We start from the raw sequence: 57,671 nt of genomic DNA, 5'->3' as shown, positions 1-57,671 counted from the left end.
AATGGTGTGAATTGCAGAGAAATTGTGCATGAAAATTCATTATTCCTTCTTTTATCCCCGTTTAGTCAGGCTAAAAGGTATTCTCTTTTAAGGACTTATATCTAACCCAGAGGAGTAGATGTGACGGATAAACAGTCTGTTGTAATAATCGGTGGCGGTCCTGCGGGCCTTACCGCTGCATGGGAGCTGGTGAAGGATTCCGATGCATATGATGTCACCGTGCTGGAAGCAAGCCAGGAATTTGGTGGCATTGCGCGTACTGTAAAGTACAACGGTAACCGCATGGATATCGGTGGACACCGCTTCTTTTCCAAGGATGACCGCATTATGAAGTGGTGGCTGGACGTCATGCCTTTGCAGGGCGCTCCTTCTTACGATGATAAGAAGCTGGGCCGTCACCATGAGCTCACCCCTGGTGGTCCAGATCCAGAGCAGACGGATAAGGTTATGCTCAAGCGCCACCGTTTGTCTCGTATTTTCTGGAACAAGCATTTCTTTGACTATCCTATTAGCTTGACTCCAAACACCATTAAGGCCATGGGCTTTAGCCTGACTATGCAGGCAGGCTTTAGCTATTTGTGGTCCACCGTGCACAAGCTTCCAGAGGATAACCTCGAAAACTTCTATATCAATCGTTTCGGCCGCAAGCTGTACTCTATGTTCTTCGAAGGCTATACGGAGAAGCTGTGGGGTCGTCACCCAAGCCAGATTTCTGCAGACTGGGGCGCACAGCGTGTGAAGGGCTTGAACATCTGGAATATTTTGGGCAACGCTTTTAAGAAGCTCATGCCAGGCCATAAGGCAGATAATTCTAAGGTAGAAACCTCGTTGATTGAGGAGTTCTGGTATCCAAAGCTCGGCCCTGGACAGTTGTGGGAGATTGTAGCGGATAATTCTACCGCCAAGGGTGCAAAGATTATCAAGGGTGCGAAGGTCACCGCTATCCACGCAGAAAACGGTCACGCCTCAGCTGTGGACTATACGAACGAAAAGGGTGAGGTTGTTACCATCAAGGCAGACCAAGTGATTTCTTCTATGCCTTTGAATCACCTCATTGATGCAGCTCAGGCAGGTGGCGTGGACGTACCACAGAATGTGTCTGAGGTAGCGCATGGCTTGCCATTCCGTGACTTCGTGACCGTGGGCTTGCTCGTGAAGAAGCTTCGCGTGCAAAACACCACGGACATCCCAACCCTCGGAAACCCACCAATCGTCCCAGATAACTGGATTTATGTGCAGGATCCGGGCTACAAGGTTGGACGCATCCAGATCTTCAACAACTGGAGCCCATACCTCGTAGACGACCCAGACAACACCGTATGGATTGGTTTGGAATACTTTACCGCAGAAGGCGACGACTTCTGGAACTTGAGCGATGAAGAAGCACGCAAGTTTGCTATTGCTGAAATGATTCGCATGCGCATTATTGAAAGCGCCGACGACGTCATTGACGCTCATCGTGAGCGCGTGCCAAAGGCATACCCAGCTTACTTCGACACCTATGATCGCATCGATGAGTTGACCAACTGGATTGACTCCTTGGGCAATGTGTACTGCGTAGGCCGCAATGGTCAGCACCACTACAATAACCAGGATCACTCCATGGCTACATCCATTGAGGCTGTGAATAACATTAAGACGGGTCGCGAAGATAAGCAGAATGTGTGGTCGGTAAACACAGAAAAGTCTTATCACGAAAGCAAGTAGTCGTTAGCTAGAAAGAATCGAATTCTTTGTCACGGCTCCAGCCTTCTGCCTGAAGACTTTGCCACGAGGCGCTGAAGAAAATCGGTATGTACCTTGGTTTTCTACAGCGCTTCTTGTATAATTATCATTCGTATGTGCCGAAAAGAAACATTGCCACATAGATGTTCTTTTCATCAGGTCTAGCGCGGCATATCCTGCGCAGACTGGCTCCTTCGTGGGCAAACCTACGAAGACATAATGGAATGCGCGCCAAAATTCACGCGCACATTCCCAAACTTGACGCTGATATGTGGCGGCGTATGAGGTAAGCATGAACGCAATTGAAGCATTTGAAGCTCAGCAGCTCAAGACCGATGACTCCATCCCAGAGTTCCGTCCTGGTGACACCGTTAAGGTGAATGTAAAGATCCAGGAAGGTAACAACTCTCGTATCCAGGCATTCCAGGGCGTCGTTATCGCTCGCCAGGGTGTAGGTTTGCGCGAAACCTTCATGGTGCGCAAGGTATCCTTCGGTGTTGGTGTAGAGCGTCGTTTCCCACTCCATTCCCCATCTATCGATTCCATCGAATTGGTACGTAAGGGCAAGGTTCGTCGTGCCAAGCTTTACTACTTGCGCAACTTGCGCGGTAAGGCTGCTCGTATTGTGGAGCGCCGCGATAACTCTGCTAACTAAATCGTTATGCGTTTGAAGCCCGGGGTTCCATCCTCGGGCTTTTGCATCGGTACGTTTCGTGATAAAAAATTGAGGATTCTTGAATTTTATGCGAATTTTACACTCGTATCGAGGCGCGAAAAACTACAATAAAAGTACTCGTGTGCATTCATTCGCGAATGTGTGAATTATCCCTAGACGAAGAAAGAAACCATGGCTTCATATCGTAAACCTGCACATAGCACAGGTAACTATGTTCTTTCCAAGCGTGACAGGCGCCTTTTTGGTTTTTTGGATTGGGCACTCTTTTTCGTTCTTCCGCTCATCATCGTGCTTTTACTGCGTTTCTTCGTTTTTGGTCTCTTCCTCATTCCCTCGGGTTCGATGGAAAATACACTGCTCATCGGCGATCGCATCATTACCTACAATCTCAATATCAATGAAAACAGCCTGAAGCGTGGCGATGTCATCGTTTTCTCCGATGATTCGCATTGGCTCACCCAAAGCGCCATCGAGAAGGCAGCGAGTTCTACACATAGTTTCGGCGTAGACACGGATAAGCAGTATTTAGTCAAGCGCTTGATTGGGCTACCGGGCGATGTAGTGGCTTCGGAAGGCAATGGTGCGCCTATTACTGTCAACGGCATTGCCATTGATGAAAGCTCCTATCTGAAATCCGGCGTAGAGCCTTCGCAGACAGCTTTTTCTGTTACGGTGCCGGACAATAGCCTGTTTGTGTTGGGCGATAATCGCTCGAATTCTGCGGATTCTAGAGTGCATTACAATGATGGCAATTCTGGCTGCATTAAAATCAGTTCCGTCACTGGCGTGGGTCTGGCCGTGTTCTGGCCTGTAGACGATTGGTCTACGCTGGGTTCGGGACGCCAAGTATTTGAAAGCGTAGGTCTGTAAGGCGTATGCCGCGTACTGTAAAAACGCCGCCAACATGGCAGACAGAGTTAAACATCGTCGATCAGGGCGGGCAGTGGATTATTGGCCTAGATGAGGTTGGTCGTGGCTGTTTGGCCGGTCCTGTGACCTTAGGGGCGGCTGCTTTTAGCGCGGATATGGTGGCCGCGGCAGACTTTCCTGAGGGCTTGACGGATTCTAAACTTCTGACGCCTGCCCGGCGAGAAGCGCTCGTACCGAAAATCTCTCAGTGGGCCGCGGCTGTGGCAACGGGTGAGAGCACAAATACAGAAATCGATGAGTGGGGCATTAGCTATTGCTTGGGCCTAGCAGCGTTGCGCGCCCTGGACACGGTGGAAAATGCTTTACTGACCTTGTATCCGGACCGCTTTACTGCGCACAGTAGAGTGGCCGTATTGCTCGATGGCCCACATGATTACATTACGCCGGCCCTGCATACCTTCAACGCGCCAGCCATCCCCGTCATTCCCCGCGTGTATACCCAAGTGAAGGCGGATCAGGCATGTGCCAGCGTATCCGGTGCATCCGTGTTTGCAAAGGTGCAGCGCGATCATTATATGGTGGATTTGGCCCAGCGCAACCCGCAATGGGCGGCCTATGGCTGGGAGAAAAACAAGGGTTACGGGTCTGCGGCACACCGACAGGCCTTGAAAACACTGGGGCCTACGCCGTATCACCGACTCAGTTGGCATCTGGTGTAGGGGCGTTTAGTGTAGGCTGGGGCTCATGGGAGAAAACAAGGTTTCAATTATCGATGTGGCGAAAGCAGCTGGTGTATCCTACCAGACTGTTTCTCGTGTGATAAATAATTCTCCCTCCGTCCGTCAATCCACGCGCCGTAAGGTGATGGAAGCCATAGAAAAGCTCGATTATCATCCGTCGCTGTCCGCACAGTCGCTCAAAACACAGCGCACGCGCATGATTGGCGTTATTGCAAGTCAGGCCCAGTATTCCGGACCACTGCTCACCATTGCAGCCATCGAGAGCATGGCGCGTAGTCGAAATTTGTTTGTATCCGTGGCCACAGTGGATGAGTCGCGCTTGAACCCTACAGATTTCTCCCAAATTGAAGAGAGCTTCGTCAAGCTGGGTGTAGAGGCCGTGGTCATCGTAGCGCCGACCGAGGCGATGGTGACGCTCGCGGTTGAAAGCCGCGTCCATGTGCCCCGCGTGATTATTACGGCTGCGGAGGGCATCCAAGATCTGCAATCTCGCCAGTTTGATGCACGATGCGTCAAATTTGTTTCTACGGATCAAGATCAAGCAAGCGAGCAGATTGTACAGGCACTCATTGCAGGTGGTATTACCCGTATTTATTATTTGGATGGTCCTCAGCAGTGGCGCGACGCCTATACGCGGCGTGTAGCAGCGCAGCGTGCGAGCATGCGGGCGAATGTGAACTTCGAGCTCGTGGAGATTAATGACTGGGATAGTATTACGGCTTACGAAAAAATGAGCTCCTTCCTGCGTACGCACGGTGCTGATTGCGTGAAAGACTGTGCTTTGTGGGGGGCGAACGATTTACTCGCTATGGGTGCTCAGCGTGCTGTGATTGAGGCTGAGCTCAGTGTGCCGCAAGATGTGTGCATTGTGGGCTACGATAATATGCCCGGCACAGAAAGTCTGATACCTCCGCTGACGACTGTGGATCCGAATTATGCCCAGGTGGGTTTGCTTGCCATGCGCTTGGTGCTGGATATGCTTAAATATGAAGAACTGGACAAGGATGAGGAAACTCAATCATTCCAACGTTTTCCGGGCATGGATAACGTGTTTATGATCGAGCCGAGCGTTATTTTGCGTAATTCAACACGATAAATCGCCATTTGATTTCACTGCATGCATAGTGTAAAATAAGTGTTATGTGAACGTTCACATTTGAATGTGAATTCAGAAATGAATGCTCGCATAGTAGTCATTGAGGATGCGAAAACAACCACAACACAATGTAGTGAGGGATAATGGTTAATACAGCACTTGCACAAGCCATTGAGAATGGCGAAACATCTCTGGGTGTCGAATTCGGCTCCACCCGCATTAAGGCCGTGCTTATCGATAATAATTACACAACTCTTGCTCAAGGTGACCATGAGTGGGAAAATCATCTCGAGGATGGGTTGTGGACCTACAGCTTAGATGAGGTGTGGCAGGGCGTACAGGATGCTTATGCCGAGCTGAAGTCACGCGTCGAAGAAAGTTATGGTGTAAAGCTGTCCAAGATTGGTCGCATGGGCTTTTCCGCTATGATGCACGGCTATTTGGCTTTCGATAAAGAAGGCGAGTTGCTTGTGCCTTTCCGTACGTGGCGCAATACCAATACACACGAGGCGCACGAGGCATTGTCTGAGCTTTTCCAATTCAATATTCCGGAGCGCTGGTCCATTGCTCATTTGTATCAGGCTATCCTCAATAAGGAAGCGCATGTGCCGCAGGTGGACTTCTTCACCACGTTGGCCGGATATGTGCACTGGCAGCTGACCGGTCAGAAGGTGCTGGGCATTGGCGATGCTTCCGGTATGTTCCCCATTGACCCGCATACACGTAATTATGAGGAAGAATTCCTCAAAAAATTCGAGCAGATTGAGGCCGTAGCCCAGCAGCCATGGTCTATTCGCGAGATTTTGCCTAAGGTGCTCGTAGCCGGTGAAAATGCAGGGTTGCTTACTGAAGAAGGTGCGCGTCTTATCGATCCAAGTGGCGACCTTGCGTCGGGCTCCGTGCTGGCACCGCCTGAGGGTGACGCAGGAACGGGCATGGTGGCCACCAATTCTGTGCGTGTGCGCACCGGTAACGTATCGGCTGGAACGTCTATTTTTGCCATGGTGGTACTGGAGGATAAGCTCCAGCGTCTTCATCCAGAAGTCGATGTCGTGACCACCCCTGCCGGTGATCTTGCGGGCATGTCCCACGCCAATAATTTCACCTCAGATTTGAACGCATGGGTAGGCCTTTTCCGTCAATTCTCTCGTGCGGCAGGCTTGGATATCAGCGACGGTCAGCTCTTCTCCACGCTGTTTAACGCGGCCATTAGCGATGACGTCGATGCCAACGCGGGTGGACTGCTCAACTACTGCTTCTACTCGGGCGAATTCCTCGCAGGTCTTGCTGAAGGCCGCCCAGTCTTCGCACGCGGACCACAGTCACGCATGACTCTGGGAAACTTTATGCGTGCACAGCTCTTCTCCGCCTTCTCGCCAGTCAAGGTGGGCATGGATGTGATGACGAAGGATGAAGGCGTACAGGTGGATTCCTTGGTGGGCCACGGTGGCATCTTCACTACGCCTGTGGTGGCACAGCGCATTTTGGCAGCGGCTTTCGATACGCCAATTCGTGTGATGAGCACCGCAGCCGAAGGCGGCGCATGGGGCATGGCAGTGCTGGCGGATTACACAGCACACGCAGAAACGCCATTAGACGCGTATCTCGACCAGACTGTTTTTGCACATGCTGAGTATACCACTGAAGAGCCGGTGGCTAGCGATGTAGAAGGCTTCGAGGACTTCTTCGCTCGCTTTAAGAAGGGACTTCCTATCGAAAAAGCAGCCATCGAAACCATCGATTTGGAATCGAAGTAAGCCTGTAACAAGCCCCCGAGCTTTCATCAAAATTCACAACAACACAGACCTCAATCCTCTAAGGAGAAAAAATGGCAACATTGGCAGATTATTCAGAAGAAACCCGAGCAGAAGTCAAGCAGGTACGCGAAATTGTCGCCAGCCTGCACGATCAGCTCCTCAAGTGGAATTTAGTGGTATGGACCGCCGGCAACGTTTCGCAGCGCTTAAAGACGGCGGATTTGATGGTGATTAAGCCATCTGGCCTGCGCTACGAGTATCTCACCCCAGCCAGCATGGTGGTCTGCGACCTCGATGGCAATGTAGTCGATGGCGCAGCTTCTCCGTCCTCGGATACCGCTTCTCATTGCTATATTTACCGCAATATGCCTGAGGTTTACGGCGTCGTACACACGCATTCCACCTATGCCACAGCATGGGCTGCTACCGGCAAGAACATCCCCTGCGCGTTGACTATGATGGGCGACGAATTCGGTGGGGAAGTACCTGTTGGCCCATTCCGTCTGATCGGTTCCGAGGCTATCGGTGAAGGCGTTGTGGACACCTTGAAGAAGTATCCAAAGTCCCCAGCCGTACTCATGCAAAACCATGGACCATTTACCATCGGTAAGGATGCAGAGTCCGCAGTAAAGGCTGCAGCCATGACCGAAGAAGTGGCACATACCGTGTGGGCGGCTCAAATGCTGGGTGGCGTGATTCCAATTCCTCAGGCCGATATCGATAAGTTGAACGACCGCTATCAGAACGTGTACGGACAGCACTAAAGCTACACGTACGTCCCCTCATCACAAGTTCAAAGATTTACACAATTAGAAAGGCTATTCAATGAAGAATCCATTTGAAGGTAAGGAAATCTGGTTTGCTGTGGGCTCCCAAGACCTCTACGGCGAGGAAACACTCCAGCAGGTGGCTGAGCAGTCCCGCGAAATCGTCGATACGCTGGATGCCAGCCCAGCGATTCCTGTCAAGCTCGTGCTGAAGCCAACCTTGAAGGACTCAGACTCCATCAAGAACTTCATGCAGGCAGCCAGTGCAGCTCCAGAGTGCATCGGCGTTATCGCGTGGATGCACACATTCAGCCCAGCAAAGATGTGGATTCGTGGTCTGAACGAGCTGAAGAAGCCACTTCTGCAACTCAATACCCAGCATCATGAGGAAATCCCATGGGACACCATGGATATGGACTTCATGAATCTGAACCAGGCTGCGCACGGCGACCGTGAATTTGGCTATATCGTCACCCGTTTGGGTGTGCCTCGCAAGATTGTTGTCGGCCATTACACCGATCCAGATGTAGCAGAGCGCATTGGCGTATGGACCCGTGCATGCGCCGGCTGGGATGCTGCAAACACCATGAAGGTGATGCGTTGGGGCGATAACATGCGCAACGTAGCCGTGACTGAGGGCGATAAGACTGAGGCAGAGCGCGTATTCGGTGCATCGGTCAATACCTGGCCTGTGAACGAGCTTGTGGAGCACGTCAATGCTGTATCCAAGGAGCGCGTAGAAGCCCTGATTGAAGAGTACAAGCAGGAGTACGATGTAGCGCCAGAGCTTTTGGGCGAGCGCTATGAATCCCTGTATGTGGCAGCTCAGGAAGAGCTCGGTATGCGTGACATGCTCGATGAGGTGGGCGCTACCGTGGCAGTAGACAACTTCGAAGACTTGGGTGCCTTGCGTCAGCTTCCAGGCGTGGGTGCTCAGCGTTTGATGGCGGATGGCTATGGCTTCTCTGCGGAAGGCGACTGGAAGACTGCTATGCTTATCCGCATTGGCAATGTGATGGGTTACGGTCTCGAAGGCGGATGCTCCTTGATGGAGGATTACTCCTACAATCTCGTACCGGGCAAGGAAAAGATCTTGGGCGCTCACATGCTGGAGGTTTCCCCAACCTTGAAGACCGATGGCAAGGCCAAGCTCGAAATCCACCCATTGGGCATCGGCGGCAAGGAAGACCCTGTACGCTTGGTCTTCACCGCAACGCCTAAGAAGGATGCCGTGGTCATAGCTATGAGCGATGTGCGCGAACGCTTCCGTCTGGTCATGAATGTGGTCGACGTAGTAGAACCAGACCACGATTTGCCAAATCTCCCAACTGCACGTGCACTGTGGCAGCCTCGTCCATCCTTGAAGGAAGCCACCCAGTGCTGGTTGCTTGCCGGCGCTGCACACCATACCTGCATGACCACTACAGTGGATCGCGAAGCATGGGAAGACTTCGCACGTATCGCGGGCGTGGAGCTGGCCATCATCGACGAAAACACCACTCCAGCTCAGTTTGAGACAAATCTGCGTGTTAACGATGTGTTCTACCGCATGAATGAGCACTTCTAAAGCATAGATTTTCCTTCAACACACAAGCGGGTGTGATGCAAAACTACTCTGCATCACACCCGCTTTTTGTGTGCACAACTACATCACGTGTGAAATTTTGTGCTCCGTATAGGATCGCCGAGCCGTGTGTATGAAGTGAATGAGCATGGGCACTGTCACAAATACGAGGGGCAGCATATGACGCTCAAAATTATTGGCCGGCGCCATAATCATCACACCCATAAGCAAAATCAATGGCGTATATCGGAGCAAATCCTTCCAACGGCGCAGAATAATCACCGCGCAGCCGATGAGTAGCACGCTGACGACGTAGAAGTTTGCGCGCAAAGTCCACCCCAGAACGGGAATGCTGCTCAGTGCACCATTCAAACCTGTTTCCACGTGGCGTGCCTGAGGTATCCAATATTGCAAAATCGGAGCCGAAGATAGCCGAGAGTTGTCTACATAATAACTACTCGCCACATACGGCTTATCGGTGGCATCAAAATACCCGTAAACCTTTGCCATAAAGGCGTCGAAATAAATAATTGGGTGGGTTTTGCCTAATTCCAGCCATGCCTTATTGAAGTTTTCCATATCTTCAGCTGTGACCGTTTCCCACTTGTACGTCTCGACCTTGCCATCGCTACCCGAGGATTTTACACGATCCGCATCATTCGGAAAGTAGGAAGCGCCCATGGAGTACAGGTTGAAAATAGGGCGCAGTTCGGTGCGCACTTGGTCGGACACGCCATTCGGATCCTCGCGCATGACACGCGCAATTTGCTGGATCTGAATGCCGCGACTTTCGATAGCATCACCAGAAATAATGCTGCCTGTATTGACCGCCACGGTGAGGGCGCCTTGGAAAATGATAAACGGTAATACTAAAGACACCACATGTGCACGCCAGAGTTTCCTTTGCGTGAGGAAAATGAGCACAATTTGTACAGCGATGATATATGTGGCGTATTTTGCAGAAATCAGCATAAGTGCGGTGCTGATGGCAATGCCTGCTACCAGTTTGCGCGGGATATGCGTGCGATTTCGACGATTAAAAATCTCATACCACTGGCCAAACCACCACAAAAAGGCGTACGCAAATAGCGGCGACTTTGTCAAAGCCGTAGCCGTAAAGAACAGCTGAGGATTAAAAATAAAGAAAAGAATAATCAGCGTGCGCCAGCCTGCAGACACACGTTCACGCGTTTGATAACTATCCGAGCGTGCATAGACGCGCAGTGGGCGCGCATAGGTAAAGAAGCGGTTCAAGGTCACGCTCACCGCAAAAACCGCAAAAAGCATTTGCGTCAAAGACAGTACTATCAGGCCAATGTCAATAGTTCCCGTCAGCTTTTGCGACCAAAACAGTGTGCCGCCATATACAAAGGTCAGCACCACATTATGCTGATTCGTTAAATACGTCGGTGTATCCGGCCACATATAGTGCGCGATAGGATACACATCCACCACATTGAAGCTTTCCGCATATGACACATGCGTGCCATCCAATGAGGTAATCCACCGCGTCATTTCGCTGTACTGACTCATCAAATCCGCGGCGAAAACCGTAGGCACCAGCACAAACTGTATGCCCCAGAAAAAGAGCATAATCAGCGCAATTTTCCACCAGCGATTCGTGGATCTATCTGTGCGCGCCACCACGCGAGCACAGAAAACATGACACCGTGACAAAAAACGATCCCAGCGTAGATGACGAGAACGCCACGCGCCCAGTTCAAAGCCAATATCCGTGACGAGCGGCTCAATGCCACGCCACCAGCGCGAAAACCTGCGCGCCACACCACTCTCCGGCTGACTCAGACGCACCATCAGCCAAATCAACCCCATGCACACCAGCCAAGTCAGCACAAAAATAACAGCGTTGGATGCCGTAAAAGTTGTCACCGAGTGATCCGCGCGATAAATCGGACCCACACTCGTGCAAAGCGCAATCCACGCGCTCGCCACCGCTGCCAAGGTCCAGGTGCCTACACTTGCCCAATCCATACGTCGCTTTGCAGACGAGCGAGATTGAGGCATATAAACTCCTTATAGGTAAAGCATGTACAACGGTAAAACTGCAGAGGTCAAAGGCCGTGCGCATAAACAGGCTGTAATCAGTGGAAATTATATCAAAGGCACTGTGTAAAAGAGGCGCGGTAGGCAAGCCTGCTACAGGTTGTTTCAACACACTAGTGCCGAGTGCTTTCCTGACTATCGACTGTACTGTCCATCGTATGCTTGCGTCGCTCACGGGAGCAGGTTGTACGATAGAACAATGAAAAAATGGACACCTTTGTACGCCATCCTTGCTATCTGCGTCACCTTTGCATTGCAATGTGTGGCTTTAAGCAATTCGGTACATGCTGATCTCTTTTACATGAGCATCGGCGCAGCCTTCTTCACTCTGCCGCTGTCCGTGTATCTGGTTAGCCCTTCCGCAAAAAAGTGGATGCTGTGGAGCGCATTCTTTACGATGACCTTCGTGGGCATGCGTTTTGACGCGGAACCTGCACTGATTGTGGCGGGCATTCTTATGTTTGCTTTCAGTGCGTTAGCTGTTGCCGGTGAAATTCGCGTTCTCGTCAAGAAATAAGCACAGCAATTAATGAATAGGCTTGTATCCTGTGCGATCTGTCTCCGTGATTTTCCGGATAACGTGTGCGGGGTTGCCTACGGCTATAACGCCTGCAGGGATGTCTGAGGTGACCACGCTTCCGGCGCCGATGATAGAGTCGTCCCCAATAGTCACATTCTGTAAAACAGTAACGTTTGCGCCCAGCCATACGCGGTTTCCGATAGTAATTGGTCCTGCCCAGCAAGCTCCATTTGCACGCTCCTGGGCATCGAGCGCATGATTAGAGGTGTACAAGCCAACTTTTGGGCCAAAGAGCACGTTGTCGCCGATGGTTATCGGAGCCCCATCCAAAAGCACGCAATCAAAATTGCCAAAGAAATTCTTGCCAATGTGGATATTCCTACCAAACTCACAGCGGAATGTTGGCTCGAAATTTGCGCCTTCGCCCACACTGCCTAAAAGCTCCCGCAATAGTTTCTCGCGGATGTTTTGCGGCTGCCCATACGAAGCGTTGTAGGCATTCGTTGCTAATACTGCCTGCCTGCGCGCCTCGCATAATTCGTCAACGAGGTCATCGTACATCTGCCCCGTGGCCATGAATGCGAATGTATCTGCTAAGTCGGTCATCCTTGTCCTCCCAATAGTGTGGTTACTTCATAGGGTAGTAGATGTAGGGTAGCTTCCTTAATCTGTCCGATATTTCGATAATTTTTTCGATTCATTGAAGTTATTTCATTTCTCGCGCGAATAGTGAGATTTTGCACAGGCTCGAGCGTTGGAAAACTGCTAGTATGTGATAATTACACAGCAGGTATGCATAAAGATTGGCGAGAATATCCAGCCTTTTTCGAGGATGGAATTGCCTGCGCTGCTTGCTCATAGAGATGAGGGACTATGAACGTGATTGAGCAGTACATCGCTGCGCAACCAGAAGAACGCCGGGATGTATTAACGGCTGTACATGAAACGATTTCTTCGGCACTGCCTGAGCACACCGTCACTATGGCGTACGGCATGCCCACGTACAAGGCAAAGCGAAATGTCATCCATTTTGCGGCAAACAAAAATCATTTGGGCATTTATCCAGGCCCTGCCACCATTGTGCATTTTGCACGCCAGCTCGAGCCATACAAAACGTCTAAGGGTGCCGTGCAATTTCCTTTTGATCAACCCATTCCTTTGGATCTGATTAAGGATATGGCCGTGTGGAGCTACGAGAAGAATTCTTTCTAAACCTTGGTGCACGGGGCACGGTATTTTGCCGCTCGCTGAGGAGAGGTGTATATATAAGGTACTGGAACTGCTTGTGCAGGCTTGGTGTACTGGGCACGCAAGCTCAAGGTAGGGGAAGGAACTATGGCTGAGTCACACGATCACAATCATTCGCATGCCGCGGCTTCTCGCGGACGTTTGGCACTGGCATTGTCCGTGACGGCAGTGATTTTGTGTGCAGAGCTTATCGGTGCATATGTTACGCGTTCCCTCTCTTTGGCAGCAGATGCAGGTCATATGGCCGTGGATTCGTCCTCGCTGGTCATCGCCTTAATTGCTGCGCACCTGATGACGAAGCCACGAGACGAGAGACGCTCCTGGGGGTGGGCGCGTTCGGAGGTTATCGCTGCTGCCTTGCAGGCAGGTATGCTCATCGTCATTTCCTTCATCGTGCTTTGGGAAGCAATTCACCGATTTTTTAAGCCGGAAACTATCGATGCCGTGCCAACGATTATTGTAGGTATTATCGGCCTCGTAGCAAATGTGCTGTCCTTGCTGATTTTATCTGCAGGCCGCGGTGCGTCTTTAAATATGCGCGCAGCCTTCCTAGAAGTACTGAATGATGCTTTAGGGTCTGTGGCCGTCATCGTATCCGCCATCATCGTGCTGATCTGGGGATGGAGCAATGCCGATGCGGTGGCGTCGTTATTTATTGCGGTACTGATGATTCCCCGCGCGTGGACTTTGCTACGCCGTTCTATGTCCATTTTGATGGAAAATACTCCGCCTGAGCTGGATGTGCAGGAGATTAAAACCCATATTTACCGGGTGCAAGGCGTCCAGGAAATCCACGACCTGCATATTTCCACTATTTCTACGGGGCTGGTGGCCATGTCTGTACACATCGTCGTAGATCCTGAGCTTTCAGGCATACAGCGCGATGAAATCGTTCATGCTGTGCAGGCATGTGTCGCACAGCATTTTGAAATCCCTATTTCGCATGCCACTATTCAGGTGGATTCGCCCCTGCATTTCGCTCACGAAGAACTCGATCATCAGGCATAAAGCACGCGAGCATCAAGATTTACAACTTTTTTCAAGTTTACACAGTAATGCTTTAATAAACTTAAAATAATTTGAAGTTTAGGCCATGAGGTGCAGACAACACGCCGTATGTGTTACTTCGTAAAGCATAAAATTTCGATGAAATACGCTGTGTTTTTTCTCACTTTTATTTTCCAGTGAAAACAGATTATTTCCTGTAAAATTGACAGAAGCAGGATCACTTGTTGAGATCCACTCCGTTTAACGACGTGATAAAGCGCCTAAAGATAAAAGTTTACTCCTAAGAAATGCATGACTCAATTTCCCAGGGTGAGTTTTATTTAAAAGCGAAAAGACGAATAAGTAAATCGCTAAACCAAATCCAAAAATGGTAAGTTACTAGTGGACCATGGTTTTTAAATGGCTTTCTCACGACGTTTTCAAGCAAGGAAATTCCTTGCAAACGGTTATGGGAATAATTCAATGAGAAGATCCAGAGACCCAATCATCTCTAAGGAGGATGAATGAGAGATCAAGAACGCATGGAGTCCGCAGGCGAGAACAAACCGCTAAAGAGGACGAATTCTACCCCTGCGAAAAAGAATGCATTGCTTGCAATGGCTTCCGCAGCAACAATCGCACTCTTACTCAATACTGGTGGCTTGGCATTTGCAGATGAGGCTACATCTGGAAGTGTTGCCTCTGCAACCGTGGCAGCAGCCACATTGCCAGACGCCACTGGCACAGCAGTGACCGTAAGTACTGCTCAAGAGCTATATGATGCCATCGTTAATGGCACGGCAAACATCATCAATGTCACGGGCAATATTGATATGCATGACATTGGTACAGCTAATACCCGCGTGGCTATCAAGAATAAACGCGATATTACCATTCAGTCCGCTGATGGCACTGCTTACAATGTCGACTTCAGCGGTTATTCCTTCACGATGGGCGCCGATCCAACCGTAACAACTCGTAACCTCACACTGAATGGTGCTAACTACTGGGGCATGGTTCAGGGCGCAACAACCTACAATTTTGAAAATGTGACGTACATCGGTTCCCAGTTGGTGAACTCTGATGTAGGTGCCGTGAACTTCTACGGAAGTGTCAATTCGACTTCCGTTATCTCCTATACCAATCCGATTTCTGGTAAGTCTTACAGCACTCAGGGCGGAGGTAACCAGCAGGTCATCGAAGGAAAGACCGCAAACTTCAAGGCAGGAAGCACTGTTGTGCTCGCAACCGAGGCAGGCAACGTGCTCCAGCTGGAGTCCGGTGGCGATGGTGTCAACATTGAATCCGGTGCTAACGTCACGCTTTCTCCTCGAACAGCGAAGTCCCCTGAAGGAGTGAAGTATACCCGCGCATGGGGTATCGTGGCTTCTGGAGCCGAAGTGAATATCGCTTCTGGTGCGACCTTGAATATCGACATTGCTGAGCAGCAGTCTGGTGATTTGAACCAGTCTGGTGCCGTCTACTTGGACAGCAGCGCGAAGATCAATGTCAACGAAGGTGGAACTTTCAACATCACCTCCAGCGGTACTTGGGGATCATTAGCAAACTCGAGCGGTCCTGTGTATCTCACGGGTTCAGGAGCTCAAATTAACGTTGGTAAGAACGCTACGTTCAAGTTTGCTGCTAGCAACACGGGTACTTATGCAGGCAACCTTCTGTATTTGGCTGGCGGTGCAAGCATCAACGCAAATCCATATTCCACCTTCGAAGTGTCTGCAGATGGCACGGGTGCTCTCTCCGCATTGCGTACTGCAGGTAGTTCGACTATCAACGTAGACCAGCCAACACTTTTCAAGGTTGATCTCACCCAGAACACCAACAAGACCAATGCCAAGCTGGTTTACGCAGGAACAGTTAATGTCTCGCACTCCAAGCAGATCTTCTCTGATGGTGGTGAGTCTGAGCCTATTAACAACCTTGTTATCACCTATAGCAACGGTAGCGCTTCGATTGCAAATACTCAGGCTGCACTGGAATCATTGACTTCTGATGGCGAACAGACGATTCGTGACAACATCGTTGGCAAGACTCAAGATTCGTTGATCTTCACGCGTGCAGGTGAAACCGTTGACCTGGTGGATGACCAGCTGAGCTTGTCTGCAGAAAACGTATTGACGGGTAAGGTCGCCGTTGCTGATGGCAACAACGAGGACGTGTGAATTAGCGTCACCATTACGCCAACGGGCGGTTCTGCTCAGCAGCTTGATGGAAAACAAGGGCCATACTGGCGCGACACCACCACCAAGTATCAGACCAAGACCGATGCAGATGGCAACTTCACCGTTGACCTTTCCGCATACGAATCTTTGCTCACTGACACTGGTTCTACTGTTACTGTTACCGCAACAAAGAACTTCTTGAGCGATTCCGCATCAAAGAAAGTGGCAGAGCTCCGCAAGGAAGCTGACTCTTACAACCCGGCATATGCTGATACTTCTGTGGAAGCTGGCAAGTCCGCTACCGTGACCCCAACCTTCACCGATAGCAAGGGCAACTCCACGACGGCTCCTTCCGGTTTGAGCTACGCACTCGGTGATGGTGCTCCATCTTGGGCAACCATCGATTCAAGCACTGGCGTAATCACCGCAGCTCCAGGCGCAGAAGTGACAACTCAGGCATATTCCATTCCTGTAACGGTCACTTACTCCGATAGCAGCACGGATAATGTTACTGCAAAGGTTACTGTGGCTGCAGCCGTCGATAAGTCTGCTTTGACTACTGAGGTTGGCAAGGATTCTGATGTGAAGGCTTCTACCGGTTGGGCTAATGCAACCGACGATGAGAAGACCGCATACAACAATGCGCTTGCTGAAGCTAATACAGTGCTCCAGAACCCTAATGCTACTCAGGATGAGGTAAACGAGGCTTTGCAGAAGCTTCAGGATGCTGCTAATGCAATTGCTGCTAAGGATACGGATAAGACCGAGCTTCAGAACCACGTAGATAATTCAGATACGGTGAAGTCTTCTACGGGGTATGAGAACGCAACGGATGAGCAGAAGAAGGCATATGAGGATGCGCTTACTGCTGCAAACACAGTTTTGAAAGATCCAAATGCAACTCAGGCTGAAGTAGATAAGGCTATTGAAGACCTGAAGGCTGCTGAAACCGCCATTACCGGTGCTACTACCGATAAGGTGGATTTGCAGGCTGAGGTAAACAAGGAATCTGCCGTAACTGGTTCCACCGGTTATCAGAATGCTTCCGACGAGCAGAAGCAGGCTTACCAGGATGCTTTGAAGGCTGCTCAGGATGTGCTTGCCGATGGGTCTGCTACTCAGGCTCAGGTGAATGAAGCTCTGAAGAACCTGCAGGATGCAGCCAAGGCGATCATCGATCAGAATACTGACAAGACTGAATTGACCGCTGAAGTGGCCAAGGAGAACGATGTTAAGGGTTCTGCTGGGTATGCTAACGCCACGGACGAGCAGAAGCAGGCTTACCAGGATGCTCTCGATGCAGCTAACGCTGTATTGACGAATGATTCTGCTACTCAGGCTCAGGTGAATGACGCTCTAAAGAACTTGCAGGATGCTGCAAACGCAATCACCAGTGCTACCGCCGACAAGTCCGAGCTCGAGACCTCTATCACCAACGGTAATACCGCAAAGGATTCTGTAGCATATCAGAACTCGTCGGATGAGCAGAAGCAGGCTTTGACCGATGCTTTGGCAAACGCAAACACCATATTCAATAAGGCTGATGCTACTCAGGCAGAGGTGAATGCTGCTAAGGAAGCTCTTGACAAGGCAATTGCTGCTATCAACGCAAACGCCACAGATAAAACCGCTTTGACAGCGGAAGTTGCGAAGGAATCTGACGTTAAGTCTTCCGATGGTTATGCAAATGCTACTGATGAGCAGAAGCAGGCTTACCAGGATGCTCTTGATGCTGCTAACACAGTACTCCAGAACCCCAATGCTACTCAGGATCAGGTAAACGAGGCTCTGAAGAACCTTCAGACCGCTTCCAGTGCAGTAACTGGTGCTAAGGCTGATAAGTCCGCTCTGGAAACCTCCGTTTCTAACGCGGGCACGGCACAGAACTCTCCTGCATATGAGAACGCATCTGATGCTCAGAAGCAGGCATTAACCGACGCTTTGACGAAGGCTAATGAAGTTCTGGATAATGAGAATGCTTCTCAGTCCGAAGTAGACGCAGCAAAGACTGCTCTGGACAAGGCAATAGCAGACATCAACGCAAATACTACTGATAAGTCTGGTTTGCAAGCTGAGGTAGATAAGAAGAATTCTGTAGAGGGTTCTACTGGTTATCAGAATGCTACGGATGCTCAGAAGCAGGCTTACCAGGATGCATTGGATAAGGCCAATGAGGTATTGGCTGATGAGAATGCAACTCAGTCTGAGGTAGAAGCTGCTAAGACCGCTTTGGAGAATGCTGCTAAAGCGATCACCGATCAGAACACGGATACGACTGAGCTTCAGAATCATGTAAATGCGGAGTCCACTGTCAAGGGTTCTACTGAATACCAGAATGCTACCGATGAGCAGAAGAGCGCTTACGAGACTGCTTTGACGGATGCTAAGGCTGTTTTGGCTGATGAAAATGCTACTCAGTCTGAAGTGAATGACGCTCTGGATAAGTTGAAGGCTGCTGAGCAGGCTATTACTGGTGCTACTACCGATAAGGTGGATTTGCAGGCTGAGGTTGATAAGAAGGATTCTGTAGAGGGTTCTACTGGTTATCAGAATGCTACGGATGCTCAGAAGCAGGCTTATCAGGATGCATTGAAGGATGCTCAGGATGTACTCGCTGATGACAATGCAACTCAGACTGAGGTTGATGCAGCTTTGCAGAAGCTTCAGGATGCCGCAAAGGCAATCACCGATCAGAACACGGACAAGACCGAATTGACCGCTGAAGTGGCCAAGGAGAACGACGTTAAGGGTTCTGCTGGTTATGCAAACGCAACCGATGAGCAGAAGAAGGCATACGATGATGCTCTTCAGACTGCTAAGGATGTGCTTGCTAACGACTCTGCAACTAAGGCTGATGTAGATAAGGCTCTGGAAGACCTGAAGAATGCTGAACAGACTATCAATGCTGCAACTACCGATAAGTCCGGTTTGCAGGCTGAGGCAGACAAGAAGGATTCCGTAGAGGGCTCGACTGGCTACCAGAATGCTTCCGACGAGCAGAAGAAGGCATACCAGGATGCATTGAAGAATGCTCAGGATGTGCTGGCTGATGACAATGCAACTCAGGCCGATGTAGATGCTGCTAAGACTGCCTTGGAGAATGCTGCTAAGGCTATCGCCGATAAGAACACCGATAAGACTGAATTGACAACGGAAGTTGGCAAGGAAGATTCTGTTAAGGGTTCTGCTGGTTACGCAAACGCAACGGACGAGCAGAAGAAGGCATACGATGATGCTCTTCAGGCTGCTAAGGATGTGCTGGCTAACGAGAATGCAACTCAGGCTGAAGTGGACAAGGCTCTTACTGATCTCAAGAACGCAGAGCAGACCGTTGCCGGTGTAACCACCGATAAGACCACTTTGCAGGCTGAAGCTGACAAGAAGGATTCTGTAACTGGTTCTACCGGATACCAGAATGCGACTGACGAGCAGAAGCAGGCATATCAGGATGCATTGAGCAAGGCTAATGAAGTATTGGCTGATGAGAATGCAACTCAGGCTCAGGTGAATGAAGCTCTGAAGAATCTGCAGGATGCTGCAAATGCAATCACGGGTCAGAACACCGATAAGACTGCTTTGAAGAATTCCATCGACAATGCAACTGCTGCTCAGGATACCGATGCATACAAGAATGCTACAGACGCCGAGAAGAAGGCTCTGGGTGATGCGTTGGATGCAGCAAATAAGGTATTCAATAATCCTGATGCAACTCAGGATGAGGTCAACGATGCTAAGAAGACTCTTGATGAGGCTCAGTCTGCCCTTTCCGGCACAGCAACAGATAAGTCTGAGCTGAACGCCGAAATTGGCAAGGAAAACTCCGTCAAGAACTCCGATGGCTACAAGAACGGTACAGAAGCTGCTAAGAAGGCATACGATGATGCTCTTGCTGCAGCTGAGACCGTGATGAGCAACGAGAATGCAACTCAGGCAGAAGTGAATGAGGCTCTGAAGAACCTCCAGACTGCTGCGGGCGCTCTCGATGGCAAGGAAACAGACAAGTCAACCTTGGAAGAAGAAATTGCTAAGGAAGACTCCGTAAAGTCTGACTCCAAGTACACCAATGCAACGGATTCTTCTAAGAAGAATTACGATGATGCTTTGGCAAAGGCTAAGGAAGTTCAGAGTGATCCAAACGCAACTCAGGCAGAAGTAGAAGCTGCTAAGGACCGCTTGGCTGCTGCAGAAGATGCATTGAATGGAGAATCAACTCACTTCAACGATTTGATTGAAACCATCGCTGATGCAAACACTGCAAAGAGCACGGATGCATACAAGAACGCTTCTGACGACGCTCAGAAGAAGCTCGACGATGCTCTCACCGCTGCTGAAGCTGTACGCGACAATCCGAACGCAACTCAGTCTGAAGTAAATGAAGCTCAGAAGAACTTGCAGGATGCTATCGACGCACTCGATGGTAAGGACACCAGCAAGACAGATCTTCAGACTTCTATCGAGGGCGCAACTGCTGCAAAGGACACCGATGCATACCGTAACGCTGATGCGGATAAGCAGAAGGCTCTGGATGATGCTCTCGCTGCTGCTGAAGCTGTAAACAACGACCCTAATGCAACTCAGGAGCAGGTCGACACTGCAAAGAAGAACCTCGATGCAGCGAAGGATGCTCTGGATGGTCAGGATACCAACAAGGGTGATTTGCAGACGGCAATTACCGATGCAAACACGGCAAAGGGTACTGACGCATACAAGAATGCTGATGCTGACAAGCAGAAGGCACTTGACGATGCACTTGCTGCAGCTGAGGAAGTAAACAGCAATCCGAACGCAACGCAGGCAGAAGTTGATGCTGCTAAGACTGCTTTGGAGAATGCAAAGAACGCTCTCGACGGTAAGGATACCGACAAGACCGCTCTGAACAACTCCATCGGCAAGGCTGACGCCACCAAGGATTCGATGAGCTACCAGAACGGTACTGACGAAGCTAAGGCTGCATATGACAAGGCTCTGGAAGATGCACAGCGCGTCTCCAACGATCCAAATGCAAGTCAGGCTGAAGTCGATACTGCTCAGAAGAACCTCGATGCGGCTCTCTCCAATCTCGACGGTACTGACACGAACAAGGCAGGTCTTCAGGCTGAGTCTGACAAGTCTTCTTCTGTAAAGGCAAGCGACGCTTACAAGAACGCTTCCGATGAGGAAAAGGCTGCGTACGACAAGGCTCTGGAAGACGCTAAGACCGTGCTCAACGATCCAAATGCAACGCAGGCAGAAGTTGACGCTGCTGAAAAGGCTCTCGAAGGTGCGTTGAGCAACTTGAGCGGTCAGGCCACCGACAAGTCCCAGCTGGAGACTTCCATCTCGGATGCGAACACCAAGAAGGATTCCGACGCTTACCGCAATGCAGATGCAGATGCTAAGAAGGCATTTGACGACGCACTTGCAGCTGCTGAATTGGTATTCAACAACGATTCTGCAAGCCAGGCTGAAGTTGATGCCGCTAAGGCAGCTTTGGATGCAGCAACTGGCAAGCTCAACGGTGCAGCAACCAACAAGGATGCTTTGACCGCTGAAGCTGGCAAGGAGAGCGATGTCAAGAACTCCGCTGGTTACGCCAACTCTTCTCAGGAAGTGAAGGATGCTTACCAGAAGGCTCTTGACGCAGCGAAGGCTGTACTTGCAGATCCAAAGGCTTCTCAGGCTGATGTAAATGCAGCTTTGAAGAACTTGCAGGATGCAACTGCTGAGCTGAACAAGGCAGTAACGGACAAGGATGCTTTGACTGCGGAAGCAGGTAAGGAATCTGATGTGAAGAACTCCATCGGCTACCAGAATGCTTCTCAGGAAGTGAAGGATGCTTACCAGAAGGCTCTCGATGCAGCTAACGCTGTACTCGCAGATCCAAATGCAACCCAAGCTCAGGTAGACGAAGCTCTGAAGAACCTGCAGAACGCTGCAAACGCAGCAACCAGCACAGCAACCGATAAGGGCGCTTTGCAGGCTGAAGTTGGCAAGGAATCTGATGTTAAGGGTTCAACTGGTTACCAGAACGCTTCTCAGGAAGTCAAGGATGCATATCAGAAGGCTCTCGACGCAGCAAACGCTGTACTCGCAGATCCAAATGCAACCCAAGCTCAGGTAGACGAAGCTCTGAAGAACCTCAAGAATGCAGCTCAGGCAGTAACTGGCGCTGAGACCAACAAGGATGATCTGAAGAGCGCTGTAGATAACGCGAACTCCGTAAAGGATTCCGATGCCTACAAGAACGCTTCTCAGGCAGCTAAGGATGCATACGACAAGGCACTCGCAGAGGCAAATGCAGTACTCAACGATCCAAATGCTACACAGGCAGACGTTGACGCAGCATTGGCTAAGCTCCAGGCCGCTAAGGATGCGCTTGATGGAAAGTCTGGTCCAAAGCATGCAGCTGAAAACCAGGTCCCAACCGCTGTTTCCTTGGCACAGACCGGTGCAAACGTGGCTTGGGCATGGATCTCCGCAGCTCTTGCAGCACTGGGTTCCATCTTCGTCCTCGGTCGCAAGAAGCGCTCCGACGAGCAGGATGAGCGTTAAGTCTCAGATCTAGGAAACACAACCTAGACAACTAGACGAAACCAAGGCAGTAAAGCCAAAAGTTAAAATCTAGATAAAATGGAGGGCACTCGAAAGGGTGTTCTCCATTTCTGTATCTGAGGTGGGGAACCATCCCAAGAAACCGAAAATGTAGGGATAGAAGGAATACAGAAACCTGTGAATTGCAAGATTGCGCTGGATGAGACAGTTTCATCCGTGGGAATGGAAGAGTTAGCTTTGCACATGAAGCATAATGTACATAAGGAATGAGTCGAATTATGCGCACGACGTATAGCGAGGAGATGGTATGACAATACCGGGGAATTGGTATGAGCATCACCGGGATGATGGTGAACTGCTCGGCTGGATCAGTCCGCAGGGGGAGGGCTTCGTGCCCATCGATTTGCTAGGACGTGAAGGTGAGCCTACGGATTGGGTGAGTGCCGAAAAAGCATTGGAAAACCTGGGATTAGGGTATTTATCGGAACCGTTTCTATACGAGGCCGAAGCACAGCGATGGCTTAGAGTGCGCATCGTGGAAGTGAACGCACAGCACATCATGGTGAAAGAAGAAGATTTCGGCGATATCACACATCACACGCCGGTGCATGAGATACCTTTTCCGCCAGGTGAGCGTCTGAAAGAGTTGGTTTAGAAAAATACAGTATTTCTACTGCTCGTGGCAGTGTTATCCAGCAATGAGATACAAAAAGGGAGGCATAAAGCCTCCCTCACAACAGGTTCGTAAAATTATCTAAGCACGAGCCATCGTCCGACGAGATGGGCGATAGACAACCAAAGCTATGAGCAGCAGAGCAGCGGTAATGGCAAGACTGATAGGATACACAGCCATAATCCATGGGAAGCTGGCATGAGCAGGGAATACAGCTACTACCCAGAAAATACGGGTACCGCAGACACCGACGAGTGTGAGTAATGCCGGAATCAGCGAGATACCGTATCCACGCAGATATCCGGATGCCATCTCATACGCCATAGAAAAAATGTAACCGGTAAATACCAACATTAATCGGGTATATCCCAGTTCCACCGTTGCCGAATCGTGCACAAAAACAGACAACAGGTTATGTCCGAAGAATAATACGATAGCAATCACAGAAAATGCGACAATGAGATCTTCGATATAGCAGATGAGAAGCACACGACGCGTGCGCTTGAGCTGATTTGCACCCACATTTTGACCCGTAAAAGTGGCACAAGCCTGCGAGAAGGAGTTCAGCACTTGGTATGCGATAGCTTCGATATTGAATGCTGCTGAGGATGCGGCGATGACAGTCGTTCCCAGACTATCAATAGCGCCTTGGATGATGACATTTGCAAAGGCAAAAACGGCGCCTTGAAGTCCGGCTGGTAAACCAATACGCAGAATCGAGCGCATTGCCCAAGGGTCGATTTTCAACGCTTTAATATCTACATGAATGCTAGAGCGTGTGCGCAGTAGCATCCAAAACAGCACAATGGAGCTGAAAGCATTAGAGATAACCGTAGCGGTTGCCACTCCGGCTACGCTCCAGCCAAAGCCTGCTGTAAAGAGGAATCCCAAGCCGACGTTCAGCACGCCAGCCATGGCGAGTACCTTCAGTGGTGTTTTCGTATCGCCCACCGAGCGGAAAATAGCCGCCTCGAAGTTATACAGGAGGATAACGGGCAGACCGATTAAATAAATTCGCAGATAGATTAATGCCAGCGGGAACACGTCCGCAGGCACAGCGAGCAGCGTGAGCAGCCAACTCGCGCAGAGTTCTCCCACGACGAAGGCAATCACGCCACCCGTTACAGCCATAACGATGGAAGTGTGCACAGCTTTTGAGACACCCTCCACGCTGTTGCGGCCGATGGCGTTTGCAATCACCACGTTTGCGCCTAAGGAAACGCCAATGAAGAAATTGACTACCAGCATAACGATGAAGCCATTGGCGCCAACGGCTGCTACGGCCTGAGTATTGTTTGATCCAGAAAAGTTTCCGACCACTGCCACGCCTGTGGCATTAAATAATTGCTCCAATACACCGGTGGCAGCAACCGGTAGAGCAAACATGAGTACGCGGTTCCAAATTGGACCGTTCAGCATGTCAATGCCGTGAGAATTATGCGATTGGGGCATATCTTGACGTGCTTCGTCTTGAGCCTGTAAATCTTCTCGTTCCGTAATTATTCCTTCCCTAACAGGTCAAGCTTATTTCTATTTATCATCACGTAAAAGTGCGGTTCATTGTATGAGAGACATCGTCATTTTTTCCAACTGTGCGACACGCTCAACTCATGCAAAAACACCCATAAGGGCGCTCATTCGCATATCCGAAGATTGGCGTAATGGGTGTTTCTATCAGAGCAAACGTGTGGGTTTTACTATGTTTTTCCCGAGTTTTACATGAAACATGCAATCGGTTTAGCCTCGTCTAGCCTGGACTTTGCCTCATGCGTTCAACTGACGTGATGCAGTTGATGTTGTGGAGCTGGAGCTCAATGCTATTAACGTGATTGAACATTTACTCAATCGTTGGAAATACGAGGCTTCATGCCTTTTAAAACTTCTGTAATTACCTCATTAATTCTGGCCCACGAGTTCCTCTCATACTTGTAATCCAAGACTACTGTACTCGGGGTGTAGATTTTTTATCCGCAGGGTGAACATACCGCCGCGCTAAATGTTGAAAGTTGGTAACTCACCCGTATCTGAAGAGGACAAAATTGGATGAATTGGCTCCGCGATCCAAACTTTTAGCACAAGCAAAGGGGTACGGGCAGGGTCTCTCTTTTGTGGAGAGGATAGGTTATTTTATACGCATGGATAATCGTGAAGAAGTACGCCAGTTTCTCACCTCACGCAGGGCAAAAATAACACCTGAAGCGGTGGGATTACCAGCGGGGTCACATCGTAGAGTGCAAGGTCTACGACGTAGTGAGGTAGCTGCTTTAGCTGGTGTCAGCGTGGAGTACTACACAAAACTAGAGCGGGGCTCTATCCGTGGAGCTTCACCTCAGGTCCTAGATGCACTCTCGAAGGCACTGAGGTTAGATGATGCCGAGCGTGCATACCTGTTTGACTTGGCACAAGCTTCCAGTCCTGTGGGCCGACCACCGAAGAAACGCTCAGCACAGCATTGGAAGCCTCACACCAGTTTGCAATGGATCTTAGATTCCGTCACCGCCGGACCTGCGTTCATTCGCAATGGTCGGTTGGATCTGCTTGCCACAAACCTCCTTGCTCGAGCACTGTATAAAGATGTGTATGATATGCCGGGGCGCGTTCCTAATCTTGCGCGATTTACGTTTTTGGACGACAGGGCATACGCGTTTTACTCAGACTGGGAGTCTTTTGCAGATGTGACGGTAGCAATCTTGCGTACGGAAGCTGGGCGAGATCCTCACAATAAAGAATTGCATGATTTGATAGGTGAACTCTCGACACGCAGTGAGGAGTTCCGTGTCAAATGGGCTGCTCAGAATGTACGACAGCATGGTGCTGGAATTAAAACGTTCAATCATCCTGTGGTGGGACAAATAACACTTGCTTATGAGGGGTTGGAGATGGAGGCAGATCCGGGATTGTCCTTGACCATCTATGCTGCTGAACCGGGTTCTGAGTCTGCTGATCGTCTAAAGATTTTGGCTTCTTGGGCTGCGAGTGAGTATGAAAATGGCGCGGCTGTGTCTCAGGGCAGTGATGTTTCCAGCATCGCTCGATAGGCTATTTTTTTCTTGATATGCAATCTATGAGGCATGAAATTGCATAAATTACTGAGATACACATAGGTACCAAGCGTATGCCGTGAGATGCGATTCGGTCTGTTCGCGGTAGTGAAAGATGCACATTAGGGAAGAGTCAGGGCAAGCAAGACGCAGGAAAATATCGCGGTAGTTACTGGATATATAACGGTGCGCTCGGACAGCAGGACAATGTCTGCCACTTTCTTAGGGCATTCACGCGTTGTTGTGCATTTCGATAGGGCAGAGGGTACGCGTTTCTTTACGAATATAAGACCGCGTCCTCGTCGAGAGAAAAGTTGGGTGGTACTCAGAGGGACTCCCATATGCACAATCTGCGGACTAAGTTATTGAGCAGCACGTGCTCGGTCAGCACGTTGAACGGATATATATCGTTGGAGGAGAGCAAATTTTTCATGGATTGTGAAACAGAGTATGAAATTATCCAGGATCAAGTTTTTGCGGGTGAGCGTGATTTATTTTTGGCGCGAAATCTTGATGTGCGTGGATGCGTTTTTCGCGCTGGACAGTCGTCTATGGACGGCGAATCGCCTCTGAAAGAAGCGAGTAATATTCGCATAAATCGTAGTCGCTTTGAGTGGAAGTATCCGCTCTGGTATGCGCACGATATAAATCTGACTCATAGTGAATTGTTGGAAACTGCGCGTTCCGGTATTTGGTATACCCACGGTATTGCGATTCATAAGAGCAGTCTTGCGGCTCCAAAAACCTTTAGACATGCCAGTGAAATATCACTTGTGGATGTTGATATGCCCAATGCGAGTGAAACGTTGTGGTGGTGCAAGAAGGTCTCGTTGAAGAGAATCTCTGCACGAGGAGATTATTTTGGCATGCAATCGAAGGATATAAACGCCTTAGACATGCGTTTGGTGGGGAATTATGCATTTGATGGCGCTGAAAATATCACCATCGAGGATTCCTCGTTGATTTCTAAGGACGCCTTCTGGAATACGACTAATGTTACGGTAAAAAATTCCACGATTGTTGGAGAGTACTTAGGGTGGAATTCAAAAAATCTGACGTTCGAAAATTGTACTATCGAGAGTTTGCAGGGATTGTGTTACGCGGAGAATCTCAAACTGATAAACTGCAAGCTGATAGATACCCCTTTGGCGTTTGAATATTCGAGTGTGGATGCACAAGTAGAGGGACATATTGATTCGGTGTTTAATCCGTCCTCTGGGTTTATCCGTGCTGGGTCGATTGGCGAGCTGACTCTCGATCCTGCCAAAATAGATCCTTCCGCGGTAAGCATTGAATTAACCGAGAGTAATCAAAGTAAAGAGGCGCAGAAATGAGCGGTAGCATTTTTGATGAAGCACCGGATCGACGTAACACGTACTCCATGAAGTGGAATGTTGGTCCTCAAGAATTGCCTATGTGGGTGGCGGATATGGATTTCAAAACCGCGCCGGTCATCATTCAGGCTTTAGAGGGTAGGGTAACACACGGTGTCTTTGGTTATACAGAGGTGCCTGAGCAATACTATGAATCCATATCGCGGTGGTGGTCTAGGCGACATCAGTGGACGATTGATCACGAATGGATTGCCCTCACCACGGGGGTAGTGCCTGCGATTTCTTCGATGGTGCGGTCTCTTACAACGCCGGGGGACAAAGTTGTAGTGCTCACTCCCGTATACAACATCTTCTTTAATTCCATCATCAATAGCGGCCGAGTTCCTTCTCCAAGCGCATTGAAACGCACCGATGAAGGCTATGAGGTGGATTGGGCAGATCTGGAAACGCGGTTATCGGACAGTCAAGCAACATTGCTGATTCTCTGCAATCCACAAAATCCTACGGGCACGATTTGGGATAAGCAGACACTCGCCGGCATAGGTGAACTTTGTGCTACACACGGCGTTCGAGTGATTTCTGACGAAATCCACTGTGAAATAGTCGCACCGGGTTATGGTTACATTCCCTTTGCTTCCGCATCGCCGACGTGCGCAGAAATTAGTGCTACGTGTATTTCTCCCACAAAGGCATTTAATATTGCGGGTTTACAGACAGCCTCCGTAGTGGTCCCAAACCCGGAAATACGAGACTTAGTCGTTCGCGGTATTAATCGCGATGAAGTGGCAGAGCCTAATGCATTTGCTGTCGATGCGACGATAGCCGCATTTACACACGGTGAAGATTGGCTGGATGAGCTACGGGAATATTTGTTTGCAAATAAACGGTATGCAGCAGATGAAGTCTCGGCTATTCTAGGACTCAGCGCAACGGCAACCCTCGCAACCTATCTGCTGTGGATTGATGCTACACCATTGGGCATCTCCAGCTCGGAGCTCGTGAAAAAGATTCGGGAAAAGTCAGGACTCATTCTCTCCGATGGCGAGAGTTATGGTGCCACAGAGGGTGCATTTTTGCGGATGAATCTTGCCTGCCCTCGAAACAGAGTCAGTGATGGAATAGAACGCTTGAAACGGTCTATCGAAACACTAAGATGAAACAGTTTCGTGGGAACAACAGGAAAATAGAAGTCAGCTGAGGGAGAGGAATCTCCCTCAAGAGAGATGAGAATGATGCTTTTCATCCATGAGTGGCATGCGTGCTCGGCTTGAGAAGTCTGTGCAAGTTGGGGACTTGGGAGTGGTCTAAAGTGACCTAAGTCTTCATAGCGTCAAGAACGTCGGCTGTGTGTAAGGGATATTACAGTCCGAGGCAAACAGAGGTCCATTCGAGATTTATCGCTCTGTGTGCTAGAGGTGTGATATCTCCACAGACTAACTGGTCGGACTGCACCCCTCAGCTGTAAAAACTTTAATTATGGAGATCTTCCCTGATGCTCACTTCAGTTACATCCTCAGTTTTGTGAGAACAGCATCAACGGTATGTGGAGCGGCACATATATGCGCGTGGCTTTCACGTCTTGAGAAGTAATAATTGTCTCAGGATTATTGCCGTAGTAATGAGAACTTCGTTACGATGCTTGTAGTAGCGGGGAGGATAAAACGGACTACGAGTGTGTTTTATCGAAGAGGGCTGCCCACCCATCTCGCTTGGCAACTTTGCCAGCAGTGACGATGAGTGCATGGAACTGAGCAAACTCGTCTACGCTGAACTGTGATTGATTGATGTCAGCGATGTGGAGCTCTCGCGTTGCTTCATAACTGGCGCCCACGCTTATGCCCAGTGCCGTCATCATACGCCGTGCATAAGCATCAAATATGAAGGCCGGACGGTGATATACGTAGAGTGTGATGACATCGGCCGTTTCTGGACCGATTCCATTAATTGCCAGCAGCGAGGTGCGTAGTTCGGGGGTGCGCAGCTGGCCAACACTATCGTGATGCGCGAGATACCACTTGGCAAGTGCTTTCAAGGTGGTCGCCTTGCGTGTATAGGCCCCGGCAGGACGAATCAGCTCTGTGAGCCCGCCTTGATGCAGGGTCAGCGTATCAGCGGGATTTAATTTGTGCTCGTTTCGGAGCTTGTCCAGAGCTTTTTCCACGTTGGTCCACGCGGTATTTTGCACGAGGATAGCTCCGGCCATCAGCTCCCATGCTGTGTCACCAGGCCACCAAGGGTCGTGAGGAGTGAACTGAGACTGTAATCTGTCATAAATGTCACGCCATTGCATGCCCTCACTCTAGCACGATATCGCGGTGCATGCGCTAGGTTCAGGTCCTCTAGTTAAGTCCCATAAACATAAAGAGATGTGTATATGGCTAGGGTCCTGCCATTCCCAAAGCTGGCTGATGTGTTGGCCTTGGAGCAGATTCTTCTGATGCCTGTCCGGCCCATTTGACTCCGGTGCGGTTTGAATTTTCACCTTCCGTCCTGTGATAGACAACACATGCTCACACCCATGTCATGACGGGGCTTAGGACATATCCAAGTGATATTATTGGAGGTATATATCCTAAGCACTGTAGTGGAGGAATAATGAGAAAAGGGAAAGATAAAAAGACGTTACTGCATGTGGCAGCAGCGGCAGTAGTATCTTTAGCGATGCTATTTGCCATTCCAGCGGCCACAGCAGAGGATGCCGACGGATCGACACCGCCAAATACGGTGGTGACTGAAAAGTCTGCAACGAGCGGTGATGCTAGCGGTGACACAAGCAAAGATAACACAACCGCAACAGCAAAGACGACTTCAGACGATTCGTCGGATGCAGATTCCGACAATGCTGCAAGCACCACAGATCAGCCGGCTGCAAGCGATGCATCGGCTAGTGATTCTGACACTGGAGCTGATGCTAACGCTTCAGCTGCACCAGTAGCACATGTATCTAATGTTAATGCAAAAGCAGCAGCTGTTGACCCATCGACTCTGACCGAGATCTGGGTGAACGCAGCAGGTAGCGACGACAACGACGGTTCCTCTGCCGATCAGGCTTTTGCCACCATGGCAAAGGCTCTAGAGGTGCAGAAGGCTAATACCAATATCGCCACCATCAACCTTTCTGGTGATTTTGGCACGTGGACCGCTGTAACCATTCCTTCCGGTGTGACGCTGAATGTAGTTGCAGATACCACGATTACCGGCACTTCAGGCACCGCTATTACTCTGGCTGCTGGTTCATTCTTGAATGCTTCTGGCGTGACGCTTAATATAAAGGGCTTTGCCACTGGTGTTCTTGTCAACAATGATGCAGAGATTAATGACGGTAATTATGTATTAGATGGTAATGGAATCGGCCTGAATTTGCAGGGTAAGCTCAACGGCACTGAGCGTTCTGCATTAACCGTTTCCATTGTTAATAGCACTGGAAATGGTATCAACTGGACTGCTGGCGCGCGCTTTGTTAATGCCACAGTTGAGGCTGCAGGTAAAGATGGAGGGGATTCTCAACTTTATGTCGGCCCCACTATGGTGAATTCATCATTGACCACACGAAATCTCTGGTACTACTTCGATCCAACAGCAGGCGGAATCCACATGGACCACTCGGATTTCTATGTGTACAAGTCATCTGGTGGGAGTGCAAAAAGAAATGTATTCGCTATTCTTGCAGATTCGGATTTGAAGAATGGTTCTACACTCACAGGTGACGGATCGCGTATTACTGTATCTGCAAAGTTCACCGTGGACGATTCTAAAGTGGTTGTGAAGAATAGCTCCATGGGTGGATTGAATATAAATTACAGTCCGGCAGAGGTTATTTTTAATAATTCAACATTGGAAACGTCAAATATAAGTGGGTTCCCTTCGTATGGAACTGCACAAAGCAATGGACCTGCTTACTTGACTTTCGAAGGAAATTCGGTAATAAATACTGATAATAAGAGCAACTTCACAGATAACGGTGGCGCTTACCGTTCCAATGGTGGTACCTACGTTATTACTGGCGGTTCCTACTTGGTGAAGTATGATCCGAACTACAACTATAATGTGACTACACCTACCAATGGTTTGGACAATGGTGATGAGTATTTGAGCTATTTTACCTTGAGTGATTCATCATTGACGTCATTTAACCCCATCAACAAGAACGGTGCCACCTACGAATATCAGGTGGCAAATGCATCGGCTGATGGTCTCAAGCATGTGTTTACACCTGCAGCCAAGGTCACTTTCAAGCTGAATAACAGCAACGCTAAGTTTGCGGATGATACGACGGCTGACAAGGTCCAATCCACGATTCGTGGTTATAAGTTGGATTTTGTTACAGGAACTTCTGACATTGGCACACCTGTCGACTCCACTGGCGTTAAGTTCTTAGGCTGGTATTACAAGGATGATTCCGGCACTGAGCATGCCTTTAGCTTCAGCGACACCGTATTTAATGCTGATACTGAAGTGTATGCGAAGTGGGATTCCAAGACTGTGATTTATCACAATGGTGCAGGTACGGACTATATTCAAAGCATTCCAGCTTCGGAAGATAGCGCGACAGCACTCACATATGAAGATGTTATCAAGGCAAACGAGGACTTCGCTCGGCCAGGAAAAGTTTTCAGCAAGTGGACAACCGCAGCAGACCCAACGAGTGATGAAATCAGCAGTGGTTCTACACTCGCCTTCAATGACGGTGTCACACAAATTGACGTGTACGCCCAGTACACAGACAATGTGTACATGGTTGGCTTCTCTGCTAATGGTGGTACCTTCGCGGATTCCAGTATCTTCAAGCAGAATCCAGATATCTTCACGGTAACGACTGATCCCGTACTCGGTGGAGAGATTGCCTATGTCACCACTGGTGCTACGTACAATCAGAAGCTCAGTGAAATCCTAGGTAATTTTGCTCGTGGACAGATTACACCAAAGGCTGCAGCTGCCACGAAGACAGGATCTGTGCTTGCAAGTGATACGTACTGGACTGATTCCCCTGTAGCAGGTGGAAGCGGTATTCGGTTCGACGATTACTCTATATGGATTGTCAACATTCCTGGAGAAGACCCAAGCTTTACAGCAGATACCACTTACTATCTGTCTTGGAAAGATGATCCATCCGTGACCACCTTCCCATACGAAGGAAACATTAATTCCGATATGTGGGGTTCCTCTGATCGTGGACAGGATACCAGCACCACAGCTCTTCGCGTCGATGCAACTGATGGAGAAACCTTCTCCTTGACTGGTGCGGTTGATGTTTCTGCTATCAAGAGCCAGATGGATGCTATCCAGGGACAGTTCGGTGGTGCTGAGCCGGAAGACATCAAGCTTACAGGCACCACTTCCACATTCACTGCAACAATGACTCTGCCGGATGGCGTGAATGCTCCATCTGCGTTGGACGCCTCTCAGGTAGCCGCCACAGGTTTGGGTGATTTGTTCGAAGTGAAGTCTGCTGAAATCTCCGGAAAGACTCTTACGGTCACACTAGGTCTCAAGCATGCATATAGCACATATGCTGAGCTGAAGACAGCTGTGTTCGCTACGGGCTCTCAGCCACAGGTGGCATTCCGCGCTACCAGTGATGTGACGAACCCGATTTCGGATTCTATTACCCTCACGGTTCCAGGCTTCAGCCTTGACTCGAAGACAGTGAATAATGGTGACGAGCTCACTGTTACCGGTACTGTCAAGGGAACTTTCAATTCCGTGGCAAGCACGGATGCAAAGGCAGTTCGTTTCAACCTCACATGGAATGGCACACAAATTGATACAGGCAAGGATTTCCGTGCCGCTGATGACAATGTCATCCAGCAGACCATTCTTGTGGTGAAGCCAATGGAATCCAACTTGCCTTCCGATATGCTCGTCTACGTACAGCCTGACAATGCAACGGAAGACCAGCAGAAGCAGGCCGGTATTGATACGACGGCAACCGCTCCTGCAGGTGTATATCAAGGTTCCAAAGTTAACCTGACGGGAACCATCGATGCAGCCAGTGTCAAGAAGCAGATGGAGTACATCGAGGCACAGTTCGGTAATCCAACTGACCAAAAAGGCATCAAGCTCACGGACCTTTCTTCGGAGTTCACAGCTAAGTTCACCGTACCTACAGGCTTGACTCTGCCAGCGGATTTGTCCACAGATACAGTGATTCCAGAAGGATTCGCTGATACCTTTGCAGTATCCGATGTAGAAGTTTCTGGCAAGACCGTTACTGTGACCTTCTCACTGAAGGATGGTATTGAGAACTACGCACAGCTGAAGACTGCCATTTTCGCTTTGGATGACACTATGAAGCTGACGGTTCCAAATATCACGGTGGATGAAGACGTGCAGGATGGCCAGACACTGACTATCGCTGGTGAGGTCTCCGGCAGCTTCAATGCCATCGCTACCAACGCTAACGGCACTGAAAAGGACTTCGCTTTTGTATGGAACGGATACCAGACAGAAGCAGGAAAGGATAAGGGCGCAGCAGATGGCGTCATCCAGCTGACATTAGCTACACCAAGCGTTGCTGCGCTGGATTTGCCTTCCGATATGCTGTCCGGCTCTGATACTGAGGCAGCGGCAGTATACCCAGTGCTCGCAGGCTCAACCTTGCCATTGACTGGTGCTGTGCGCATTGACGGCATCAAGAAGCAGATGGAGTTCATCGAGGGCCAGTTCGGAAATCCTGATCGCAACACCATCTCTGTGGATATCAAGCAATTTGGATTCACAGCTTCGATGACACTGCCTGACCAGATGTCCTTGCCTGAAGGACTTGATACGTCCAAGGTAATTTTTGACGGTGATGCGGATACGTTTGAGGTAACCAAGGTTACGGTCGAAGGTCAGAAGGTTACTATCGACTTTGGTTTGAAGAATCAGAGCAATATCAAGACCTATAAGCAACTGAAGGATGCGGTGGATGCAGCCGGTGTCGAAAATGGTACGTGGCTGAAGCTCACTATTCCTGATGTTAAGGTCGCGGATGATGCTCCTGTGAATACGAATTTCACTAGCGTAGGTACCGTCTCTGGCTACTTCAAAGCTAACGCCACTTCGCAGGCAGGAACCACGAAGGCATTCTCCTTCAAGTGGGATGGCACCCAGTGGGCAGAAGGAAAGGATGCTGTCACAGCATCGGATGACGAGCGCATCACCTTCACCACAAAGGTGCCAAATCCACAAGACATGGATTTGGAAGGTGACCTCACCATCGGCGATAACACCACCAAGGATGAGCCAGCATCTGTATATGCAGGCGATACTGTCAACCTCACCGGTAAGGTGCATGCAAAGCAAATCCAAGAGCAGATGAAGGCTATCGAGGATCAATTCAACGACCCTGATGGTACTTCTGTCGCCATCGACATCCAGAACTTCGGTTTCACTGCACAACTGACACTGCCTGAGGGCGTGAGCTATCCAGCCGGATTCGGCAAGGATAATGCAGTTTCCTCTGGATTTGGCGATGCCTTCAGCATTGACTCGGTAAGCGTAGATGGACAGACAGCCACCGTTAAGTTTGTACTGACTGATCCATCTTCCATCACTGACTATGCAAAGCTCCAGGAGGCAGTGAATGGTGCTAGCGAGTGGATGGATATCACCTTCAACGGTTTGAAGGTGGCCGATGATTTGGCAGTGGGAACGGTCGTCACGGCTACGGGTACGGTAACCGGTGCTTTCGCTGCTATCGCAACCAAGACTACTGGTTCAAGGCAGGTATTCAACTTTGCTTGGAACGCTGTACAGTGGGCAAACGGCAAGGATTCCTTGAACACCAACGACACGGATATCAAGTTGTCACTCAAGGTAATCGAGAAGCCTGCTGGCACCATTACGGTGCACTATGTAGATACAGCGGGTAACACCATTGCTGATCCAACAACCATTAACGGCAAGGCGGGAGACGCGTACACGGTCGATACCAAGGCTATCGATGGCTACACCTACTCGGGGCCAGAAGAGGGATCTGCACCACTGTCCGGCACCATCGTTGAAGGCAATAGGGACATCACCTTGGTTTACACCAAGAATCCTGAGCCAGTTGTAACCGGTACAGTAACTGTGCACTACGTTGACAAGGACGGCAATGAAATCGCTGAAAAGCTTGTCCTGACAGGCGATGAGGGTGCTGCTTACGTGGTTGTGACCAAGTCCATTGACGGTTACACTTATGTGGGACTTGCTGAGGGCTCTGGCGAGTTGAGCGGCACCTATCGCGAAGGCAATATCGATGTGACCCTTGTCTACACCAAGAATCCTGCAGTTGCTGCTCCTGTGACTGTCAAGTACGTTGACGAAGACGGTAACGAGGTTGCCAAGTCCGAGACTCTGACTGGTAATGTAGGCGATACCTACACTGCTGAGCAGAAGACGGTGGAAGGCTACACCTATAAGGGTCTTGCGGATGGTTCTGCCGCCTTGTCTGGTACCTTGACCAGCACTGCGCAGACGGTGGTCTTGGTTTATACGAAGAACGCCGAGCCAGTTGTTACGGGTACAGTAACTGTGCACTACGTCGATAAGGATGGCAATGTCATCTCTGATCAGACGGTGATGACAGGTCAGACAGGTTCTCCATACGCCGTAGCAACCAAGACAATTGATGGCTATACCTATGTGGGATTGGCTGACGGTTCCAGCCCTCTGACCGGAGCGTATGGCGAAGGTAATATCGATGTGACACTGGTCTACAGCAAGAATGCTGAACCAGTCACGCCGGTCGAACCAGAAGAGTCTGGAAAGCCGGGACAGCCTGAGCCACCTGTTGTGCCTGTGGCACCGACAAATCCGGTGAAGACCACCGAGGTCAAGAAGTTGGCCAGCACAGGTTCTGCAGTGTCCGCAATTGTGCTCGCTGCGGTCATTCTGGCTGGCGCAGGTGTCGTCCTCGTGATGATGCGTCGCCGTGGTAACCACAAGTAATGTCATAACGCACAGTTAACCTGCGTGGTTATTGCGGGAAGCTAGATATGGCGCCCTCTCTACACAGAGAGGGCGCCATTGTTATGAAAGAAGATATTCGAATCTGCAAACTCGAGATGGATACAGGAGAGCGGTATCTGTTTTATAGAGTTGCTCGTCATGTATGAACGGTTATGACAGTGTTGTCCTCTGCGTTTACACATCGTCACATCATGCTTCGCGGTTGTGATACCAGTCCATCCAAGATATGAGATTTATCAAATATTATTGAAAAATATCGGAATGTCACATGCTGCTAATTGCTAGAATTTTTACTAAAGAAGGGGTCAGCGCCATAAAGGCGTATCCGTACAACGTAGTGCGGAGGGAGGTGTAATACCTATGTATTTACCCTCGTTAGTCATGCACACAGTGCGTCGCAACAAGACCGGACCTGATGTGTCCATAGTCTTCGTTTGCCTCCAAATGTTGGAGGAGCCATGACGTCTGAATCCTCTTATCGCTTGTCCAAGTTCTCTAAGTTTTCAAAATATTCCAAGCTTATTGTGCGGTTGGGTGCACTCATCCTGACTGCAGCGATGGTATGTGGCGCAGCGCCATCGACATCACAAGCCGCCGAATCTTCCACTACGAATGAGCAACAATCGCAGAATGTCGAAAAGGTCGAAGGCGACCAGAATTCGAATGATACATCCACGAACGAAGACGATTCAACCACGTCACCCAGCCAAGAAACTAACCGATCTGGCAGTTCGGTAACTGATGGGTCGGAATCGGAAACAACTTCCACAGGTGCGGATAATCCAGTGCAAACGGAAGATCCATCGAAAGAGCTCAGCGAAGAGCCAAGCGAGAGTCAAACAACCTCGTCCGATTCAGACAATGATTCCAGTAACGACGCCACCAGTGACCAGCAAAACGAGGAATATACCGAATCGTACGGGTTCAGAGCAATGACAGAGGCGGCATCAGCCGCCGGTGTAGCACCAACAGACGAAGAGTTTGGTCCCATCATGCTTACAAACACAGGTGAGTTGTACAGGGTCAAGCCAGGCACGGTCGGTAGCTACGATGCGACCACATTGGAACCATTACCTTACATCCCTAGTCCTAAGTCTGACGGCAGCCGCTTTGATGCATTTGCTAATGGCGTGAATTTCAACGCTTTCGGCGTGGCTCCGGACGGCAAAATGTACTTGGTAGAGCGTGCTAAGGGATCCAGCACGGGTAATAGTTCCGCGAAGGTCATCCTTCAGGTGTGGCGTTATGATCCGTCACAAAGTAGCAAAGGATGGACTCGTTTCGGTAGCACATACACCGTTACCAACCAAGTAAAGAATTTGGAGATACAAGGTGGTGCCGTGAATCCGGACACTGGCGAATTCTACTTCGGTGGCATTCAAAGCCGTGCAATATCGAAAACTGAGAGTCAAAGTGTTTACTACCTCTTTGCTGTAAACCCAACAACTGCTGCAATAACGCCGAAGGGGTGGGGTGCAGTTGATTCTCAAGCCACGAAGAACCAGACCTTCAGTATGCGTTTTGGAGATATGATTTTCTCTAATGAGGGTGACCTTTCATTGGTGTCTCGTATTACCGTGCTCCCATAACTGGAGGAAGAACATACGCGAATATCCTCAACCTGATTACTGTGGCATCTGGTGACCTACAGGCATCGTTTGGTGTAGACACTGAGATAAGCAATAGTGGTACAAATCAGTTAGATCTGAGTGAATCTCTCGTCAACGTTAACGCGAGCGGAATTACAGGTTTCAGTATTATGCCTTCGGGCAATTTGATGGTTACCACTCAGATCGATGCCAGGATTGGTTCCACCAGAACTATGGGTAGTGGGAATACTCGCGGTGCACTATTTAAGGTAGATGTGGCGACCAAGACTGCCACTCTGATACAGACCATTCCAGATACGCCACCAGTGGAGTTGGACAATTTCACGTACGGCAATGAGAAATTCATCAGTGACGAAATGCGCAGAATTTGGGACTATCCGACGTCGGCTCGTCTTAATATGGGTCCTCCGGGTTACTACGTGTACAGGACATGGAATTTGGGCGTCAATGATATGGACGGAAGCGCCGAGGACTTCGCCGGAATTGTGCTCCACAAGGACGTGGTGAAGCGTAAGGATGATGCTGACCAATTTGCACTCAATGTGAGCGGAGCGGGCTACGACGTATCGACAACCACTTCTGGCACCGAGGAGGGTATCCAGCCGGTGCAAATCGGACCACTTGCGGCATCTATCGGAACCACATTTACCGTTTCGGAAAGCATTACCTCTTCCACGGATTTGCGCGATTACGAACCGCAACTGCAATGTGTCGCCGGCAATGGCATTACCGTCAGGACAAGCGCGGTTTCAGTCAGTGCCACGCAAGCTAGTGCCACGGTTACTATTCCGGGCACAGGTGGATTCTCATCCAAAGTATTTTGCACTTTTGTCAATGATCCAGCACCTTCACGTGGCGCTATCCATGTGCTCAAACGCGACGCAAGTGACACCAATACTGTGCTGGCCGGAGCGACGTTCCGACTGTATCGCGATACGAACGGGAATGGCGTCTATGACGGCACGGATACCGAAGTGGACGATTCCGAGCGTACCACGGATTCCGCAGGTACTGCTGTGTGGGAGAACTTGGATTATGACACCTACTTCCTCAGAGAGGACGGATTCCCCCAAGGCTACGCTTCCGAGGAAACGGTGGTGCGCGAGGTTGTGCTGGACCAAGAGAGAGTGGACGTAGATATTGATAACGAACGTATTCCGGGCACAGTGAGCTGGCAGAAGGTGGACGATACCACTGAAGTTCAGTTACTCGGCGGGTCGCAGTGGACGCTTACCGATTCTAGCGGCGTGCAGCATCTGATTACGGATTGCACCAGCCCGTCCGCATGTGACACGACGGATGGTAGTTCCGAAATACGCGATACCGACCCAGAAGAAGGAAAGTTCAGCATTGAACACCTGGACTGGGGTTCCTACACACTTGTCGAGACGAAAGCCCCCGCAGGCTACGTGCTCGGCGCGCAATCCTCACAGAGTTTCACCATTGACGCCACGCGTCAGGTGATAGATCTGGGGCCGATTGCAAATGCCAAGGCCATTCCACCGACATTGCCACGAGCAGGAGGTTGGGGATCCGACTGGTTCCTTTACTCCGGCTTCGCTGTGCTGGCAGCGGCAGCGGTGGTGGTCGTGGGTTATATGCGGCGAAAGACCACACGATGTTGATCCAACTAAGGGCAATATCAATGCAGACTCCGGTCTGTGAAAGAAAAGAGGGATAGGCGAGAGCCTGTTTCATATAGAAAGAAGGAAAACAATGTTACGGAATAAGATTCGCGGCATACGCGCGATACTCGCCTTCCTCATTGCCTGCGCTCTCGGCGTGGCCACCTTTGCGGTCGCACCGTTAGCTAGTGGAGCCGAGGGAAATATCGATATCGATGAGTCACGCACGGGTTCTCTGACCGTGCACAAGTATGAGAAGAATTCTGCTATATGGGCGAATCAGACAAATGACGGAACGGAGATAACGAATATTCCGGAGGGTGCCAATCCTTTGACAGGCGTGCAGTTCACGGTCTATCAGGTTGAGGGCTTGGATCTGAAAGATTCGGCGAGCTGGACAGGATTGGATTCGGCTACTGGTGATCTCACCACAGCGAAGGCCACCATTAATGGTAAAGAATATACTCTCACGCAAAAAGCTCAGCAGACCACTGACAGCAAGGGTACTGCAGCCTTTACGGAATTGCCTGTGGGTTTGTATTACGTGGTCGAATCTAACATTGGAAACAATGAAATTACGGAAAAAGCACAGCCATTCTTCGTTACTATTCCTTTCGCACAGGCGAATAAAACGTGGAACTATGATGTGCACGCTTACCCGAAGAATGTGCTGAACACTCCGGGTGAGAAGATTGCTGATACGAGCGAAACCCATAAAGTGGGCGATATTATCACATGGGATTTGAAGCTGGTAGCGCCTACCTCAGATAACGGTATTACCGCGCTTGGCGTGGTCGATCCGTTGGATACATCGCTTGCACTGGCTCCTACCGCCGCTGGCGATGTGAAGACCGCTGTGGAGGTTTTGGTAAATCCGACCAAGACAGATGGTGTGTATACGGGTGGCACAGCATTGGATGCTTCCGCCTACACAGTTGAGCCGCTCACGGCCCTTACAGACGGCAGAATTCCAGTCAAGGTTGCGTTGGTTGCCGGTTCGGACGGCAAGATCACATCAGTAAACGCAGGTGACGTGGTCGTCGTCAAGATTCGTACGACAGTGACGACTGTGCCAAATAACGGCGAGATTACCAACGGTTTCTTCCCAATCGTCAATGAATACGATCCTTTCAGTGAGAATCCGACTGATCCTGGCGAGCCTCCTGTCACTACCGAAGATACGCCGAAGTTTGGCGACTATGCCTTTAAGAAGGTGGACGACACTACTGATGCAAATGCGTTGGATGGCGCTGTGTTCGAGTTGCAGGATACGAATGGCAATCCGGTACTGGATGGCGAGGGCAACACAATCACCGCAACTTCTGATGAGAACGGCATCGTACACTTCTCCGATATCTTCCTTGGCAAGAGCCGCAAGGGTGATACGACCTTGACGAAGGAGTTCAAGATCAAGGAAACCACGGCTCCTGCAGGTTTTAAGCTCCTAGAAAATGCGGTAACCGTGACATTTAAGCAGGGCAAGGTTGATACCTCCGATGTCGCTAATCTGGGCGCCAACATCGTAAACACCAAGTCAAATATGCCAAATCTGCCACTTACTGGTGCTGCCGGCAAGGTGTTGATGACCTTAGCAGGTGTGGCAATTATCGCGATTGCTGTAGCTTTGCTGATGGTCCAGCGTGCACGTCAGTCGTCTAAAGGCTGATGCGGCGTTGGAGAAAGGATGAGCGGAGGGATGTCTGATATGGGAGAATCCTTCTCATAACGGGCTCACCCTCAACAGCTACTGCGAGGGGCGTTAGCGGAACTTCCGGATAGCGCCCCTTCGCGCATACAAAACATCGCGGAGGTATGGCGTTTAGTGTCGAGGCTTCTGAGGTGTGCCGGATAAGGAGGGATTATGGCTCAAAAGCAGGCCGCATCATCCGGTGTGCGCGACAGCGATGGGCGGAGTAAAAACAACGACTCGAGAGCGTATGTGGGCTCGCTGTCGTTGTTTCAGCTTTTGCTGATTCCTTATGTGGCGGCATTGTTGGTGATTGTTGGTACCACGCTCGTGCTGTATCCCACCGCTGCGTCTTGGGTGTCTCAATACAATCAGACGGAACTGACCGGTGACTACTCCTCCTTAGTGTCCCGTGTGGTACCAGACCGTGAGGCGCAGTTAGAAGCAGCGAAGGCGTACAATACCGCGCTGTCCTCCGGGGCGTTGCTGGGGCGCAATGAACGCATTCCTTCCTCCATAGGTGATTTAGATGAAATCACCGCGCCGGATGGTCGCGTGTGGACATACGATGACATCCTCGCCGCCTCAGACAATGGCATCATGTCACGCATTCGCATCGATGCCATCGATCTGGATCTTCCCATTTATCATGGCACGAGTGATGAGACGCTGATGAAGGGAGCCGGTCATTTGCAAGGCACCTCATTTCCTATAGGAGGGCCGTCGACACGAACGGTAATAACCGCCCATAGAGGGTTAGCAACGGCTACTATGTTTACCGATTTGGACAAGGTCGAAGTGGGGGACACCTTCACCTTAGAGACTTTTGGCGAGGTGCTGACTTATCGCGTCATCACCACTGAGGTCGTAGAACCTGATGACACGCAAACCATACGCGCCGTGGAAGGCAAGGATTTGGCTACCTTGGTTACGTGCACGCCGCTGGGTATCAATTCGCATCGCATTTTGGTGACCGGCGAACGCATTATCCCCACGCCTGCGGGCGATGTGGATAGGGCAGGAAAACATTCAGATCTGCCAAAATTCCCGTGGTGGGCAGTGCTGTATGCGGTGGTTGTGCTGGGCACAGTCGGTTTTACTGTGCGCTATACCTTGCGGATGAAGCGTGCTGTACGTCTGAGGGATGCGTTGGAAGCGGAGCAGAATCGAACGAGTTCCACAGGCGCGGATGGTGAGGATCGGGCGTCTGCCGAGGGATGATGTCATGACGCAGGGTGACCGACCGGTTGTTGAAGAAGGCAAGGCGTCAAAATGATGCATCAAAATGATGCACAAACACTCGCCGACGCTGAACGCACGTGTGTTGCTCAAAAGTTCATCTGCGAAGCGATTGCATTATATAGTCAAAAGCTCACAATTGTGGCGTACAACTGCAGTTATGTAAAGAGTAGTTATTTTTCAAAGAAGGAAGATAATGGCAGAACGATATATCAGTTTTTCCGAGATTGCCGCATATCTCGATGTTAAGACAGGAACATTGGCAAATTACCGCCTTCCAGAGCCTGATGCCTACATTGGCAAAACTCGAGGCTGGAAAAAGGAAACCATTGAAAAATGGAATGCCAACCGTCCGCGAGCACGAAAAGCAAAATGATTCGGCAAAGAAAAGATATGCGCTTTCCCCTTATGTAGTAGCCATAATGCAGTCGGCTGGTGGACAAAAAGCTTGGAAATAGGTTAACGAAAATACTGCTACAAGGTATCGTTATTCTTCACATCGATATGCTGAAGATAGAGAATGTGACTACGAATACGATGTGAGTCCATTATGGAAAGTAATCACCGCGATTACCCAAATTATCACTGTCGTAATCGCGGTGATGAATTACTTCGATAAACGTAATAAGAAGTAATTCGACCTGCTACCTAGCTTCGGCTAGGTAGCTCTTTCCATTAAATTCTATCATGATTATGAAAAAGTATACGAAACAGATTGCCTATGGTGCATGTGCAGTAGCCTTACTTGGCAGTATTGTCGGCTGGTAGATTCCACAAGTAGCTGAAGGTATGAGCGCATTAAGCGCCCTGCTTTCGCTCATCGTAGCGATAAACATCAAGGAGGACTAATGACTGTACAGTATATGAGTCTTACCGAGGTCGCTGAATTCCTTGGAATTACCAAGGGAGCTTTACCCACGTTAAAGTTACCCGACTCCGATGTGCGTGTTGGAAAAACACGAGGCTGGAAGAAACCATCGAAAAATGGAATGCGGAGCGTCCGGGGCGTGGCAACTATACCAAAAGGAAGTAAAAACTTTCTTTAAGGCATCAGAAAGCGAATGTGATGCGACATCAAACAATTACGGATTCTAAGGGGCGTTGAAAAAGCCGGGGCGTCGAAATGACACAACCCCTCTAGTATCTGAGATATTTTAGGTTTGCGTGGAGAAATAGGAAGGGGAGAGGCATAGAAATCGTCAATACAATGCAGATGCATTTGCTTCGATTGTCAAACTTCTTCTCATCATAAAATCCGCGGTCGAGGATATGCGATTCTTGCGCGGCAGAGCGCCTCAGCTGTGAAGTGTTTGGTAAAATTGAGTGCATGAAAAGGTGGAGAAAACGCGGCACATGGGCAAGATTCGCAGTGTTGTTTGCTCTTTACCTTTTGCTACCTGCTCTGGTTTCAATCGCTACTGACTTTTTCAATTCCTCTGATTTAGGCATGATGCTGTCTATATTATTGCTGTTCATAGTATTTCCTTGTGTCAGCATCGTGCTAGCTGTCTGGGATGGCATTACAGCGGGTTTCACGGTTTTATGGATAGCTATGCCGTTTCTGCTTTTCCTTGCACCTATGCTGATTTTCTTTAACGAGTCCGTACTGATTTATGGCGGTGTTTATTCGGTGCTCGCAATCATAGCTAATGGAATGGGCGGCATCTTCCACTCAAAACATCATAATGCAAACAGTGTGCGCGAAGGATAAATCAGACTTGTGCTCAGGCATATTTACGTAATAGACGTGCAAAATCGGCTGAAGAGGGTTCTAGAATAGTCCGGAATATTCTGTCGAAAACTAGAGTGTGGTCGTAGTTCAAATGCTTAAATATGCCGCAGGAAAGCTCGATAGAAAAATAAGAATCAGAGAAGGAAACGTCATGAGCAAATGCGATTCATTATGGATTTGTGACGAAAAAGCATTGAGGATGCTCTTGTACTGGGCAATAAGATAACCAATACTGCCCTCGACATTGATATCTCCAACAGGAACATCGAGAGTTAACCGATAAGACATTGTAGCTCAGTTATGAATGCCTAGCAGCAGTGCATAACCTTTGTATCTGACTATCCTTGGGGGGGGTGAAATCAGAGTCTTCCTTCGGCGTTATAAGGTCTGATTGCGGAGTTGAACTGGAAACGATAAGCAAGCTTTTCTTGTACAGCATCGAAATCATCGATGCCGGCTGAAAAATCCCCAAGGATGGGGTATCGAGAAAGACTGCTTTATGTGTCGGAAGGCGGCAGAATTTCAGGTCTAGTGCCGGAATGTCACTAATCCGCAGACCTCTACGATGAACAGTGAGGATACCTGCATCAATGGAGTCATGATTGCACTAGGAGTGTTGGTTGTGTATCCTTTTGACGTTGCAACGTTAAGTAGAGAGGTGGAAGGCCTAAGATTAATCAAGCCCCATTGGATCGGGCAGATTCGGGACTTCAGATGAAGTACCTGTGCAATAGAAAAGTGAGCATTTGGCATGACAGGATATAGCAATTACTCGCCCAGTATGGACGATTCCTATGTAAATTCGTATGGGGATTATCCTGCCTATTCGCCGGATACCAAACGATTCCGCGGGTTGTTTGCGCTCTTATGGTTGGCAACTTTTGGAGTCATAGGTGTGATGATTCTGCGAATAGCGCCAAATGAATTGGACGGGAAGAAATATATACCCTTAATTGTTTCCTTTACTCCATGGTTTGCACTAGTATCCGCATTTATTTTGATTATCGCACTTCTAGGACGTCGAAAGCTTCTAGCGGTTATATGCTTAGGCTGTTTGGTTGCACAGGCATATTGGCATTCTGGATATGTTTTTGCTGCTAATTCGTCCGTCAAAGGTATTCCTTCAGCTGAAGCCCTAACAGTGGACACTTCAGATAATTATGCGCGGTTGATGACACTAAATGCACATAATGGTCAGGCAGACGCTGAGCAAATTGTTTCTGTAGTAAGTTCAGAACATGTGGAAGTACTAGCTTTGCAGGAAGTTAGTAACGGCCTTGTACAGCGTTTGTATGCATCCGGATTAGCACAATACCTGCCGTACTCAGTACTTTCTGCTTCCAGCGGGCAGGATAATGGAGGAGTCAATGCCATATTTACTGCTGCCCCTATGACGAGTGAGAGCTATGACTTGATTCCTACGGATGCTTCGAGTGTAGCTGCAGCGTGCATCGGTATGGCAGCGAAGAGTGTGTGCTTTGGATCTGTGCATCCTTTCTCACCAAGGCCGGGGCAACAAGGACTATGGGATAGTAGTTTGGACAGTCTGAGTCAGCTACAGTCTGAGTCGCAAACCTATGTGCTCTTAGGAGATTTCAATGCTACTTGGGACCATAAAAGCTTCAGAGAGCTGTTAGGATCGAGATTCTTGGACGCGGGGCAGCAGACTGGTGAAGGATTCCACATGACTTATCCGTCGAATAAACAGCTGGCTGGCATTGATATACCGGCCATGGTGGAGATAGACCATATTGTTTACGATCGCGGCTTGCTGGTCGGGGACTTGCAGACAGTTACAATTTCAGGTAGCGATCATAAGGCTCTTCTGGGGACATTGACATCTAATCAATGAGATGGAGAATCGTGATCGGTAGATGTGGCAGGCAGTGAAGAATTCCAATGGTAACAGTCTGTCGATTCCATCATTCGAAGTGATTTGAGTACCTTGGTCGATAATGTTGGATTCCGAAGCATATATCAGTCACATCACAGTAATGAATGTTTCTTATGATGACCAGATGCTTAGCGTTTCTGTATCAGCGGCTAGACGTATCTCAATACGAATCTACGGAATGATCAACTCATCAGCATGGTAAGAGGATTGGGCCGGTCTCATTTATTCGGTGTTCAAGTTACATCCCCTCCCATACAGTTGTGGGGAGTTGATATAGTGAATTAAATTTGGACTAATAGTGTAGGGATGGTCCATGTTGAGGAGGGAAGTTTAATATCACGATTAAACTAATGGAATGGCTCTTGAGCTAAGCTACTAAAGCAAGCATATATACCCGCGAATTTATATGGTATGACGTAGCTCACTAACACGGCAATGTGTGTCCAGCATCAAGAATAGTGAATTGTGTGTGAGCGAATGGTAAGGAGAGGAAGACGGTATTGAAAAAGATTCTGCATATACTCCCTCAGTTTCAACCTGGAGGAGGAATGGAACGTGTCGTCATGAATTTCCATAGCCATATCAATACAAGTTATTTTCGGTTTGATGTGCTGACTCACAAGCTCAATAATCGAATATATGCTGAGCGGATTGAACATTCGGGAGGTAAAGTATATGTTTTTCCTCCTTTTGGAGTTAAAACCATAAGTAGTAATGCGCGATTATTTGATGAGCTATTATCAACAGAACGCTATGATGTGGTGCACTGTCACATGGCAAATGCTGCTTTTATCTATCTAAAAATTGCGGAAAAACATAATATTCCGATACGTATATTGCATAGTCACCAAGACCATTATGCTGATACGTGGACGCATGCAATGAGAAACATACCTCTTGTGAAATATGGGAAGAGATTTGCTAATGTCAATCTTGCATGCTCAAAAGCAGCTGGGCAGTTCTTGTTTAATGATGCAGCTTATACCGTCATGAATAATGGCATTGATGTTGATGATTTTGCCTTCTCATCCGATAAAAGAATAGTCGCACGTAAGAAGCTCGGGATTAGAGACGAAGAAATATTGTTCGGCTATGTGGGACGCCTAGTGCCTCAAAAAAACCCAGTATTTATGTTGGACGTGTTTTCTGAATGTTTGAAGGCCTGTGATTTGCCAATGAAACTGGTCATTGCGGGAAGCGGTGAACTCGAACAGCAAATGCGGCGTCATGCGGTTGATATTGGGGTTTATCATAAGATTATATGGTTGGGTGACATCGATGATGTTGCTGAACTTGATAGAAGCATTGACATTTTTCTGATGCCGTCGCTGTATGAAGGCCTCGGATTAAGCCTTGTTGAAGCCCAGGCAGCAGGTGCAGAATGCTATGCTTCCGATAATATTCCACAAGAGGCATTTCTTACGAGTTTTGTTCATGCATTGCCTTTACAAAGAGGCAGTGGTTATTGGGCTTCCAGAATATTAGCTGATTAAAATAAAGTGCCGAAAAACCGTACTTTTGCAAAGGATGAAGTTGTCAAAGGCGGGTACGACATTTTTTCAAATATTGAGGTGCTAGAAGGCATATATAGGGGATGAATCTATGTTGAAAAAGCACGCTGTGAGCCTTTATTACTTTGCCTTCGCACAATATTGTTTCATATATTGGCTAAATACCACCACATACAACCGACTGCCATACTTGCATATCCATACCTTATATGTACTAGCAAGGATATTATGCCTAGCTTTGCTATTTATCAAAATCATTTTGGATAAGTTACCTCTGAAAGTATACCTTGTATACGCGTTTCTATTCTTAGTGTTCCTTGCATCAGCTCTGCAATCAGGTAGCTGGAATTTGTTCCTTTTATCGCTTTTTGTGCTTGCAGGATCAGGGGTGAAGATAGAGAAGATGGCTAAGATTGTGCTTTGCTCCACTACGGTTGTAGCTTGTTGTGCGGTTGCTGGTTCTTTGCTTGGCCTGATTTATATGAGAATGTTGCCAAGTGGTGATACTTTTCGACCATCGTATGGTTTCGTTCACCCTAACCAATTTGGTTTGTGCTTACTGACTATTTGTATTTCTGTTGCCGTGTACCGATTTAGAAAATTTAGATTTATCGAAATCGGAATCGGGCTTATCTGTTTTATTCTCGCTTACTTTTTCGCAGTTTCCCGCACGTCTTCTATATGCATTCTGCTCACCATTGCGCTTGCAGTTGTATGTACCTTAGATAAAGAAGGCAAACTTGATCGCCTGATACTCCGGTGTGGAATGGCGATATTGGCAGTATTGCAATTCGCTAGCTTGTATCTCATGATGTTCTACGATAGCGGTTCACAATGGATGGTTCGTCTTGATGGGTTACTGTCGAATCGTCTGGTCTTGATGCATCATTTCTACACGGATTATCCGCATAGCTTGTTCGGGCACAACTTTGATTCGATAGAACATACATGGTTTAGTTACTATGAAGGTTTTATCGTCGACAACGGGTTTGCACATGCATTCCTTGAATCCGGGGCAATAGTCGAATTCATCATTTTCCTGTGCTGGTTCGCCGTTCTATGGAAGGCATGCAGACTACGTAAACTAGAGGCATCTGGGTTAGGATTATTGCTGTTCGGAATTGCAGCCTTTACCGAGGCTTCCGCGTTTTATATCGTTGTGAATTTTTGTTTGGTAGCTGCGAACAATCTGATCAAAACAGAAAGAGAATTGGTTTGAAGAGAATCCTTGTAATTGGTATGACTGATAACCCTGGTGGCATTGAGGCAGTCATAATGACATACTACCGATCACTCAACCGAAGCGACTTCGCCTTTGATTTCTTATCTAATAATAGTCGGATGGCTTATGAGGATGAGGTATCAGAAAGGGGAGGACGTATTTTTCGGGTAACTCCACGACATCTCTCTGTAAAGAAGTTCTATCAAGATCTTGACCTATTTTTCGCTACGCATGCAGAAGAATTCGATGCAGTTTGGGTAAATGTTTGTTCTCTTGCAAATATTGCCTATTTATCCGTTGCTAAAAAATACGGAATTAAAAAAAGAATAATTCATTGTCATAACGCGCAAAATGGGGAGGGAATCATCCGGGGTGTGCTTCATCGTATCAATCGCCGCCGGATTAGGAGTTTAGCCACAGACTTTTGGTCCTGTTCCAATGAAGCCTCTGAATGGTTTTACGGAAAAGACTATAAGGAGATCCCTCACTATCGATATATTCCCAATACAATCGATGTGCAAAAGTATGCATTCGATTCAACGGTCAGGCTCAGAAAAAGAGCGGAGCTGGGAATTTCGGACGACTTATTTGTGCTAGGTAATGTTGCTCGTTTCGAGCATCAAAAAAATCACAAAGCTCTTGTACAGGTGTTCAAGCAATTACACAAAATGAATGACAAATATCGACTTTTGTTGGTTGGGCAGGGCTCTCTCGAAAGTGAGATGAGGGAGCTTGTCAAGCAGGAGGGGCTTGAGACAAGCGTGATATTTGCCGGTGTAAGGACTGATGTAGACGAATTGTACCAAGCTATGGATGCGTTCGTTCTTAGCTCGTTGTTCGAAGGCCTCCCGATTTCAGCGTTGGAGGCGCAGGCAAACGGCTTGCCGTGCATTTTGTCCACTGGTTGTCCGAGCAGTTGTTTTGTAAATGGGAATACTTTGAGTGTTGACTTTAGCTCGGATAGTGGCCAGATAGCAAAGAAAATGAATGATTGGTTTTTAGATTTACCTGAACAGCGCGTTGACGCGTCTACTATCCAGAACTCAGAGTATTCGATAGAGAATCAGATACATTCTTTTGAAAAGGCGATTGATGGCAGATAGGCTTGTATCGATAGTTGTTGCAGCGTTTGACGCGCAAAATACTATCGAGGATACCTTTCAGAGTATTGTCGACCAGACCTACTCTAATTTTGAAGTTGTGGTTATTGATGATGGTTCGCGAGACTCGACCGGTCAAATTTGTGACCGTTGGGCTGCACATGATCAGCGGTTCCATGTGTATCATCGTACGAATTCCGGAAGTGCTGCTGCGCGCAATTTTGGTGTACAGGTGGCAGGAGGGGAATATCTCCTCTTCGTAGATAGTGATGATCTTGTCGAACCAGATTTTATTTCAACATTGCTTGACACTGCTGTTAGACATGATGCTCAAATTGTATTTTGCAATCATGTGGATGAATTAGTGTCTAAGAATTCCGAATTAGCCCGCACGGTATATGCTCCACAAGGCGTCAACTTTAGTTCTCAGTCGTCCTCCGATTTTAAGAATAAAGCTTCATTGCTGATGGAGAACGGATACTGGCATACAGCCTGGAATAAAATGTATAATACGGAATTTGTCAGGAATGTTGGCTCTGTATTTAACGAATCGGTATCCGTGAGTGAAGACACGTTTTTCATTATCCCGCTGTATGAAAATGCTGATCGCGTGGTGTGTTTGGATAAGGTGTTATATCGATACCGAGTGCGTGATAACAGTCTGTCTCATTCTTACTCGCCTACACTCTTTGAGGATGTCAAAGAGGCGTTGATATTTGAAGTTGATCGTTGTGCGAGCTGGTCGGCAAGTTGTTTCTGCTATTTTAGGTCTGATTTCTTGCATTATGTCGAATTGTTCTTTATGCCTGGTTTCATCAAGGGTAGTGATACGAAAGCAGTGCGAAGGCAGATTATCGAAGATGATGTGGTTCAGAAAATTGCGGCGGCATCTTGCCAAGAAGGTTTTAGGACAAAGATATTGGCTTTAGGCTTGCAGAGAAAAATGCTAGGTGCTTTATCTGTGTATGGGTATTTGGTTTACTCGGCAAAACAAATAAAGAAATTGATGGGCAGAGTACTCCATATCCATCGCTGAGGGCTGATAAGGTGTTCGGGGCGTATTTTACAAGTGGCCAGTTTATAATCGGTCTCAATGCGGCGCAGTAAGATTCGTACTCTAAAAATGCAATATTGTGCGGGTTATATCCTCGTCTTTTTTCTCTCAGTGTGAGTATGTTATTACTGGATTGGAGAACTTTGAAGAACAGCTTTGGATTATTTTTGATTGCGGACTCGGGGAAGGTGTTTAAGTACTCGTTGGCCAATTATTATTCGATGAATGGCTTATGAAAGTGAGAAGTGATTACGGGGGATATCTGCAGGGGGGGGCTTGCCTATTTCTGCGGTGAAGATTACGCAACGTTGGAGGATGAGTCGAGCTTGTGTTACGTGGGAAGGGCGAATCCAGAGAATACAATACTTCGGACACTGCCTAGCCAATAGAGGCTGTGTCTATTTTCATTGGTTTAGGAAGACGATTGAGTAGTGGCTAACTGATGATTAATTAGCTAAAGGAGAGGAATTTGGTAATTACAACTAAACGAGCAGATGTAATATGGAACTATTTAGGAACTATAGTTTCCATGGCTAGTGGTTTCGTACTGCTACCTCTACTGATGAAGTTTCTTTCCGATGCCGAACTAGGTCTCTGGTATGTATACATTGCAATTGCAAATCTAGCCATGTTATTTGAGTTCGGGTTCGACCCAACGTTCGCACGTAATATTGTTTATGTGGTCAGTGGTGCGAGGCAATTGACAGCCAATGGTTTTGAGAATAGTTCCGTTAGAGAGGGAGTGGACTGGCATCTGCTGAATGTGGTTATTCGCGCATCCAAATTGATTTACGCCAGTATCGCGGGAACAGTGCTAATTCTATTATCAAGTATTGGTACTTGGTATGTGCATACCGTGACAGGTGCTATAAGCAGTGATGAAATTTGGATATCTTGGTCCTTGTTTTGCATATCTATTGTTCTTAACCTGTACTTTCTCTATTCAACCACTGTTCTTCGTGGATATGGTGATATTGAAGGCGAAAACAAGGCAAAGACCGTCGCAAGGATTATACAGCTTGTTGTAACTGCTGTTATGTTATGGGCTGGTTGGGGATTACTGGGCGCATCGATAGGCTATTTTTTTAATGCATTATTAATGCGTTTTTTTGCTCTCTTTCGAATGCGCAAACACGTTGAAATCGAAAAAGGACGTCGACAAGATTTGGCGAGGATTACTACATCGGAAATGTTCGATGTAGTAAAAACAGTTGGTCATTTAGCATGGAGAGATGGGCTTGTACGACTTGCACTTTTTATTTCTACCCAAGCAACTAGCATTCTAAGTGGTCTGTACCTTGGCTTAGCTGAAACAGGTACTTATTCAGTGTTGTTGCAGCTGTCAAATGCTATCTACAACTTAGCTGCCGCTTATCCTAGTTCTTTCTTCCCGAGTATCCAAGCGAGTCAAGCTGAAGGGGATGTTGAAAAACAAAGACGTTTTATATCCACTGGCATAATAGCTTATTGGGGTCTCTATTTGATTGGCAGCATAGGTGTTTGCTTGGTCATTTTGCCACTTTTGCCAATATTTAAACCTGGAGTTATTATTGACTACCCGTTATATTTGGTGTTATCCCTTTATCTGGGATTGTTAGGTCAGCATTCAATATTCTGCAATTATATAATCAGTATGAATGAAATACCTTATCTATGGGGATACGTTATTGCTTCGTGTTTAGGGGTCCTATTTATTTGGATTTCTTGTGGATATTTTGGATGGGGCCAATGGGGGATTGTTTTAGGTCCGGCTCTATCTCAATTACTGTATAACAATTGGAAATGGCCTCTTTATCTATGTCGAAGAATTGGAACAACCTACTCCGTTGTTATGAAAATTGGAATTGCCGAGTGGTCCGAGAAAATTCACCATATTTTGCATAGATTAAATTAGTCTGGTTAGAGGATGAATTTTTCTCCACTTTGGATTTTGCTCGTATGTGATGCAAAGATTAGTCTACCTTCTTGAGTCTGGTGCTGAGCAGTAGAATACAGGTTGCGGCGGACGTAGTTGCCGGCCTTATCTGATGGTAGCTCCGTATACATAGCATTCATGTCCGCATAGCGAGCATGAATGTCACGCACGTGCTCACTATATGGTTCAGGATGCTCGACGATTTAGTAGTAGGGGGGGGAAAAAGGAATCAAACTGTCTGTGATGCTGAAGGCTCAGAAGCCGATGACCTTAACCTTCTGTTTTACACGTTGAAGGGGCTAATGCAAGAATCTAGTTTCTTTATTGTGCTGATTCAAATCGATTCTTTAGAGTGTAGGTGCAAGTGGTGAAGGCACAAAAAGAACAAGCACTACAATTGAAGTTGATGGACTATCGAATGACGGGGATAGGGGCCTTCTTACAGATGTTTTTCAATGGTACATACCGTTACTCGGCGTTGAATCCAGTGAGGAAGGCGGCATGTCAAGCTCAAGCTGAATCCATCTATTGAGGTTGTCGTATGTAACCTCTTTGTCTAAAGCTATGAGTGATGTATTCAAGGACAGTGAGACAAGCCGTATCAAGCGTTTCTATCATGAGCGATTTGGAGGTGCTGCTGATAATGTAGTAGTAGCATATCAACAGCTCATCGATGGGATTGACATCTGGGTATTCGGAAATCTTGATTTCACCAAAGATCTGCTCCTTAAAGCAGCTCATGCCAGTAGTCTCCCAACTCGTAGAGAGGCAGAAATTCTTGCTCGAAACTACGCTGCTTTTCTTAGTAGTCCTTACCGCTAATCATATAGAGTAAGCGAGTTCTTTGTGGGTGGGTGGATATTCACATTGATGTTCATCCACTCACATGGGAGTATCACTTACATCCAAAGTTACTAACACAATGGTTACGCTTGAAACAATAAATAGAAGAAGACTGACTATGCAGACGGCAACGTTATAGGGAATTGAATGCGAATCCAGAGCGCGCAATAAGAGATTATGCTTCCATGCAATGTGTGTGGAGATTATCCGCAATATGATGACCAGTGCCCAACATCCATAACCGATTAAGACTGCTATTGCAAGCCGACTATATTCATCGCCCGAGTATTGTTCGACGGGCGTGGGGTAATTGCGGAAAAACCAGAGGAGTATATTGCCATTTGTCCAGCACTCAATTGTAGGCAACTGGAGGAGCAGACCAATCCACCACAATATGCGACGGGCTATTCGTATCCTACAGAAAAGCAAACGTGATGTTTCCGGGAAGCTAGTCAAATCATCATTGTGTTTTGTATTCACATCCATATACCCTCCTTATTGCGACGCCTTGTGCATATACGACATACTAATTCGTTCGCAATAGTGCTCAGCCCTAAGAATGGTAAAGCTTATACAGAGATAAGTATAGTTAACAACCATAAAAGTGAGGAGGTGCTTCGTGGTAAATGGTAGCACGAATTGTGGTGAGCTGTGGACACATTATGGGGTGAAACCTTACCCTTTAAAAGATAAAATCAAGGCTTGTAAGCCGGCTTCGTATCTGCTAAATCCTGCCAAATTGAATCTATTTGGGTTTGACGGGGTGCAGTAGGTGATGCGAATCTTCTTAAGGGTGAGACAATATCTGAAACAGCGCTCTACCTCTTTGCTATTCAGTGTGGCGGTCGGTCACTTCTTGCTGGAGAGCTATAATGCGATGTTTAGTGACCCGTTTGGCTACAAGGATTGGAGTGGGTGTACTTTTCGGTTAGGTGTGTGCAGCTTCGACGTCAGCATTGGATTTCTGCGGATTTGAGCCGTTTTATTGGTGAACCTGTGTGTGTGTGGGGGGGGGGTAGCAGCGTCGCCGACTTGGTAGGCGGCTTCAAGGCCGCCAATTGTGCTCGGTTCTCATCGTTGAGAACTTGCGGGCGGGCGCGGTGTCAGTTTGCGGGCAGGGTACTGCCGTCTTTGAGGGTGAACGAGATCTCACAGTCGGGGCTGACGGTGGCGTGGTCGATGAGGGTATTCCAGGCGTCGTCGCTGTATTCGATGCTGGGGTGTTCGCATTGGTATTGGTGGATGCGGCGGATCTGGATTGCCCGCTGATCCTTCTCTTCAATCTGTGTCTCGAGCCGTTCGATGCGATGGGTCTGTTGTTGGTATTGGTTTTCGAGCTCTGCGAAGAATCGCGCATAGTCGTCTTGGTCTTGGGCTGCACGGGCGTTGGCAGTCACGGTCTGGTTCATACGGGTGGCGTCCTTGCCGGCGTTCATCTTTTCGACCAACGGCTGGGGTTTCGCGCCTGAACGTACGCGTCGTCCGCCCCCTGTGGGTTCCGTCTTTGGCCATAGGTCACCTCCCGTTTGTATAATAATCGTGCTTTTCGGTTCTGGGGTCTATGTGAGGTGCGGGTGGTTGGGTCTTTCAAACTGTTTATTCGTACCTATGTGTATTGGGTAGGGTTCATCCTCGGCTTTGCGATATTTCCCGGTTATCTGCTCTTCGCTACCGGACTCACCTTGGTGAACCCTTCATTGTGGCTTGCACCTCTGGCCGGGCTGCTTCTCCTTGTCATTGATCGACCATCAGCATGGGAGACGCCGCAGTGGCGATCATGGCTGATCCGAGTGCTTGGTGCAGGATTCGCGACCGCCGTGCTCGTCGCGTATGTATCCGTTTCTGCCCGCTACGGTTCTCGCCACTGGTTTGAAACGTCCCTATCTCTCGGTCTGGGTTGGGTTGTCTTCGCTGTCGTGTCAGGACACATGCTTAAGGGCCGCTCCGCCCGACTCGACGTTCCCGCCCGCATGGGAAGGGATGCGCTCCGTGCATACGCGGCATGGGGCGGGATCGCTTTCGGGATTTTCTATATCCCGGCTACGGGTCTGTCTGCGGCCGGCACCCTTTGGATGATTCTTCCCCTTTTGGGCACGTTCTTCGTCGGTATCGTCCTTTTGGCGGCCGACCCGCCACGTCGATGGCCGCAACCCCGATTCGTGTCGCTGTGGATACGACTTCTTGCTAGCGGGGCCGCGGCATTCCTATTCACCGTAACGAGCTCGGTGTATTGCGATGCGCGCACACACGAGGTCTACATCGGCGACTGGCAGGAAAACCTGGTCTTCTGCATGGGCGCTTGGGGACTTTATGCTGCAATGGCTACGATAGTATCGCTTATGCGGAATGTCAGCCAGAAACCATAGGCAACCTCAGTAGATGAATTCGGCCAAGGCTTGGCACGCTGCCTTCTTGACTTCTTCGCTGGGTTTAACGCCCGAGTAGCCGTATGTACCCCTGAAGCCACCTGTAAGAAGATCGACATACCTGTCATCCAACGGACCTTCAAGTTCTTGTAGAGCCTGTTTTTTGCGGTTCCTTTATCGCTTGCACCGATGCTCTCCGGGATTGCCTTGAATCGCTGGGATAGCGAAACGAGATTGTTGTAGTAACCCCTCAGCGTACGGGACAGAAGGTTCGAGTCATCGGCTCTTGAGCCTTTCAGCATCGCAGTCAGTCTGATTGACTCCCTGTCGCTACATAGGTCGGAGTAGTTACAGTTGTTCGGCAGATTATCGGGGATGGTCAAACCGCGAAGTCCGGTATGGTTCCTGTCGTCCTCCCTTGGCCAACGAGCGCCCGAGCGATTGCGACGGCATTTGAACCCGGATTCGGGTCGACTACCCTTGAATCGGGCCGAGTGCCGACGCCAAATCGCTTGCCCAGCCAGTCCATTTATCTGGAACAAACGGGTTAACATTGATGTAGCCCAGAGTGGTCACGCTCATATGCGCGACGTCTACTGCGCCACCCGCAGGATCTGTCCAATCCTTTCGATCAGAGCCAATCCACTTATTCAAGGCTGAGATTATCGGGAGCGCTTGAGCATCTTCTTCCAGCCTTTTCACGTCCTCCTCCCGATATGCTTCAGCCGACGCAGACCATTTTGAGTTTCCCGTTCCATCCATTCAAGCTGGTATGCGATCATCTGACATGGTGTACGGTCAACACCATAGACGAGGAAATCCCAAGTTCCTTCGGGCATGTCCGCAAATTCATCGATAAACAAGCCGCCAGACTTAGCAATTTGTTCAGCTAACGCCGCACCGGATTCATATGATCTCACCTGATATTCCTCCCTCACAATAGAGGGCTACCGAGATAGATCTCCGAGCACTTTTTAACGCAAGCCCGATGTCAGTGATCTTGGCTATGTAGAAAGGGTATGACCTAGGCATCTATAGCCCAGCCACGGCACAAACGGGATGCTCTCAGAAGCTCTGAGCTACGAACAAAACCTCGCTATTTCAACGAAAAACACCCATTCGAACCTCCGCCCTCAGTCCTGAGAGCTTTGTATCCAAATGGG

41 protein-coding genes are annotated in these 57,671 nt (G+C 48.8%); 33 read left to right on the top strand and 8 right to left on the bottom strand.

Annotated features, from left to right (window positions below; all coding sequences use genetic code 11):
• Positions 1-120 precede the first annotated feature (120 nt).
• The 8 genes from D570_RS0100700 (at position 121) to araA (ending at position 9,198) form a co-directional block, all read left to right on the top strand.
• Positions 121-1,707 (top strand): NAD(P)/FAD-dependent oxidoreductase, encoded by a 1,587-nt coding sequence (locus D570_RS0100700; RefSeq protein WP_018142488.1) that lies wholly within the window; start codon positions 121-123, stop codon positions 1,705-1,707.
• A 310-nt stretch (positions 1,708-2,017) separates the two neighbouring features.
• Positions 2,018-2,380 carry a 50S ribosomal protein L19 gene (gene rplS / locus D570_RS0100695; protein ID WP_018142487.1) on the top strand — a complete coding sequence of 121 codons (363 nt, stop codon included), beginning with the start codon at positions 2,018-2,020 and terminating at the stop codon, positions 2,378-2,380.
• Between the two features lie 192 nt (positions 2,381-2,572).
• Complete coding sequence (gene lepB / locus D570_RS0100690) at positions 2,573-3,271, top strand: signal peptidase I (protein ID WP_018142486.1); 699 nt, start codon at positions 2,573-2,575, stop codon at positions 3,269-3,271.
• A 5-nt stretch (positions 3,272-3,276) separates the two neighbouring features.
• Positions 3,277-3,990 carry a ribonuclease HII gene (locus tag D570_RS0100685; protein ID WP_018142485.1) on the top strand — a complete coding sequence of 238 codons (714 nt, stop codon included), beginning with the start codon at positions 3,277-3,279 and terminating at the stop codon, positions 3,988-3,990.
• Positions 3,991-4,015: 25 nt separating this feature from the next.
• Positions 4,016-5,107 (top strand): LacI family DNA-binding transcriptional regulator, encoded by a 1,092-nt coding sequence (locus D570_RS08085; protein WP_018142484.1) that lies wholly within the window; start codon positions 4,016-4,018, stop codon positions 5,105-5,107.
• Between the two features lie 143 nt (positions 5,108-5,250).
• Positions 5,251-6,864: a xylulokinase gene (locus D570_RS0100675; RefSeq protein WP_018142483.1), complete on the top strand. Its 1,614-nt coding sequence runs from the start codon at positions 5,251-5,253 to the stop codon at positions 6,862-6,864.
• A 71-nt stretch (positions 6,865-6,935) separates the two neighbouring features.
• Positions 6,936-7,628 carry an L-ribulose-5-phosphate 4-epimerase gene (locus tag D570_RS0100670; RefSeq protein WP_018142482.1) on the top strand — a complete coding sequence of 231 codons (693 nt, stop codon included), beginning with the start codon at positions 6,936-6,938 and terminating at the stop codon, positions 7,626-7,628.
• 61 nt (positions 7,629-7,689) lie between these two features.
• Entirely contained in the window at positions 7,690-9,198 is a 1,509-nt protein-coding gene (gene araA / locus D570_RS0100665) for an L-arabinose isomerase (RefSeq protein WP_018142481.1), read from the top strand.
• A 78-nt stretch (positions 9,199-9,276) separates the two neighbouring features.
• Here araA and D570_RS08080 read toward each other — a convergent pair whose 3' ends face one another.
• A complete protein-coding gene (locus D570_RS08080) occupies positions 9,277-11,220 on the bottom strand; it encodes a DUF6020 family protein (protein WP_018142480.1) in 1,944 nt (647 codons plus the stop codon).
• Positions 11,221-11,458: 238 nt separating this feature from the next.
• Here D570_RS08080 and D570_RS0100655 point away from each other — a divergent pair, with 238 nt between their 5' ends.
• A complete protein-coding gene (locus tag D570_RS0100655) occupies positions 11,459-11,776 on the top strand; it encodes a hypothetical protein (RefSeq protein WP_018142479.1) in 318 nt (105 codons plus the stop codon).
• Between the two features lie 9 nt (positions 11,777-11,785).
• On the opposite strand, the gene D570_RS0100650 is transcribed toward D570_RS0100655, so the two are convergent.
• Positions 11,786-12,385, bottom strand: coding sequence for a sugar O-acetyltransferase (locus tag D570_RS0100650; RefSeq protein ID WP_018142478.1), 600 nt, complete (start codon positions 12,383-12,385; stop codon positions 11,786-11,788).
• 267 nt (positions 12,386-12,652) lie between these two features.
• On the opposite strand from D570_RS0100650, the gene D570_RS0100645 reads away from it, so the two are divergent.
• From D570_RS0100645 to D570_RS0100625, 5 genes are all read left to right on the top strand, one after another.
• Positions 12,653-12,991, top strand: a complete 339-nt coding sequence (locus tag D570_RS0100645) for an iron chaperone (RefSeq protein ID WP_018142477.1) — start codon at positions 12,653-12,655, stop codon at positions 12,989-12,991.
• 123 nt (positions 12,992-13,114) lie between these two features.
• On the top strand, positions 13,115-14,035 hold the full coding sequence (locus D570_RS0100640) for a cation diffusion facilitator family transporter (protein ID WP_018142476.1): 921 nt from the start codon (positions 13,115-13,117) through the stop codon (positions 14,033-14,035).
• Between the two features lie 503 nt (positions 14,036-14,538).
• On the top strand, positions 14,539-16,194 hold the full coding sequence (locus D570_RS0100635; protein ID WP_018142475.1) for a pectate lyase-like adhesive domain-containing protein: 1,656 nt from the start codon (positions 14,539-14,541) through the stop codon (positions 16,192-16,194).
• A gap of 147 nt (positions 16,195-16,341) precedes the next feature.
• Complete coding sequence (locus D570_RS09385) at positions 16,342-22,725, top strand: Rib/alpha-like domain-containing protein (RefSeq protein ID WP_169331204.1); 6,384 nt, start codon at positions 16,342-16,344, stop codon at positions 22,723-22,725.
• A 307-nt stretch (positions 22,726-23,032) separates the two neighbouring features.
• The gene (locus D570_RS0100625) at positions 23,033-23,380 is read left to right on the top strand and encodes a hypothetical protein (RefSeq protein ID WP_018142473.1); all 348 of its coding nucleotides are present in this window, start codon (positions 23,033-23,035) and stop codon (positions 23,378-23,380) included.
• Positions 23,381-23,479: 99 nt separating this feature from the next.
• Here D570_RS0100625 and D570_RS0100620 read toward each other — a convergent pair whose 3' ends face one another.
• Positions 23,480-24,850: an MATE family efflux transporter gene (locus D570_RS0100620; protein WP_018142472.1), complete on the bottom strand. Its 1,371-nt coding sequence runs from the start codon at positions 24,848-24,850 to the stop codon at positions 23,480-23,482.
• A 683-nt stretch (positions 24,851-25,533) separates the two neighbouring features.
• Between D570_RS0100620 and D570_RS0100615 the strand changes: the two genes are divergently transcribed.
• The 3 genes from D570_RS0100615 (at position 25,534) to D570_RS0100605 (ending at position 28,930) form a co-directional block, all read left to right on the top strand.
• Entirely contained in the window at positions 25,534-26,436 is a 903-nt protein-coding gene (locus tag D570_RS0100615) for a helix-turn-helix domain-containing protein (RefSeq protein ID WP_018142471.1), read from the top strand.
• Between the two features lie 434 nt (positions 26,437-26,870).
• Positions 26,871-27,773: a DUF3737 family protein gene (locus D570_RS0100610; RefSeq protein WP_018142470.1), complete on the top strand. Its 903-nt coding sequence runs from the start codon at positions 26,871-26,873 to the stop codon at positions 27,771-27,773.
• A complete protein-coding gene (locus D570_RS0100605; protein ID WP_018142469.1) occupies positions 27,770-28,930 on the top strand; it encodes a MalY/PatB family protein in 1,161 nt (386 codons plus the stop codon). The genes D570_RS0100610 and D570_RS0100605 overlap by 4 nt, the downstream gene beginning before the upstream one ends.
• 509 nt (positions 28,931-29,439) lie before the next feature.
• Here D570_RS0100605 and D570_RS0100600 read toward each other — a convergent pair.
• A complete protein-coding gene (locus D570_RS0100600; RefSeq protein ID WP_026181732.1) occupies positions 29,440-30,063 on the bottom strand; it encodes an endonuclease III domain-containing protein in 624 nt (207 codons plus the stop codon).
• Between the two features lie 305 nt (positions 30,064-30,368).
• Here D570_RS0100600 and D570_RS08075 point away from each other — a divergent pair, with 305 nt between their 5' ends.
• From D570_RS08075 to wzx, 14 genes are all read left to right on the top strand, one after another.
• On the top strand, positions 30,369-36,689 hold the full coding sequence (locus tag D570_RS08075) for a MucBP domain-containing protein (protein ID WP_018142467.1): 6,321 nt from the start codon (positions 30,369-30,371) through the stop codon (positions 36,687-36,689).
• A gap of 479 nt (positions 36,690-37,168) precedes the next feature.
• Complete coding sequence (locus D570_RS0100590) at positions 37,169-38,299, top strand: hypothetical protein (protein WP_018142466.1); 1,131 nt, start codon at positions 37,169-37,171, stop codon at positions 38,297-38,299.
• A gap of 41 nt (positions 38,300-38,340) precedes the next feature.
• Positions 38,341-39,945: an MSCRAMM family protein gene (locus D570_RS0100585; protein ID WP_018142465.1), complete on the top strand. Its 1,605-nt coding sequence runs from the start codon at positions 38,341-38,343 to the stop codon at positions 39,943-39,945.
• A 91-nt stretch (positions 39,946-40,036) separates the two neighbouring features.
• Positions 40,037-41,611: a SpaH/EbpB family LPXTG-anchored major pilin gene (locus D570_RS0100580; protein ID WP_018142464.1), complete on the top strand. Its 1,575-nt coding sequence runs from the start codon at positions 40,037-40,039 to the stop codon at positions 41,609-41,611.
• A gap of 195 nt (positions 41,612-41,806) precedes the next feature.
• Positions 41,807-42,853: a class C sortase gene (locus D570_RS08070; RefSeq protein WP_018142463.1), complete on the top strand. Its 1,047-nt coding sequence runs from the start codon at positions 41,807-41,809 to the stop codon at positions 42,851-42,853.
• 214 nt (positions 42,854-43,067) lie between these two features.
• Positions 43,068-43,247, top strand: coding sequence for a hypothetical protein (locus D570_RS0100570; RefSeq protein ID WP_018142462.1), 180 nt, complete (start codon positions 43,068-43,070; stop codon positions 43,245-43,247).
• A 472-nt stretch (positions 43,248-43,719) separates the two neighbouring features.
• Positions 43,720-43,917: an XRE family transcriptional regulator gene (locus tag D570_RS08835; RefSeq protein ID WP_407636334.1), complete on the top strand. Its 198-nt coding sequence runs from the start codon at positions 43,720-43,722 to the stop codon at positions 43,915-43,917.
• A 281-nt stretch (positions 43,918-44,198) separates the two neighbouring features.
• Entirely contained in the window at positions 44,199-44,582 is a 384-nt protein-coding gene (locus D570_RS0100560) for a hypothetical protein (RefSeq protein ID WP_018142461.1), read from the top strand.
• 802 nt (positions 44,583-45,384) lie between these two features.
• Complete coding sequence (locus tag D570_RS0100555) at positions 45,385-46,455, top strand: endonuclease/exonuclease/phosphatase family protein (protein WP_033376665.1); 1,071 nt, start codon at positions 45,385-45,387, stop codon at positions 46,453-46,455.
• Positions 46,456-46,997: 542 nt separating this feature from the next.
• On the top strand, positions 46,998-47,990 hold the full coding sequence (locus D570_RS0100550; RefSeq protein ID WP_156812185.1) for a glycosyltransferase: 993 nt from the start codon (positions 46,998-47,000) through the stop codon (positions 47,988-47,990).
• A 421-nt stretch (positions 47,991-48,411) separates the two neighbouring features.
• Positions 48,412-49,227: a hypothetical protein gene (locus tag D570_RS0100545; RefSeq protein ID WP_156812184.1), complete on the top strand. Its 816-nt coding sequence runs from the start codon at positions 48,412-48,414 to the stop codon at positions 49,225-49,227.
• Between the two features lie 20 nt (positions 49,228-49,247).
• Positions 49,248-50,333 carry a glycosyltransferase family 1 protein gene (locus D570_RS08060; RefSeq protein ID WP_156812183.1) on the top strand — a complete coding sequence of 362 codons (1,086 nt, stop codon included), beginning with the start codon at positions 49,248-49,250 and terminating at the stop codon, positions 50,331-50,333.
• The gene (locus D570_RS08055) at positions 50,323-51,366 is read left to right on the top strand and encodes a glycosyltransferase family 2 protein (protein WP_018142456.1); all 1,044 of its coding nucleotides are present in this window, start codon (positions 50,323-50,325) and stop codon (positions 51,364-51,366) included. Before D570_RS08060 ends, D570_RS08055 begins: the two co-directional genes overlap by 11 nt.
• A 487-nt stretch (positions 51,367-51,853) precedes the next feature.
• Positions 51,854-53,278 (top strand): O-unit flippase-like protein, encoded by a 1,425-nt coding sequence (gene wzx, locus D570_RS0100530; protein ID WP_018142455.1) that lies wholly within the window; start codon positions 51,854-51,856, stop codon positions 53,276-53,278.
• 5 nt (positions 53,279-53,283) lie between these two features.
• Here the strand turns inward: wzx and D570_RS09380 are convergent, their stop codons facing one another.
• Complete coding sequence (locus D570_RS09380) at positions 53,284-53,469, bottom strand: hypothetical protein (protein ID WP_156812182.1); 186 nt, start codon at positions 53,467-53,469, stop codon at positions 53,284-53,286.
• Positions 53,470-53,863: 394 nt separating this feature from the next.
• Between D570_RS09380 and D570_RS08050 the strand changes: the two genes are divergently transcribed.
• Entirely contained in the window at positions 53,864-54,121 is a 258-nt protein-coding gene (locus tag D570_RS08050; RefSeq protein WP_156812181.1) for a hypothetical protein, read from the top strand.
• Positions 54,122-55,245: 1,124 nt separating this feature from the next.
• Here the strand turns inward: D570_RS08050 and D570_RS09495 are convergent.
• On the bottom strand, positions 55,246-55,590 hold the full coding sequence (locus tag D570_RS09495) for a hypothetical protein (RefSeq protein WP_211204868.1): 345 nt from the start codon (positions 55,588-55,590) through the stop codon (positions 55,246-55,248).
• Positions 55,591-55,716: 126 nt separating this feature from the next.
• Here D570_RS09495 and D570_RS0100495 point away from each other — a divergent pair, with 126 nt between their 5' ends.
• Positions 55,717-56,508, top strand: coding sequence for a hypothetical protein (locus tag D570_RS0100495; protein ID WP_018142449.1), 792 nt, complete (start codon positions 55,717-55,719; stop codon positions 56,506-56,508).
• Between the two features lie 474 nt (positions 56,509-56,982).
• On the opposite strand, the gene D570_RS09490 is transcribed toward D570_RS0100495, so the two are convergent.
• Entirely contained in the window at positions 56,983-57,210 is a 228-nt protein-coding gene (locus tag D570_RS09490) for a hypothetical protein (protein WP_018142448.1), read from the bottom strand.
• On the bottom strand, positions 57,207-57,428 hold the full coding sequence (locus tag D570_RS08040; RefSeq protein ID WP_018142447.1) for a ClbS/DfsB family four-helix bundle protein: 222 nt from the start codon (positions 57,426-57,428) through the stop codon (positions 57,207-57,209). Before D570_RS08040 ends, D570_RS09490 begins: the two co-directional genes overlap by 4 nt.
• Between the last annotated feature and the right edge of the window lie 243 nt (positions 57,429-57,671).

The sequence above is a fragment of the Alloscardovia criceti DSM 17774 genome, assembly GCF_000376885.1.
GTDB classification, from domain to species: Bacteria; Actinomycetota; Actinomycetes; order Actinomycetales; family Bifidobacteriaceae; genus Alloscardovia; species Alloscardovia criceti.
This window is presented reverse-complemented; position numbering and strand designations above follow the sequence as displayed.

What these genes read in the sequence shown, in the direction of transcription:
- D570_RS08085 (WP_018142484.1), top strand. Translation starts at nt 4,016, where the DNA reads ATGGGAGAAAACAAGGTTTCAATTATCGATGTGGCGAAAGCAGCTGGT.
- D570_RS0100675 (WP_018142483.1), top strand. Translation starts at nt 5,251, where the DNA reads ATGGTTAATACAGCACTTGCACAAGCCATTGAGAATGGCGAAACATCT.
- D570_RS08835 (WP_407636334.1), top strand. Translation starts at nt 43,720, where the DNA reads ATGACTGTACAGTATATGAGTCTTACCGAGGTCGCTGAATTCCTTGGA.
- D570_RS0100545 (WP_156812184.1), top strand. Translation starts at nt 48,412, where the DNA reads ATGGCTAAGATTGTGCTTTGCTCCACTACGGTTGTAGCTTGTTGTGCG.
- D570_RS0100610 (WP_018142470.1), top strand. Translation starts at nt 26,871, where the DNA reads ATGGATTGTGAAACAGAGTATGAAATTATCCAGGATCAAGTTTTTGCG.
- D570_RS0100650 (WP_018142478.1), bottom strand. Translation starts at nt 12,385, where the DNA reads ATGACCGACTTAGCAGATACATTCGCATTCATGGCCACGGGGCAGATG.
- D570_RS0100670 (WP_018142482.1), top strand. Translation starts at nt 6,936, where the DNA reads ATGGCAACATTGGCAGATTATTCAGAAGAAACCCGAGCAGAAGTCAAG.
- D570_RS0100635 (WP_018142475.1), top strand. Translation starts at nt 14,539, where the DNA reads ATGAGAGATCAAGAACGCATGGAGTCCGCAGGCGAGAACAAACCGCTA.
- D570_RS0100625 (WP_018142473.1), top strand. Translation starts at nt 23,033, where the DNA reads ATGACAATACCGGGGAATTGGTATGAGCATCACCGGGATGATGGTGAA.
- D570_RS08075 (WP_018142467.1), top strand. Translation starts at nt 30,369, where the DNA reads ATGAGAAAAGGGAAAGATAAAAAGACGTTACTGCATGTGGCAGCAGCG.
- araA (WP_018142481.1), top strand. Translation starts at nt 7,690, where the DNA reads ATGAAGAATCCATTTGAAGGTAAGGAAATCTGGTTTGCTGTGGGCTCC.
- D570_RS0100590 (WP_018142466.1), top strand. Translation starts at nt 37,169, where the DNA reads ATGACGTCTGAATCCTCTTATCGCTTGTCCAAGTTCTCTAAGTTTTCA.
- D570_RS0100555 (WP_033376665.1), top strand. Translation starts at nt 45,385, where the DNA reads ATGGACGATTCCTATGTAAATTCGTATGGGGATTATCCTGCCTATTCG.
- D570_RS0100560 (WP_018142461.1), top strand. Translation starts at nt 44,199, where the DNA reads ATGAAAAGGTGGAGAAAACGCGGCACATGGGCAAGATTCGCAGTGTTG.
- rplS (WP_018142487.1), top strand. Translation starts at nt 2,018, where the DNA reads ATGAACGCAATTGAAGCATTTGAAGCTCAGCAGCTCAAGACCGATGAC.
- D570_RS0100655 (WP_018142479.1), top strand. Translation starts at nt 11,459, where the DNA reads ATGAAAAAATGGACACCTTTGTACGCCATCCTTGCTATCTGCGTCACC.
- D570_RS08070 (WP_018142463.1), top strand. Translation starts at nt 41,807, where the DNA reads ATGGCTCAAAAGCAGGCCGCATCATCCGGTGTGCGCGACAGCGATGGG.
- lepB (WP_018142486.1), top strand. Translation starts at nt 2,573, where the DNA reads ATGGCTTCATATCGTAAACCTGCACATAGCACAGGTAACTATGTTCTT.
- D570_RS08055 (WP_018142456.1), top strand. Translation starts at nt 50,323, where the DNA reads ATGGCAGATAGGCTTGTATCGATAGTTGTTGCAGCGTTTGACGCGCAA.
- D570_RS08080 (WP_018142480.1), bottom strand. Translation starts at nt 11,220, where the DNA reads ATGCCTCAATCTCGCTCGTCTGCAAAGCGACGTATGGATTGGGCAAGT.
- D570_RS0100615 (WP_018142471.1), top strand. Translation starts at nt 25,534, where the DNA reads ATGGATAATCGTGAAGAAGTACGCCAGTTTCTCACCTCACGCAGGGCA.
- D570_RS0100645 (WP_018142477.1), top strand. Translation starts at nt 12,653, where the DNA reads ATGAACGTGATTGAGCAGTACATCGCTGCGCAACCAGAAGAACGCCGG.
- D570_RS0100570 (WP_018142462.1), top strand. Translation starts at nt 43,068, where the DNA reads ATGGCAGAACGATATATCAGTTTTTCCGAGATTGCCGCATATCTCGAT.
- D570_RS0100600 (WP_026181732.1), bottom strand. Translation starts at nt 30,063, where the DNA reads ATGCAATGGCGTGACATTTATGACAGATTACAGTCTCAGTTCACTCCT.
- D570_RS0100620 (WP_018142472.1), bottom strand. Translation starts at nt 24,850, where the DNA reads ATGCCCCAATCGCATAATTCTCACGGCATTGACATGCTGAACGGTCCA.
- D570_RS0100580 (WP_018142464.1), top strand. Translation starts at nt 40,037, where the DNA reads ATGTTACGGAATAAGATTCGCGGCATACGCGCGATACTCGCCTTCCTC.
- D570_RS0100640 (WP_018142476.1), top strand. Translation starts at nt 13,115, where the DNA reads ATGGCTGAGTCACACGATCACAATCATTCGCATGCCGCGGCTTCTCGC.
- D570_RS0100685 (WP_018142485.1), top strand. Translation starts at nt 3,277, where the DNA reads ATGCCGCGTACTGTAAAAACGCCGCCAACATGGCAGACAGAGTTAAAC.
- D570_RS08060 (WP_156812183.1), top strand. Translation starts at nt 49,248, where the DNA reads ATGACTGATAACCCTGGTGGCATTGAGGCAGTCATAATGACATACTAC.
- D570_RS08050 (WP_156812181.1), top strand. Translation starts at nt 53,864, where the DNA reads ATGAGTGATGTATTCAAGGACAGTGAGACAAGCCGTATCAAGCGTTTC.
- D570_RS0100605 (WP_018142469.1), top strand. Translation starts at nt 27,770, where the DNA reads ATGAGCGGTAGCATTTTTGATGAAGCACCGGATCGACGTAACACGTAC.